Consider the following 56,687-nt stretch of genomic DNA (forward strand, 5'->3'; position numbering starts at 1 on the left):
AGGAACATCACGCGCCCTTCGCAGCGCGGCTGTTTCCGTTCCGCGGCTATGCGCGCAATCACGTGGAAGCATCGGAAAGCTTCGGCTGGGACACGATTTCGGAGTTCTGGGTGAACGATCCGCTGGCGCCGCTACGCGTCATCGAAGGGCCGCATGCCGCCACGCTGCGCGCGGACGAGGAGCGCTTTCTCGACCACGCGCGGCTCGCCCCGGCGCGGGTGGAGGAGCATGTGCTCTCCCTCGGCGATCCCGCCGATGCAGCTGGACGGCGTCTTGCGGTCCTGCTGGAGGGAGCAGGAATGGACCGGGCGCTGGACTGGGCGCGCGATCTGGCGCGGCACCGGGCGGGCGTGGCTCTGGATATCGTGATGGAGCGCGGATTTGCAGAGCGCGGCGGTGCGTTCCCCGCCGATGCCGTGCTGTGGCTGGCTGGGCATGACGATCCCGGTCCCGCGCCCGACGGGCTTGCGGCACGGCTACTGCGGACGCACCGCTGCGAGACGGACATGACCGCCGCAAAAGACAATTTCGAAAACGAAGGACATGCATGATGGGAAGGCTTGAAGGCAAAGTGGCGATCGTCACCGGCGGCGCGCGCGGCATGGGGGCGGCAACTTGCCGCCGCTTCGTGGCCGAAGGGGCCAAGGTGGCTATTGCCGATGTGCTGGATGAAGCCGGCGCGGCTCTGGCGGCCGAACTGGGCGACGTTGCCGGGTTCTGGCATCTGGACGTGACGAGCGAGGCCGATTGGGCCGCCGTGGTTCGCGGCGTGGAGGACCGTTTCGGGCCGGTCGACGTGCTGGTCAACAATGCCGGCATCCTGCACTTCGCGGGTCTGCTCGATACCACGCTGGCCGATTATCGGCGCGTGCTGGACGTCAATCTGGTGGGCGAATTCCTGGGCATCAAGGCGGTGGCCCCGGGCATGGTGGCGCGCGGCAAGGGCGCCATCGTCAATGTCTCCTCGGTGGACGGGATGAAGGGCGCGAACGGCCTTTCCGCTTATGCCTCCAGCAAGTGGGGCGTGCGCGGGCTGACCCGCGTGGCCGCCATGGAACTGGGGCACAAGGGCGTGCGCGTGAACTCCGTCCACCCCGGCGGCGTCGATACGGTCATGACCAATCACGACGGGTCGCCGCGCGACAAGGTGGACGAACGCTTCGGCAATATCCCGCTCCAGCGTGTCGGCGCGCCGGAGGAAGTGGCGGCGGCCACCGTGTTCCTGGCCAGTGACGAGGCATCCTATCTGGCCGGCGCGGAAATCGTCGTGGATGGCGGCATGATCGTTGGCGCCTATTATCAGGGAATGCCCGGCGCACCAGGAATGGACTGATGGAGCGAATGGTCTGATCGGGCGAAAGGGAAGAGAGATGGAAAAGCAGAACTTCGAACCTGCGCTGGGCGCGCCTGCCAGCCCCGTGGTGGTGACGGGCGGAGCCTCCGGCATTGGCCTTGCCAGCGCCCGGGCATTGGCGGCGGTTGGCCGTCCGGTGGCGCTTTGGGATATCAATGAGGCCGGCGCGAAGGCTGCGGCTGCGGAAATCGCCGATGCCTGGGGCGTTGCCGCCATCGGGCTGGCGGTCGACTTGCGCGATCCGCAGGCGATTGCAGAGGCTGCCGCGAAAACGCGCGATGCCTTGGGTCTGGTGGGCGGGATCGTCCATTCGGCGGGCACTGCCGAAGTGACCGGCATCGACGGCGTGACGCCCGAATTGTGGGACAAGGGCATCGCCCTCCACGTGCGCGCCATCGTCAGCCTGGTGCAGGCGTTCCGCGCCGACATGCGCAGCCTTCCCGGCAGCAGCGTGGTGGCGCTGTCCTCCATCAATGCGACTTTGGGTAGCGGGCTGATCCCGATCTACAGCGCGGCGAAAGGCGCGGTGATCTCGCTGGTGCGTTCGATGGCGGACGAGCTTTCGGCCGATGGCATCCGTATCAATTCGGTCAGCCCCGGCCAGATCGATACGCCGATTATCGCTGCCGCCAAGGCCGCGCTTCCCGGCGTGTTCGAACGGCGCATCTTCCTTGGCCGCTTCGGCGCGCCGGAGGAAGTGGGGCGGGTGATCCGCTTCCTGCTCTCGGACGAGGCCAGCTACATCACGTCGTCCGAAATCGTGGTGGACGGCGGCAATATCCATTCGCCCCGCCAGTGACGGTATAGAGGCCCCCGGCTTCGCGCCGGGGGCCCAGCCTTATTCGAAGCTCACGACCACGCGCAGGGCATCGCCCGATTTCATCAGCGCAAAGCCCTCGTTCACGCGCGCCATCGGCAGGCGGTGCGTTACCAGATCGTCGAGATTGAGCGCGCCTTGCGCATAGTGATCGAGCAGCGCCGGAAGCTGGCTGCGCCCGCGCACATTGCCCATGAACGAGCCTTTGACGGTGCGGCCCAGTTGCAGGTCGAACGGCACGATCTGCATCGTCTCGCCATCCGCCGGCACGCCCAGCACGACGCAGCAGCCCCAGCCGATGCGGGTGCTTTCGAAAGCCTGCCGCATCAGCGCCGCCTTGCCCACGCATTCGAAGGCGAAGTCCGCGCCGCCGCCGGTGATCTCGCGAATGGCGGCGACCGGATCGGCAGTGGTGGGATCGATGAAATGGGTGAGGCCGAAGCGCTCACCCTGTGCTTCGCGGGCCGGGTTCACGTCTATGCCGATGATCGTGCGGGCCCCCGCCAGCCGCGCGCCCTGCACGACGTTGAGCCCGATGCCGCCAAGGCCGAACACGGCAACGCTCGCGCCCTCATGCACATGTGCGGTGTGCAGCGCGGCGCCCACGCCCGTCGCCACGCAGCAGCCGGCGGTGCAGGCCAGATGCAGCGGCACATCGGCGCGGATCGGGGCGACGTTGCGCTCATGCATGACCACGAACTGGGCCAGCGATCCGACGCCCGAATAGGCGGAGACAGGCTTGCCATTCAGCGAAAAGCGCGTCGGCTGCATGGCGATTTCGCCAAGGAATAGTTCGCAAAGGTTGGTCTTGCCGGACAGGCAGTTGGCGCAGGCGCCGCATTCGCCGATGGCCAGCGCGATCACATGGTCTCCCACCGCCACCGATGTGACGTTCGCGCCCACCGCGCGCACGATCCCCGCGCCTTCGTGCCCGACGACGACGGGGAAGGGATAGGGCGCCGCCTTGCCGTCAAGCTGGCTGAGATCGGTATGGCAGAGCCCGCTGGCCATGATCTCGATCAGGACTTCGCCCGCTCCCGGCGGGGCAAGGTCCAGTTCCTCGCGCACCAGCGGTGCGCCCGGTGCGTGGCAAACCATTGCCTGAACTTTCATGCGTGTTCTCCGGAAAGCTGGGCTGCTGGCGGGGGCGAGCGGCCAAGGATCATGTCGGCCGCCTTCTCCGCGATCATGGCCACGGGGATCGCCGTGTTTCCGCCCACCAGATGCGGCATGACGGAGGCATCGACCACGCGCAGCCCGTCCACGCCGCGCAGGCGCAGCTCCGGGTCCAGCACCGCCCCTGCGTCCGCGCCCATGCGCGCTGTGCCGACCGAATGGTAATCGGCCTCCGCCTGGGCGCGGACATGGGCGTCCAGCGCTTCGTCGCTCTCGATGGAGACACCGGGCGCCAGTTCCTCGCCCCGGCAAGCGTCGAAGGCGGACTGGGTGAAAATGCGGCGGGCGGCGCGGATTCCTTCGCGCATGACGCGGCGGTCGTGCTCGGTGCCGTTGTAGTTCTGATCGATCACCGGCGGCGCGGCCGGATCGGCGCTGGCCAAGGTGACGGTGCCGCGTGCCTCAGGACGAGCGACGTTGATGTGCGCGTAGAAGCCGTGGCTCGGCTCCATCCTGCGGCCGTTGTTGGCGAACAGGGCCATGACCAGCAGCATCTTGATGTCGGGCTCCGCCAGCGATGGGTCGGATCGCACGAAGGCGGCGACCGACATGCCGGGATCCGCCAGAGGCCCGCTCCGCGTGGCGAGATACTGCCCCATCGCCGTGATGCCGCGCAGCGGGCTCAGATAGCGCAGCATCGACCAGGGCTTGGTCGATCGATACTTCACATGCGCGGCAAGGTGGTCCTGCAGATTGCGGCCCATTTCCGGGACATGCGCCACCACGTCGATCCCGTGGCTGCGCAAGTGCTGGGCATCGCCAAGCCCGGACAGCATCAGCAGTTGCGGCGTGTTGATCGCCCCGCCGCTGACGATCACTTCCCGCCGGGCAAGGGCGGTGTGGTGCTCTCCCTGCCGGAGATAGACGACGCCGCAAGCCCGCTTGCCCTCGAACAGTACGCGCAAGGCCTGCGCGCCGGTGAGCACGGTCAGGTTGGGGCGATGGCGCACCGGGCGGAGATAGGCCGAAGACGCGCTGGAACGCCGCCCGCGCCCGATGGTGAGGTCTACCGGCCCCACCCCTTCGCGCGCCGCGCCGTTGAGGTCCGCGCAGAACGGATAGCCCGCCTGCTGCGCCGCCGCGACGAAGGCCCGTGCGAAGGGGTGATCCTGCCCGGCGCGGGTGACGGCGATAGGCCCATCGGCGCCGTGCCATTGGTCCCGCGATGGGGCATAGCTTTCCAGCCGGCGGAAGTAGGGCAGCACTTCGGCAAAGGACCAGCCCGTGCATCCCTGCGCCGCCCAGCGGTCATAGTCCGAATGAAAACCCCGGTCGTAGGTCATGCCATTGATGGAGGATCCGCCGCCCAGAACCTTGCCGCGTGGCAGGTAGAGCGGCCGGTCGTCCAGATGCCGCTGCGGGGCGGACATGTAGCGCCAGGCATGGCTGCCGCGCATCATGATCGGCAGCAACCCGCCCGGCGCCGCGATCAGCGGGCTGCCATCGTTTCCGCCCGCCTCCAGCAGCAGGACGCGGCACTTGGGATCGGCGGAGAGGCGATTGGCAAGGATGCAGCCGGCAACCCCCGCGCCCGCAATGACGAAGTCGAACTGCGGTGCATCGCCGGTTGGGGCGATTCCATCGTCCATGCTCTCTCCCACCGTATTTATCGGACGTGACCGGCAGATTTGTTCCGCGCGCCGAACCGTCATTTGCGTAAATATGGCATCAAAAATACGCGCGAACAAGAAACATATTGCCATATGATTTGACGAATCATATTCAATGAGGGTGAATCGGATGCGCGAAAGCGTGACGTGATTATGATGCGCAAACGCGCACAGGGTTTCGGGAGAGAAAGATCGTGAATAGGTTCCTGGCCGCTTCGGCCCTCGCCACCAGCATGTCCATCGTCGCCGTCCCGGCACTTGCTCAGGATGCGGCGCAGGACGGCGCCCAGCCCGCCGCAGCAACTGCCTCTCAGCCGGCGAAGCAGGAAGTGGAGATCGGCATCGGCGACATCGTCGTCACCGCCCAGAAGCGTTCGGAAAACGTCCAGAACGTGCCCATCGCCATCTCGGCGGTCAGCAGCGCCTACCTCGACAGCCGCGGCGTCGATTCCATCGACAAGCTGGGTACCATTGCCCCGAACATGAAGATCGAGCGTGCGCCCGGATCCAAGACCGTCTCGCAGATCTCCATTCGCGGTTCGGTGACGATCAATCCCGCAATCACCTGGGAGCCGGCGGTCGGCCTCTATCTCGACGGTGTCTACATCGCCAAGGCGCAGGGTTCGATCTTTGACATCGCCGATCTGGAACGCGTGGAAGTGCTGCGCGGTCCGCAAGGCACGCTCTATGGCCGCAATGCACTGGCCGGCGCGGTGAACCTGATCACGCGCAAGCCCAGCGGCGAACTGGGCGGCACGATGGAAATGACTTACGCCAGCTTCGACGAGATGAAGTTTCGCGGTGTGCTGGATCTGCCGAAGATGGGGATCTTCTCGGTCAAGCTCTCCGGCCAGTATCGCAGCCGTGGCGGCTTGATCGATATCGTGCCCAACCCCATCCCGAACGTGCCCGCCGCGCTGCCGCCGCGCGTGAACAAGACGGACTCGATCAATAGCGGCAGCTTCATGGTGCAGGTCCGCGCCGAACTGGCGGACAACGTCACGGCGGACTACACTTACGACTACAGCCGCAGCAAGCAGACGCCGCAGCTTTCGCAGCTGCTGCAGGTGAACCAGAACGGCGATCCGCGCGATATCTTCGATCCCAATTCGCCCAGCTATCCCTTCGTCGGCGCGAATTTCCCGCTCAATCTCTACACCGATCCCAAGCGCGTCTCGACCGCGTCGATCAATGCCGATGTCTATGAAAAGACGCGCAGCTACGGCCATGCGCTGACGCTGACCGGCGAATTCGGCGCGGCGACGGTGAAGTCCACCACCGCCTATCGCAATCTGAAGTATGATGACGGGCTCGATCTCGATGGCTCGCCGCTGCCGGTGGCCTATACCCAGCGCCTGACCGACTATCACGCCTTCAGCCAGGAACTGCAGGTGACGGGCAAGGCCCTGTCCGACAAGCTTTCCTACGCGGCGGGTGCTTTCTACTTCACCGAGAAGGCGGCAACCGACAATCCGCAGAGCTATTTCGGCGGCGGCACCGATCTCGATTCCGATTACGGATCGCACACCAAGGCCTTCGCGTTCTACACCCAGCTCGATTACGAAATCCTGCGCGGGCTGAAGCTGACCGTGGGCGGGCGCTACACGCATGAGAAGAAGGACATCCGCCGCTTCTTCCGCGTCAATTACGACGCCGCGAACGGCATCACGTCTCCCGTCGTCATCGCCGACATTCCTTATGGCGGCGTGCCCGATGCCAAGTACAACAGCTTCACCCCCGCCGTTACGCTGGGCTATGAAGTGACCGACCAGGTCAACGTCTATGCCCGCTATGCCAAGGGCTTCAAGTCGGGCGGTTTCAATGGCGAGACCAACGTCTTCGTCGCGCCGACGCCGGAATGCCCATCGGGCGCGCTGGAACTGTGCAATCCCTACAAGCCCGAAACGGTCGACAGCTACGAACTGGGCATCAAGACCAAGACCTTCGGCAATCGCCTGATCTTCAACATTTCCGCCTTCCGGGACGAGCATAAGGACATGCAGTTGGCGGTCTTCACCGCCGGGCTTGGCGCCGCCTCCATCGTGCGCAACGCCGGTGCGGCGCGCATCCAGGGGCTTGAGTTCGAAACGGTGTTCCATCCCTTCGACGCGCTGACGCTGAACGGATCGCTGGCGCTGCTCGATCCCAAGTACAAGCGCTTCATGGATCTGGTGAACGGGGTGGAGACCAACGTGGCCGACAACCGCGCCTTCCCCCATGCGCCGAAGGTAACGGCATCGGGCGGCGCGGACCTGCGGGTTGCCGAAGGCGACTGGGGCCAGCTGAACTTCTACGCCGATGTCAGCTACGTCGCGAAGTACTACACCTTCCCCTATGCACTGGTGACCGACAATCCATCGGACCAGAACGCGCACACCACGCAGTCCAAGGGTCGCACCATCGTCAACTTGCGCGCCAGCCTGACCAAGCTGCCGCTGCTGGGCACCGATGCGGAACTTTCGGTCTTCGTGCGTAACCTGACGAAGGAAGCCAATCCGGGCAACTTCATCGACTTCGGCCCCAGCTTCGGCGGCATGGTCGTGGGCTATTTCCCCGAACCGCGCACTTTCGGGGTGACGGCTGGCGTGAAGTTCTGACACAGGGCCGGAAACAAGAACGATAACGATAACGGGAGACGGCCATGCTCTTTGCAGGCAAGAAGGTACTGATTACCGGCGCGGCATCGGGCATCGGCCGCGCCACCGCCATCCGCTTCGCGGCGGAAGGCGCGGTGGTCACCATCGGCGATCGCAATGCGGCGGGTCTGGAAGAGACCGCCGCGCTGATGGCAAGCACGCCGACGATCCAGACTTACGATGCCACCGATCTGGCATCGTGCCGCGCGCTGGTGGAGGTGGCGGCACGCGACGGGCTGGACGTGCTGTGCAACATCGCCGGAATGCTGAAGTGGGGATCGTCGGAGACGTTCTCGCTCGACGATTTCGAACTGCTGCTGAAGATCAACACCACCAGCGTCTTCGCGCTCTGCCAGGCGGCGCTGCCGCATCTGGTGAAGAGCGGCGGCAACATCGTCAACACCGCCAGCACTGCCGCGCTTCAGGGCATTGCCTATACGATCGCCTATTCGGCATCGAAGCACGGCGTGGCGGCGATCACCAAGGGGCTGGCCATCGAATATGGGGCCAAGGGCGTGCGCGTGAACGCGATCTGCCCCGGCCATGTCGAAACCCCGATGACGCGCGACACGCCGCCGCCCGAAGGCGATATCGATTGGTCGCTGGTGATGCGCAATGCGCCCAAGCTGCGCGACGGGTCATGCTCGCCGAATGACGTGGCGAACATGTTCGCCTTCCTCGCCAGCGATCAGGCCAGCAAGGTCACCGGCGCGCTGTTTACGGTGGACGGCGGTCAGCTCGCGGGCTGATTGGGGACCAGCAAGATGCGCGCCGCCTCGCTCCCATCCAGCAGGGCATTGCGGCGGTGAACCACCCGCCAGCCATCGGCGCTGCGCCGCAGCGTCCAGCGGTTGGCGGCCACGCGATAGGGCGCAAACCCTTCGGGGCCATGGCGGAATACGACGCTGTGGCCCCGTGCGGTGGCTCTATCGCCATCGATCTCCACCGCCACTGGGCCCAGCAGATGCGCGCAGCCATCGGCCATCAGCCCGCGGTGCGTGTCCCCCTCTATCAGCGCGGCGATCGCGGCATGGCCTTGCGCCTGCGCGAAGCCGACCACTTCGTAGATGCCATCCTCGGCCCAGAGCGCGGCCAGCGCCTGTGCCTCTCCGGCATCGGCCAGCGGGCCATAGCTGGCGATCAGATCGCGGATCGCCTCGCGATCTTCCAGCAGGCGCAGCCGCGCGGCCAGCGTCTCAACCAATTCGGACATCGTTTCTCCCATCGGAAAGGGGTTTGCAGCCATGGCGGAACAAGGTCATCTCGATAGTGTCTGGCGCCAGTTCTGCGCCGCGCTGGCGGAGGCGGGCGAAGTGCTGGCGCGGCCGGCCACGCCCATCACGCCGATCGATCAGGCGGAAGGGCTGCGCTATCTCAGCCGCCTGACGCGTACGGCGCTGAACATGCTGGTGGACTCCGCCGATCCCGATTTCCCGCGCCTGTTCATGCTGTGCGACGACAGGATCAAGATCGGCGCCGACAATCCGGACAATATCTACCAGCAATGCGTCGTCAGCCCGGACCGGACTTATCGCATCACCGGCAAGCGCAACACGGTTCCCTACTTTTCCATCGGCAGCAAGGCGAACCGCTACGCCACCGACGGCACGATGGTCTCCACCGGAGAGCTTGAGTTCGCTGACATGGAATTCGGCCCGGACGGCAGCTTCGAAGTGATCGTCAGCGCCGCGCCGCATCCGGGCAACTGGTTGCCGATGGCGCAGGACACCTCGCTGCTGATCGTGCGCCAGACGTTCGACGACAAGCGCACGCAAGTGGCGGCGGACGTTCATGTGGAGCGGATCGGCGCCGGTCCTGCGACGCCTGCCATTCTGACGCCCGCCGCGATCGAGGGGCAGTTGATGGGCGCGGCGCAATGGGTGCGGGGCACCGCCAATACGTTTGCGGACTGGTCCGAATGGTTCAAGAGCCAGTCCAATGCGGTCTATGACGGCGATCAGCAGGTGTTCTGGAAGGCCGGCGGCGATCCGAACATCTGGTACGGCCACCTCCATTTCGACCTTGCCCCGGGCGAGGCGCTGGTGATCGAGGCACAAGTGCCCGAATGCCGCATGTGGAATTTCCAGATCGACAACTGGTGGATGGAATCGCTGGATCACGTGCATCAGAAGGTCTGGGTCAATGGCTCTCAGGCGCGGTACGAGGCGGACGGCAGCGTGGTGGTGGTCTGCGCCGATGCCGATCCCGGCTTCGGCAACTGGATCGATCTGGCCGGGCATCGTTCGGGGACGGGGCTCTGGCGCTGGATCGGGGCGAAGGACTATCCGGTGCCGCGCTGCCGCGTCGTCAAGCTGGCGGAAGTGTGATCGCCGGGGTCACAATTCGACCACGGACAGAATGTGGTCGCCGGCGCCGGGAAACACATAGTCCAGTTCGAAATGCATGCACTCGCCAAGCTGGCCGGCCTTGATGAGGTCGGTCTCGATGAAGACTTGCACGCCGTTGCGGCCATAGGCGAAGCGAGTGCAATCGCCGAACACCGGTGACGCATCGAGCCGCGCGTCGACGGCGGCATCGCCGCGCCGTGCGCGGTTGGCGGTGATCGTGATGCGGCCGCGAAATTCGGGATCGGTTTCGGCCAGATCGCGCAAGGTCAGTACCAGATCCTCCAGATCCTCCAACGACGGGACCAGGAACCCGAAGTGGAAGCTGGCCTCCGGATCGGATGCCAGCATCGCACGGTAGGCGCCCACGGCCGGGTCCTGCTGCGCGGTGCCGATACCCAGCGCTGCGTGCATGGCCGCGATCAGGCGGACTTGCGGTTCGGGCAGGGCGGAAAGGTAGACGATCCCGTCACCCCGCGCGAAATGGCCCGAATTGACCACGAAGCGATAAAAGTTGCCCTGGGGCAGGGGCAGCATCTGGGTTTCGACCAGCCCCAGCAGCGACAGCAGCCGCGCGGCCGCCGGGCCGTCCCCCGCCGGGCCATAGTGCAGCGCCAGATGACCCATGGTGCGACCCTTGGGGCTGGGCAGGGCATTCGTCGTATCGTTCGCGGGCACCAAGGCCATGGCAGCGTCCTCTCGGCTTGTCGTCCTGCCATTCGCTCCGCGCTTGGGTGTCTGCTTATCGCGTCTGAAGGATGCAGGCAATATTATAAGTGAGCACTTACAATCAAAAATGTGCTTATTTTCTCGCTCGACGGACAATGAGCCAGGATGCGCGGAAATGCAATGTTTGCGTATCCTGTATGATAGAAAAAACCTTCATCTCAACAAAATTGGAGAAATTATCGATCTTTGCGTATTATGTGAACTACGTCCGCGCTATCGCAAAGGCATGACCACGCGACTCGCCCTCGATCACATTACGGCGGTGGATGCCACTCCGGTCCAACTCGCGCAGACGGCGCAGGCGGCCGGGTGCGACGGGATATGCCTGTTCATGGAACCGATGGCGGTTCTGCCGCTGATGCCGAAATTTGACATCATCGGCGACGCCCGCGCACGTGCCGACTTCAAGCGTGTCCTGCAGGATTGCGGCGTCTCGCTGGACCTCGCCTATCCCTTCACTTTGGCGGGCCGAACCGACCCTGACGGCTTCGAACAGGCGCTGGAATGCGCGGCGGAGCTTGAGGCGGGCCTCATCAACGTGCTGGCCTACGACCGTGACCCAGCAAGGCGGATCGACGTCTTCGGCCGTTTCAGCGATCGGGCCTCTGCCCACGGGCTGCGCGTGGCGGTCGAATTCTATCCGCCGTCGCAAGTGCGCTCGGTGGCGGAGGCGCTCGACTTGGTCCGCGCGGTCGGGCGGCCGGGGCAGGTGGGGATCAATGTCGACTTGCTGCACCTCATGCGTTCCGGCGGAACGCTGGAGGAACTGGCGGCGGCACCGGCCGAGTACATCCTCTATGGCCAGCTTTGCGACGGCCCCATGATGGCGCCGGACGACCTCGATGCCGAAGCCTCATCGCAGCGGTGCCTGGCGGGTGAGGGCGATTTCGACCTTGCCGGCTTCGTCCGCGCGCTGCCTAAAGGCACGCCGCTCAGCGTCGAAATCCCGCGCAATCACGCCATCGCCGAACCGCGCGATGAGCGGGCCAAGCGCGCGGTCGAAAGCGTGCGCAGAGCACTCGCCCAACAATAAAACGGCGGGGAGCCTCCCCGCTCCCCGCCGTTACCTAACCCGCGGTCCAGGTGGGTCAGGCCGCGTGGAGCTGGGCCAGCTCCGCTGCGGAAAGGGTAAGCGCCGCCGCCTTGACGCTTTCGGCCACTTGCTCCGGGCTGGAGCCGCCGAAGATCGGCACCGTCTGGTCGGGCTGGTTGGTGAGATAGGCGAGCACGACTTCGTTGATCGAAACGCCGTGCTGCGCTGCCAGCGCCTCGGCAGCGGCGAGGCGGGCGTCGTTCACCGGATTGGCGTAACGCGCGGTCAGTTGCTCGCCAAGGTCGGCGCCTTTGGCCCGCTTGGTGAAATAGCCACCGCTCTGTGCGCCATAGGCCAGGATCGGCAGCCCGGCGGCGTGGACGCCTTCGTACTCGCCCTCGTAATAATGGACGTAGCCCTGCTGCGCGGCGGCAGCGACATCGGGTGCCGCCAGCCCCCAGAAGGTTTCGGAAGCGACGAAGCCCGGCTTGCCGATGGAGGCGGCGTAGGTATTGGCTGCCTTGATCCGCTGCGCCGACCAGTTGGAGGCGGCGAAATGGCGGATGCGTCCCGCTTCCTGATGGCCGATCAGCGCATCGACGATGACCTCAACCGGTGCATCCTCGTTATCCGTGTGCAGGAAGTAGAGATCGATCGCATCCACGCCGAGGTGATCGAGGCTTTGCGCAAGATCCTGCGCCACATCCTCGGGCGTGCAGCGGTTGCGATAGTCGCCCTTGCGCAAGTCGAAGAAGCCGCCCTTGGTGGCGATCACGAAATCGGCCCGGTTGCGCGTCTTCAGCCATGCCCCCAGCGCACGTTCGCTGGCGCCGGCGGGGGCGTCCGGCATCCAGTCGCCGTAGGATCGGGCCGTGTCGATGAAGTTGCCGCCAAGCGCCGCGAACCTGTCCAGAATCGCGTTCGAACGATCCTGATCGATCATCCAGCCCAGCATGTTGGTGCCATAGCATAGCGGGCTGACCGAAAGATCGGTGCCGCCCAGAGTTACGCGTGAAAGCATAGGAAGTCTCCCCTGTCGGTCAGGCGACCGTGTCCCACTGGATGAGGTGCGCGATGTCGGTGCGATCGGCGGGTTTCAACCCGGTCTTCGCCAGCCGGTGCGCCGTGAACTGCATCCCGGCCGCAATCGGCTGAACCACTTCGATCACCCGGTCGTATTCGGTGCTGGCGACCTTCCACTGGCCGCCTTCGCGGCGATAGCGGTCGCGATAGATGGCGGTGCCGAACGTGTGATCGCCGCGCTCGATATCGATGAACACATCTTCCAGATACCACACGCCCTCGGCCGAATTGTCGCCGGTCAGGGTGATTTCCGGGCTGTGCCCATGGTGCATGGCCAGCGCGCCCGAATGGAACGAGTTGGCCAGGAACGTCATCATTTCCGCCTTGCCGGCAAAGGCCACGCGGTAAGTGCCGCCGCGATAGTCCACGGCGATGTCGTCGGTGAACAGGCCTTCCAGCAGCGCCATGTCGGCGGTGTCGATGCCGCGGAAATAGCGGTATTTGAGCATGCGGATCTCTTCGAGATCGGTCAGTTGCTGAAGCGTCATGGCCATGGTGTCAGTTTCCTTGAGTTTCGTTGGCCCAAAGCGCCTCGGCGCGGGCCTTCAGGGCACGGCCGCTGTCGTCGAACGCGCGCTTGACCCAGGGGCCGGCGAAGCGGTGGACGTGGATGCCGTTCATGCCGAGAAAGGCGTCGGTGGAGGCGTAGCGGCAGGATTCCGGCCCACTCGCCGCGATCACCTGATCGCGCCGGGCGGGGTAGGGCCATTCGCGCGACCATGGCAGCGACCATGAGAGCAGACGCTCCGGCTCGAAACCGCAGATGTATTCGCAGTTGGGCACCAAGGTGCCGGGCACCGCATAGTTCACCAGTGCCATCTCGACCGGCGCGCCCATTTCCAGCGTGGAGCGGGCGCGCACGCAGAACGGGTTCCAGTCGGCATAGGCGTCCAGATCGGTCAGCACCTGCCATACCACGCGGGCAGGCGCGGCGATCTCCACGGTTTCGCTGACGGTCACCGCATCCAGGTCGAGCCCTTCCAGCGGGTCTTCGGCCAGCGAGCGCGCGGTTTTCATCCAGTCGAGGTCGATCCATTCGGGCAACATAAGCAACTCCCTCAGGGTGCGACCCAGTCGCCGCCGTTGACGTCCAGCGCGGCGCCGGTGATCTCGCTGGCATAGTCGGACAGCAGGAACAGCACGGCCTTGGCGCAATCGGCGTCGGGCGGGATGCGGCCCACCGGGATCTGCGCGATGCGTTCGTTGCGGAAGGCTTCGGCGCCGTCGCCCAGCGTTGCCAGCCAGTCTTCCAGCGGCGCGCCCATCATCCAGCCCATCAGTGCGGTATTGACGCGGATGCCCGTTCCCGAAAGTTCGACGGCCAACTGGCGCGTCATCTGGTTCAGCGCCGCCTTGCCCATGGCATAGCCGCCCTCTCCGGGCATGGGCTTGCGCGTGGCGAGGGTGGAGACGTTGACGATCGAACCCGCCCCTTGCGCCTTCATGGTGGGGATCACGGCCTGCGCCATGCGCAGGCCGCCGATCGCGATCACGTCCAGCGCGGTGCGCAACTGGTCCAGGTCATGGCTTTCCAGCGGCTGCCAGTCCGGGTGGTAGTAGGCCGAGTTGGCCAGCCCGTCGATACGGCCCCACTTCGCCAGCGCCGTCTCTGCCAGCGCGTGGCATTGCGCCATGTCGGCGACGTCGCAGGGCACGGCGATGGCCTCTCCGCCCTGGGCGCGGATGTCGGCGGCCAGCGCCTCGATCGCGTCGCGAGAGCGGGCCGAGACGACCACGCGCGCACCATCGCGCGCGGCGGCGCGGCACAATGCCTGCCCCATGCCGGGGCCTGCGCCGGTGACGATGACGACTTTGTCCTTGAGGATCATGCCAGTTCTCCCCCCGTTACGGCTTTCACCGCGATTGTTTCCGCCGCCACTGCGCGGCCCGCCTGTCGTCCGAAGAAAGTGCAGTCGGCCAGGCTGAGGCCGGAGCTATAGCCATGGCCCCATGCCGGCAGGCCCGACGTGCAGCGCCCGGCGGCGTAGAGCCCCGGAACCGGCCGCTCGTCCCGGCCCAGCACGCGGCCGTCCGGATCGGTGTGCAGCCCGCCGAGCGTGAAGAAGGAGAAGTACGAACTGTCGAAGTTCAGTTCGAGCGCCACGAACGGTCCCTGATCGAGCGGCGTCAGGATCGGCGCCTGCTTGTCGAACAGCGGATCGCGGCCTTCGTGCGCATGGCGGTTGTAGAAGGCCATCGTGGCCGCCAGCGTGCCCGTGGGCATCTCCAGTTCGGCTTCGACCTCTTCCCATGTCTCGCCCGTCGCGGCGATGGCAATGCGCGCGATTTCCAGCGGCTGCACGAAATGCGCCATGTCCAGCAGGAGGAACACCTTGCTGCCCGGCTGGTCCAGCATCGTGCGGCTGACCCGGCCGTGGTAGCAATCCTCGTTGATGAAGCGCTGGCCCTGCTCGTTGACGAAGACGCCGTAGGCGTGGCTCTCCGGCATCGTCCAGGGGCAGGTGGTGAAGAACTGGTCCATGTGGATCGCGTCCCCGCCCGCGCCCATGCCGAGCAGGATGCCGGTGCCGTCGTCCTTCTCGCCGATGGGATCGTGGATCTTGCTGGTCAGCGGGGCATAGCGGCGCAGCATGTCGGGATTCATCGCGAAGCCGCCGGTTGCCAGCACCACGCCCTGACGCGCGCGGACGAAGCGGTTGGCATTGTCGATCCGGGCGATCAGGCCGACGATGTGCCCGCCTTCTTCGATCAACGCGACGACGCGGGCGTCGGTCATCACGTGCACACCGGCATCGCGCGCGCGGGCTTCGAGAATGTCCACCAACGGCCGTCCACCGCCCCAGCCCATGTGCTGGATCACATGGCCGCGCGGGGCCGGTTTGGCGTGATCGCGAAATGGCGCCGCCGCCTCGCTGCCCGACCAGATCAGGGTGGAATCGTCTGTCGGTTCGATGTGCTTTCCGGGCAGGAAGTTGCCGCGATAGGGCACGCCCTGCGCCTTCAGCCATTGGTAGTGGGTCAGGGACTCGCGGGCATAGAGGTCGCACTTCGCCTCGTCCGCGCAGGGGCCGCCGGCCATCTTCAGATAGCGGGCAAAATCCTCGGTCGAGTCCTCGAACCCGGCGCTGCGCTGGGCATCGGTGCCGCCGCTGCCGCCGATGTAGATTTCCCCGCCGGACAGCGCCGAAGCGCCGCCGCTGCCCGAATTGCGTTCGAACAGCAGGACTTCCGCGCCGGCGCTGCGCGCCTCGATCGCGGCGCAGGCGCCGGCAGCGCCGAAGCCGACGACGGCAACGTCCGTCTCATGATCCCAGCGCGGCACGTCCGCGACCGGGAAGGGCTTGTGCAACGAAATTTCCGCCATGGTTCTCCCCCGGCATCCTCTCTCGGCAGTGCGCCCCCGTCTTTGCGCGGGGGGCTGCACCTCTTGGACTTTCAGGCCGTCTGGGCTTTCAGCATGTCCAGCGCGACATCGACGATCATGTCTTCCTGACCGCCCACCATCTTGCGGCGGCCCAGTTCGACCAGGATCGCGCGGGTATCGAGGCCGTAAGTCTCCGCCGCCTTCTCCGCATGGCGCAGGAACGAGGAGTAGACCCCGGCATAGCCGAGCGCGAGCGTCTCGCGGTCGACGCGGACCGGGCGGTCCTGCAGCGGCCGTACGAGATCTTCGGCCGCGTCCATCAGCGCCACGACATCGCAGCCGTGGTTCCAGCCCTTGCGGTCGGCGGCGGCCACGAAGACTTCCAGCGGGGCATTACCCGCGCCCGCGCCCATGCCCGCCAGCGAGGCATCGATGCGCACCGCGCCTTCCTGTGCGGCAACGATCGAGTTGGCGACGCCGAGCGAGAGATTGTGGTGCGCGTGCATGCCGCGCTGGGTTTCCGGCTTCAGCACCCGGTCATAGGCGGCAAGGCGCGCGGCCACCCCGTCCATGTCCAGCGCGCCGCCGCTGTCGGTAACATAGACGCACTGCGCGCCGTAGCTCTCCATCAGCAGGGCCTGCGCGGCCAGCGCCTCGGGCTCGATCATGTGGCTCATCATCAGGAAGCCGGACACGTCCATGCCCAGATCGCGGGCGATGCCGATGTGCTGCTTCGAAACGTCAGCCTCGGTGCAGTGGGTGGCGACGCGGACCGAGCGCACGCCGATGTCGTAGGCGCGGCGCAGTTCCTCCACGGTGCCGAGCCCTGGCAGGATCAGCGTGGTGAGCACGCTGTTTTCCAGCACGTCGGCAACGGCTTCCAGCCATTCCCAGTCCGTATGCGCGCCGAAGCCGTAGTTGAAGCTGGTGCCGCTGAGGCCGTCGCCATGCGCCACCTCGATCGCGTCCACGCCCGCCTTGTCTAGCGCGGAGGCGATCGCGCGCACGTGGTCGATGCCGTACATGTGCCGGATGGCGTGCATCCCGTCACGCAGCGTCACGTCCTGGATGTAGAGCTTTTCGCCCGCATCGACGTTGAACTTGCCCATTGTCGTAAACTCCTGCGGATCAGGCCGGGGTCGCGGCGGCCATGCGGCGCTCGGCGAGAAGTTCGCCGGTGGCCTTGGCGGCGGCGGTCATGATGTCGAGATTGCCGGAATAGCTGGGCAGGTAATCGCCCGCGCCTTCCACTTCGAGCAGGATCATCGTCTTGATCCCGGTGAACACGCCCATGCCGGGGATCTTCAGCGGATTGTTGTCACCAAAGCGTTCGAACTGCACTTCCTGCTTCAGCCGGTAGCCGGGCACGTATTTCTGCACTTCGGCCACCATGTCCTGCACCGACTGGCGGATGGCGTCCTCATCCCCGCCTTCCGACAGGGTGAAGACGGTGTCGCGCATGATCATCGGCGGTTCGGCGGGGTTCAGGATGATGATCGCCTTGCCCTTGGTGGCGCCGCCCACGGCTTCGATCGCGCGGGAGGTGGTGCGGGTGAACTCATCGATATTGGCGCGCGTGCCCGGCCCGGCGGAGCGGGAGGAGACCGATGCGACGATTTCGGCATAGTGCACTTTGCCCACGCGGCTGACGGCGGCGACCATCGGGATCGTCGCCTGCCCGCCGCAGGTCACCATGTTGACGTTGGGCGCGTCCAGATTGGCCCGCATGTTGACCGGGGGCACGATGAACGGCCCGATGGCGGCGGGGGTAAGGTCCACCACCTGAATGCCGTCGGCGCGCAGCGCCTCGTCATGCACTTTGTGGGCGTAGGCGCTGGTCGCGTCGAAGGCGATGCCGATTTCGGGATAGCAGGGCAGCTTCTTCAGCCCCTCTATCCCCTCATGCGTGGTGGCGATGCCGTGCTGGCGGGCCATGGCAAGGCCTTCCGAAGCGGCATCGATGCCGACCACGGCGGCGAGTTCCATGTTCTGGGGGTACTTGATCATCTTCATCATCAGGTCGGTGCCGATATTGCCCGAGCCGATGATGGCGGCCTTCACGCGTGCCATGGTTCCGGTATCCTTACACTAAGCGGGTAATTCTCAAACAAATCGAGCCTGGCAGCGGCCGATGGCCTGGCCGCCCGCCGCGGGGTTCCTGTCGGAGAGGATCATTTCGAAGCTGTCGCCCTTCACTGCGGGTGCGAGGGGGACGAGCGATCCGGACAGGATCACGTCGCCCGCATCCAGCGTGACGCCGTAAGCGCCCAGCGTATTGGCCAGCCAGGCCACCGCCTGCGCGGGATCGCCCTGCACGGCATGGCCATAGCCTTCCGAAAGCGGCTCCCCGTTCTTGGTGACGGCCACGTGCAGGCCCGGCAGATCGAACGCACGCGGATCGAGCCGCTCCTTGCCCAGCACGTAGACGCCGCAGGAGGCATTGTCGGACACGGTATCGACGATGCCGATCTTCCAGTCGGTAATGCGGCTGTCGACGATCTCGAAACAGGGGACCACGCTCTCGGTCGCCGCCAAGACCTGTTCGGCGGTGACGCCGGGGCCGGAGAGGCCTTCCTTCAGGATGAAGGCGATCTCCGCCTCCGCGCGCGGGGCGATCAGCGCCTTGGCGTCCACGTCGATATCGCCTTCGACATGCATCCAGTCGGTCAGGAAGCCGAAGTCCGGCTGGTGCACGCCCAGCATGTCCTGCACCGCCTTGCTGGTGACGCCGATCTTCTTGCCGACGACCTTTTCGCCATCGGCCAGCCTCCGCCTCAGGAAATCGAGGCTGATGGCATAGGCATCGTCCACCGTCAGCGCCGGATCGCGCGCGATTAGCGGGGAGAGGGTGCGGCGTTCGCGCAGGGCGTCATAAAGTTCCTGCCCGTGGCGTGTCGCGGCCGTCATCGCAGGAACTCCACGACATAGCGGTTGAACTCCGCCGCGCGCTCCACCTGCACCCAGTGGCCGGTGTGGGCGAAGGTGATTGCGCGCACGTTCGGGCAGCGTTCGAGGAACAGGCGAGCATGGCTTTCCGGGCAAAACTCGTCGTTCAGCCCCCAGAGCACGAAGACCGGCTGCGCTATCCTGGCAAGGTGCGGGCTGAGGTCGGGCGTGCGCATTCGCACGATCACGTCCTTGGGCTGGGTGCGGGCCACTTCGAAGCGTTCGGCCACCAGTTCCTCGGTAATGAGGTGGTGCGCTTCGGCGTGGAGCAGATTGCCGATAAGGCGGCGCTGCTCGTCCAGATTGAAGTCCGGCCCGCCGAAGTTGGAGACCATCTTGGCGATGCCGGGCATCACGAAATAGGCTTCCCGCTCGGCAACGCAGCCGGGGGCCATCAGCACCAGCTTCTCGGCAAAAGTGGGATGGTCCAGCGTCATCTGCAGGGCGATGCCGCCGCCCAGCGAGTTGCCCACCAGCACCGCGCGTTCGATGCCGTGCGCCACCAGCGCTTCATGCAGCGTGTCGGTGAACAGCTGCAGCGTGTAGTCGATCCCCTCCGGCTTAGATGAGGCGCCATAGCCGATCAGGTCGGGCAGGATCACGCGGAAGCCCGCCGCCACGAAGGCGTCGATATTGCCGCGGAAGTTGGATCCGCCCGATGCGCCCGGCCCGCTGCCGTGGATGAACACCACGGCAGGGCCTTCGCCTGCCTCCTGGATCTGGATTTCGTGGCCGCCGCTTACGCGGTGACGGGCCGTTTTCAACGTCGCCATCGTGCCGTCTCCCCTCAAAGGAACGTGAAAGTGGGCGCCTGACCCAGCATCCCGCCGACGAAATCGGTCGTGCGGTTGTTCGGATCGTTGGCGACATGGGCGCGGCCGGCGTGGAGATCGAGCCAGGGCTGGATGATCTCGCTGGACATATAGACCGCGCGGCCGCCCAGCAGCTTCACCATGTCGTCCACCAGTTCGGCCATGCGCCGCACGACCGAGGAGGAGTTGTAGGCGTAGCGGGTGCGCTTCTCCATCGGGATCTCCTCGCCGCGTTCGGCATGGCCCATCAGGTCCTCGAACGTCAGGCGCAGGGTCTGTTCCATCTCGGTCACTTCCGCTTCGGCGCGTGAGATCGCGGCGAGCAGGAAGGGATCGTGCTTGGATGCCTTGCCGGTGTTGGTGGAAACGCGGCTCTGCGCGATGTCCATCGCCGCATTGATCGCCGCGCGCGCGCCGCCGAAGGCCGCGGTGGAGACGGAACGGGTGAAGACCTGCGCCCAGGGCAGCGTGTAGAGCGGCCCCGGATTGGTTTCCTGACCGGGGTTGGCGCAAAGGAACCCGTCCATCGCGCGGTGCGTGCGGTATTCGGGCACGAAGACATCGTCGACGATCACGTCATGGCTGCCGGTCCCCTGAAGGCCGAAGACGTGCCAGGCGTCGGTATCGATGGTGTAGTCGCTGCGCGGCAGCAGGAACGCGCGCATGTCCGGCGCGCCGCCCGGCTCGCTGGGCGGCACCAGCGCGCCCAGGATCACCCATTGGCAGTGGACCGATCCGGTGGAGAAGCCCCAGCGGCCCGACAGGCGGAAACCGCCGTCCACTGGCGTGACCTTGCCCACCGGCTGATAGCTGGACGAAGCGAGGGCGGAAGTGTCCTCACCCCAGATCTCGACCTGTGCCTCTTCGTGGAACAGCGCGATCTCGTAAGGGTGGCACCCGACCACGCCGTACATCCAGCCGGTGGACATGCAGCCCTCGGCCAGAGTCTTCTGCACATCGAAGAAGACATTGGGGTGCATTTCATAACCGCCCCAGCGGCGCGGCTGCAGGATGCGGAAGAACCCGGCTTCGTGAAGCTCGGCAATCGTTTCTGCCGGAACGTCGCGCTCTGCGACGCAGCGGCGGGCGCGTTCCTTTAACGTGGGCACCATGGCGCGTGCACGGGCAACCAGATCCTCGGGACTGGGCACGGCGGCGTCGGACGGCGCGGAGGCTGCGCTGGCCATCTTTGCGATCTCTCCCTTCATTCGAATCAATTTACGCCCTTTGGCGCTACATTCGTAATTTGAAATGGCACTCGATACGCAAATCGTCAATTGAAAACCCATTACGCTTTCGATATTGCCAAATTCGAATCTGATGCAGGAACGAATCCTGCAATCGGACAACGAAGGGAGAGAGGCCCCGTGAAGGGCAGGCAAAAGATCGATCTTTCCGGGCGCGTGGCGATCGTCACTGGCGGTACGCGCGGCCTTGGGCTGGCGATGGCGCGGATGCTGGCGGACAGCGGCGCGCATGTGGTGGTCTGTGGTCGCAATCAGCCCGACGCGCTGCCTGCCGGGCTGGAGTTCCGCGCCGCCGACATTCGCGAGGCCGATCAGGCGCGCGCGCTGGTGGAAGGCGTGGTGGCCGATCACGGGCGACTCGATATTTTGGTGAACAATGCCGGCGGATCGCCGCAGGCCGATGCTGCCACCGCCAGCCCGCGCTTCTTCGATGCCATCGTGCGGCTGAACCTGCACGCCGCCATGTACATGGCGCAGGCCGCGCACGCGCCGATGCGCGCGGTGGGCGGCGGCAGCGTGGTCAATATCGCCAGCGTTTCGGGCATTCGCCCGTCACCGCAGACGGCCGCCTACGGCGCGGCCAAGGCCGGCCTGCTCAACCTGACGCAGAGCCTTGCCCAGGAATGGGGCCCGGACGGCATTCGCGTGAACGCGGTGATCGTCGGCCTGATGCAGACCGAAACGGCCGACGCGACTTACGGCGATGCCGAAGCGCAGGCGGCGGTCGGCAATTCGCTGCCGCTGCGCCGGATGGGGCGCGGCGAGGATATCGCCGGCGCGGTTCTCTGGCTCTGCTCCGATCTGGCGAGCTGGGTGAGCGGCGCCCGCATCAACGTCGATGGGGGCGGCGAGCGGCCGTACTTCCTCGACCTCGTGAAAGGAAACTGACAGCCATGGGTATCAAGGCGCTCGGTTACGTAGTGATCGAAACGGCCAAGCCCGCCGAATGGGATGCCTTCCTGGCCGACATCGTGGGAACGATGCGGGCAGGCGGCGGTGAGGGCGTTGCCCTCTACCGGATCGACGATCGTCCGTTCCGCTTCCGCATCGAAACCGGAGAGAAGGAGCATTTCCGCGCCGCCGCCTACGAAGTGGGCGATGCGGGCGAACTGGCCGAAGTTCGCGAAAAGGTAGCGGCAGCCGGCCGTCCGATCGAGGAAGGCACTGCCGACGAAGCGCGTGAGCGCGGCGTTGCCGCCTTCTTCCGCACCAGCGATCCGGCCGGCAACGGACTGGAATTCTTCCACGGCGACGTGCGCGACGATGTCGCCTTCGTTTCGCCCGCGGGCGTCAGCGGTTTCGTCACCGGCGACATGGGCATGGGCCACACGGTCTTCGCCGCGCCGAACTTCACCGAATGCCACGAATTCTATCGCAGCATCGGTTTCCACGACACCGACATTCCGCGCTTCCACTTCAGCGACGCGGCGGACGATCCGGGCATGGGCTTTGCCTTCATGCACGCGGACAACGGCCGCCACCACTCGGTCGCGCTGGGCGAGATGCCGATGCCGCCTTCGGGCTGCGTCCACCTCATGCTCGAAATGAAGGCGCAGGCGGACGTGGGCAAGTGCCACGATCGTATGCGGCTGGCCAAAGTGCCCGAAAGCGCCTCGATCGGCCGCCACGTCAACGATCAGACCTTCGGCTTCTACATGCAGTGCCCCGGCGGCTTCGATTTCGAGATCGGCGCCGATCCGCTGGTGATCGACCCCGCCAGTTGGGAGCCGACCGCCCATCTCGTGCCCAGCGAATGGGGGCATGTCTGGGCCTGGCAGAAGGCTCTTGAGGAACAGGACCAGAAAGAACGGGAAAAGGGAGCATGATGCTCGACAAGCGCATGAGCGCGGCGGATATCGCCGCGCAGATAGAGGACGGGATGACCGTCGGAATCGGCGGCTGGGGGCCGCGTCGCAAGCCGATGGCGCTGGTGCGCGAACTGCTGCGTTCGGACGTCAAGGACCTGACCGTGGTCGCCTATGGCGGCGCCGATGTCGGCATGCTTTGCGCGGCGGGGAAGGTTCGGAAGCTGGTCTTCGCCTTCGTCTCGCTCGACGCGATTCCACTGGAGCCCTGGTTCCGCAAGAGCCGTGAAAGCGGCGCGCTGGACGTGCTCGAACTGGATGAAGGCATGTTCCAGTGGGGCCTGAAGGCCGCCGCGTTCGGGCTGCCGTTCCTTCCCACCCGCGTGGGCCTGGGCACCGATCTTGCCGCGCTGGGCGGATTGAAGACGGTGCAGAGCCCCTATGACGATGGCGAGACGCTGATCGCGATGCCTGCGCTCAAGCTCGATGTCGCGCTGCTGCACGTCAACCGCAGCGACTGGCGCGGCAACGTGCAGGTTTTCGGGCCGGATTCCTACTATGACGAGTGGTTCGCCAAGGCGGCCGCGAAGACCTTCGTTTCCTGCGAGGAACTGGTCGACCGGATGGAGGACCACTACCCCGAGCAGGCGCGCGACAACCTGTTCGAACGCTGCTTCGTCAGCGGCGTGATCGAAATGCCGGGCGGCGCGCATCCCAGTTCGATGCCCCCACACTACGGCTGGGACATGAAGGCGTTCAAGGCCTACGCCGCCGCCGCCAAGGAACCGGGCGACTGGAGCGCGGTGCAGGACCGTTTCGTCGGCGAGAACGAGGCCGACTATCTCAACAGCATTGGCGGAAAGGAGGCGGTGGCGGCTCTCCCGCTCCCGATATTCTGATGACCCAGGTAACGACGATCAGCACGATCACACTGGCAGAACTCTGCATTTTCGCGGCCTCGGAGGCTTTCCGGGGCAACGGCGAAGTGATCGCCACCGGCGTCGGCCCGGTGCCGCGCCTTGCCGCCGGGCTCGCCAAGCTGACGCATAGCCCCGAACTGATGATGACCGATGGCGAGGCCTATCTGGTGGAACAGCCGGTGCCGATCGGCCCGCGCGCCTATGACGATCGCAAGCCGGCGGGCTACCTGCCGTTCTCGCGCTTCTTCGATAGCGCGGTGTGGACCGGCCGCCGCCACGCGATGGTCACGCCGACGCAGCTGGACCGCTTCGGCCAGATCAACCTCTCGTACATGGGCGGCACTTATCGCCAGCCCAAGACCCAGATGCTGGGCGTGCGCGGCTTTCCGGGCAACACGATCTACCACGCCAATTCGTTCTTCTTTCCCGCGCATGGCCCGCGTGTCTTCGTGCCGGGCGAAGTCGATATGATCTCCGGCGTCGGTTACAATCCGGCCAAGCGCGTGGCGGGCGGCAATTACTCCGGCGTGGACCTCAAGAGCATCGTCACCAACCTTTGCGTGATGGACTTCGGAGGCACGGACAACGCAATCCGCGTCGTCTCGCTGCACCCCGGCGTCACGTTCGAGGACGTGCAGGAAGCGACCGGCTTCCCGCTTGAAAAGGCGCCCGAAATCACCGTGACGCCGCTGCCCGGTGCAGAGGCGCTGGCAGTGATCGCCGCGCTCGATCCGCACGACATCCGCGCCACCGTCATCAAGGACAACCCGCCGGCCGTCAGGGCCTGAGCGGGATCGGGAGAGGCATCATGAGCGACGATCTGGTCGAACCGAAAAAGGTCGAGATCACGTACGAGACCGACTGGCCCGTGCTCTATGCAGTGGACGGGCCAGTCGCCTGGGTGACGCTCAACCGGCCGGACTTCAACAACGCGCAGAACGGCCAGATGACTTATGCGCTGGACGATGCCTTCAACCGCGCCGTGCAGGACGATGCGGTGAAGGTCATCGTGCTGGCGGGCAACGGCAAGCACTTCTCCGCCGGGCACGACATCGGCACGCCGGGGCGCGATCTCCACAAGGCGTTCGACAACCGGCTGATGGTGCCGGGGCACGTCAACAAGCCGGCGGCGGAGCTGCTCTATACCCGCGAGCAGGAGCAGTACCTGGGCATGTGCCGCCGCTGGCGCGACATTCCCAAGCCCACCGTCGCCATGGTGCAGGGCGCCTGCATTGCCGGCGGGCTGATGCTGGCCTGGGTCTGCGACCTGATCGTCGCTTCGGAAGATGCGTTCTTTCAGGACCCGGTCAACCGCATGGGCATTCCCGGCGTCGAATACTTCGCCCACGCCTTCGAACTGCCGCCGCGCGTCGCCAAGGAATTCCTGCTGCTGGGCGAGCGGATGAGCGCGCAGCGTGCCGAACAGTTCGGCATGGTCAACAAGATCGTCCCGCGTGAGAAACTGCGCGAGGAAGCGGCGGCGATGGCGGCGAAACTGGCCGCGCAGCCGCGCCTGGGCAACTGGCTGACCAAGCAGGCAGTCAACCATGTCGAGGAACTGCGCGGCAAGCGCACGGCGATGGATGCGGTGTTCCACATGCACCACTTCGCCCATGCCCAGAACGATCTGGTGCAGGGCAATTCCATCGCCGGCCTCGACGGCCGCGCCATGGCCGCCGCGAACAAGAAGCAGGCCAAAGAACAGGCGGGAGAGGGCGAATGACCGACCCTCTCCGCACCATCCTTGTCGAGCGGCTGGGCTGCAAGGTACCGGTGATCCAGACCGCGATGGGCTGGGTGGCCGAACCCGCTCTGGTGATCGCCAGTTCGAACGCCGGGGCCTTCGGCTTTCTGGGCGCGGCGGTGATGACGCCGGACGAGGCGCGGGCGAAGCTGCTGGAAGTCCGCCGCGGCACCGATCGGCCTTTCGGCGTCAACTTCCACAGCTTCCAGCCCGGCGCGGACAAGATCGTGGAACTGATCCTGGAGAACCGCGAACAGGTGCGCGCCGTCTCCTTCGGGCGCGGTCCGAATGCGAAGATGATCGGCGCATTCAAGGATGCCGGCATCCTCTGCATCCCCACAGTGGGCGCGCTGAAGCACGCGCAGAAGATGGTCGAACTGGGCGTGGACATGGTCAACGTGCAGGGCGGCGAGGGCGGCGGACACACCGGATCGGTGCCGACCACGGTGCTGCTGCCGCAAGTGCTGGACGCCGTGCAGGTGCCGGTGATCGCCAGCGGCGGCTTTGCCGACGGGCGCGGGCTGGTGGCGGCGCTGGCTTACGGCGCGGTCGGCATCGCCATGGGCACGCGCTTTCTGCTGACGCAGGAAAGCCCGGTGCCGGACAGCGCCAAGGCCGCCTACCTCGCGGCCTCCACCGACGGCATCGTCGTCACCACCAAGCTGGACGGCATTCCCCAGCGCATGGTGCGCACGCGGCTGATGGACCGGATCGAGAAGTCCGGCCCGCTGGCCATGTGGCTGCGCGCGCTGGAGGCGGGCCGCGCGATGAAGCGCCAGACCGGCGCATCGTGGGGCGATTTCATCGGCAGCGCACGCGGCATGACCGCCCACGGCGCGATGCCGCTGAAGCAGGCGATGATGGCCGCCACCATGCCCATGCTGATCCAGAAGGCGATGGTGGAAGGCGATATCGAGAACGGCGTGATGGCCACCGGCGTCGTCGGCGGGCGCATCCGCGAAGTGCCGAGCTGCCAGCAGCTTGTCGACAGCATCATGGCCGAGGCGCGCGAAAGGCTTGCCGCGCTCGGCGTACCCGCGGCCGCACCCGTTACGGCCTGAACGGAAGAGGACACCCCATGCCGATTACTTGCACCATTCAGGACCGGATCGCCGAAATCGTCTTCGACGTGGCGCCGGTCAATGCCTTCGACAGCGAGACCTGGAACAGCCTGCCCGCGATCATCAACGAAGCGGCGCGCAATCCCGAAGTCCACTGCGTGCTGATCCGCGCGGAAGGGCGCGGTTTTTGCGGCGGCGTGGACATCAAGGAGATGCAGGCGCACCCCGAACGCATCCCGCTGCTCAATCGCGGCAACTACCTGACCTTCAAGGCCATTCACGAGGCGGAAGTGCCGGTCGTGGTTGCCGTGCACAAGTTCGTGATCGGCGGCGGCATCGGCATCTGCGGCGCATCGGACACGATCATCGCGGCGGACGATGCCTATTTCTCGCTGCCGGAGATCGATCGCGGCGCCATGGGCGGCGCCAGCCACATGTCGCGCATGTTGCCGCTGCACAAAGTGCGCGCCGCCTTCTTCACCGGCGGCAATATCCCGGCGCAGGAAGCCTATCGCCTTGGCGCGGTGGAGATGGTGGTCCCCCGCGATCAGCTGGAGATCGAGGCCCGCGCTTTCGCCGCGCGGATTGCCGGCAAGTCCCGCAAGGCACTGGTGATCGCCAAGGAAGCGCTGAACGGGCTGGAAGCGCGCGATGTCGATCGCGGCTACCGTTGGGAACAGGGCTTCACGCTTGAAATGTACATGCATGAGGACAGCCAGAAATCGCGCGATGCCTTCGTCGAAACCGGCAAGGCGGCCTCGTTCTGATGGACCTGTCCTACACCCCCGAACAGCAGGCCTTCCGAGCCGAAGTGCGCACATGGCTTGAAGCGCACGTGCCGGCCGAGCCGCTGGAGCATTTCGACGCCACGCGCGAAGGGTTCGAAGCGCACCGCGAATGGGAACGCACGCTGAAATCCGGCGACTGGGGTATGGTCACCTGGCCCAAGGAATACGGTGGGCGCGGGTTGGACCTGATCGAATGGCTGATCTTCGAGGAGGAATACTACCGCGCCGGCGCGCCGGGCCGGGTCAACCAGAACGGCATCTTCCTGCTGGGCCCCACCCTGATCGAGTTCGGCACGCCCGAACAGAAGCAGCGCTTCCTGCCGCCGATGGCATCGGGTGAGGAAATCTGGGCGCAGGCCTGGTCCGAACCGCAGGCGGGGTCTGACCTGGCCGGCGTGCGCGCGACGGCCGTGCGAGACGGCGACGAATACGTGCTGAACGGCCACAAGATCTGGTCCAGCCGCGCGGTCTTTGCCGATTGGGCCTTCGGCCTGTTCCGCGAACCGGGGAGCGAGCGGCACAAGGGGATGAGCCTGATCTTCTTCCCCCTCGATGCGCCGGGCGTCACCGTCAACGCGATCCGCAAGATCAACGGCCATGTCGGCTTCGCCGAAATCTTCCTGGAGGATGTGCGCGTTCCCGCCTTCAACCGGCTGGGGGACGAAGGGCAGGGGTGGCACATCTGCATGGCGACCGCCGGGTTCGAACGCGGACTGATGCTGCGCAGCCCGGCGCGCTATCAGGTCGCCGCCGCCGCGCTGGCCGGGCTGTGGCAGGACCACAAGCAGGATGCCGATCCGGTTCTGGAAGCCGATGTCGTGCGCGCCTTCATGAATGCCGATGCCTATGCGCTGTCGATCTACCAGACCGCATCGCGGCTGATGGCGGGCGCGAAGATCGGGCCGGAGGCATCGACCAACAAGATCTTCTGGTCGGAACTGGACATCCACCTCCACCAGACTGCGCTGTCGATCCTGGGCCCTGAGGCCGAACTGGTCGTCCAGCCGGGCGAGCATGACTGGCTGGACGATTACATCTTCGCCCTCGCCGGGCCGATCTACGCGGGATCGAACGAGATCCAGCGCAACATCATTGCCGAGCGCATGCTCGGCCTGCCGCGCTGAGGGAGGGCACGGCCATGGATTTCACCCTGAGCGACGAACAGCAGATGTTCGCCGAAACCGCGCGCACCCTGCTGGGCGATACCTGCACGCCCGACCACTGGCGCAAGATGATGGAGCGCGGGGACAATACCGATCCCGAACGCTGGGCGGCGATTGTCGAGAACGGTTTCACCTTGGTCCTACTGCCCGAAGAGGCGGGCGGCATGGGCCTTGGCGAACTGGACTTCGCCTTGATTGCCGAGGAAGCGGGCTACGTCGCGCTGCCCGAACCGCTGATCGAAAGCGCGGGCGTGGCCGCGCCGATGCTGGCGGCGCTGGCGCCCGAGCATCCGCTGCTGGCCGATCCGGAGGCAACCTTTGCCCTGGCCCATCCGCTCAATCCGGTGGTGGCCGATGCCGACCGCGCTGCCGCGATCCTGCTGGAGCGTGACGGCCATGCCTTCCTCGCCCCCGCCGATCAGGTACGCCTGACGCCTGCCCAAACCATCGACCCGCTGCGCCGCCTGTTCCGTGTGGAATGGGATGCGGACAATGCGGAAGACCTTGGTCTTGCCGACTGGGATCTCGCGCTGGACCGGGCGGCGTTGTTCGCCGCCGCGCAGGGGCTTGGCCTTGCCCAGCGCGCGGTCGACATGGCAGTGGAATACGCGAAGGAGCGCCAACAGTTCGGCAAGCCGATCGGCTCCTATCAGGCGGTGAAGCACCACCTTGCCTCCGCACAAGTCGCCATCGAATTCGCGCGGCCGGTGGTGCGGGCTGCCGCGGCCGAGATCGGCTATCGTGACATGCAGGCCCGATCGCGCGTCAGCCATGCCAAGATCGTGGCGCTGGAAGCGGCGGACAAGGCCACCCGCGCCTCGATCCAGGTGCACGGCGCCATGGGCTATTCCTGGGAAGTCGACGCGCACCTGTTCCTCAAGCGCGCGCTGGCGCTGACCCAAAGCTGGGGCACGCCCGCCTTCCACCGCGCGCGCATCGCCGCCCGCCTGTTCACTCAGCCGGCAGGCCCCGACCAGACTTTCGCCCGCGAAACCCATGCCGCTGCGGCCACCAGAGAGATCATCCATGCCTGAAGCCTATATCGTCGACGCCGTCCGCTCTCCGGTGGGCCGCAAGAAGGGCAGCCTTGCCCATGTCCACCCCGCCGATCTGGGCGCCCATCCGATCAAGGCGCTGGTCGAGCGTACCGGCATCGACGCGGCCCTCGTCGACGATGTCGTCTGGGGGTGCTGCGACACCATCGGCCCGCAGGCCGGCGATATCGGCCGCACCGCCTGGCTGGTGGCGGGAATGCCCGAACATGTTCCGGGCGTGACGATCGACCGCCAGTGCGGATCCTCCCAGCAGGCGGTTCATTTCGCCGCGCAGGGGGTGATGTCGGGCACGCAGGACCTTGTCGTCGCGGGCGGCAGTCAGGCGATGAATGCCATCCCGATCTCGGCCGCGATGTTCGCGGGCGCTTCCTATGGCTTCGACAGCCCGTTTCAGGGCTCTAAGGGCTGGGACGCGCGCTATGGCGATGAGGAGGTGAACCAGATCCGCTCGGCCGAGATGATCGCCGAGAAGTGGGGCATCTCGCGCGCGGCGATGGAGGAATTCAGCCTCGCCAGCCATCAGCGCGCGCAGGCGGCCTGGGACGCGGGCTGGTTCGATGCCGAAGTTGCCCCGTTTGCAGGATTGGCGAGGGACGAGACGATCCGCGCTGGCACCACGCTGGAGGGTCTCGCCGCGCTCAATCCGGTGCGGGAAGGCGGGGCGATCACGGCGGGCGTTGCCAGCCAGAACTGCGATGCCGCCGCCGCCATGCTGATCGCCGGCGAACGCGCGGTGAGGGAGTTCGGGTTGACGCCCCGCGCCCGCATCCACCACATCTCGGTCCGCGCCGCGAACCCGGTGTGGATGCTGACCGGCCCGATCCCCGCGACGCAGCACGCGCTCGCCAAGGCGGGAATGCGGGTGGAGGACATAGACCTGTTCGAATGCAACGAGGCTTTCGCCTCGATCCCGCTCGCCTGGATGAACGAACTGAACATCCCGCACGAAAAGATGAACGTGCAAGGCGGCGCAATCGCGCTGGGCCACCCCATCGGCGCGACCGGCGTGCGGCTGATGACGACGCTGCTGGGCGCGCTGGAACGCACGGGCGGACGTTATGGACTCCAGACCATGTGCGAAGGCGGCGGGCAGGCCAACGTCACCATTATCGAGCGGCTCTGACGATGCCCTGCTACGCCTATCAGGGGATCGTGCCGGTCGTCGATCCGACCAGCTATGTCCACCCGCTGGCCTCGCTGATCGGGGACGTGATCGTCGGCCCCGGCTGCTTCATCGCGCCGGGCGCCTCGCTGCGCGGCGATTTCGGACGCATCGTGGTGGAGGGCGACAGCTCGATCCAGGACAGCGTCACCGTCCACGCCAATTCCAACCGGGACACGGTGATCCGCCGGGGCGCGACCATCGCGCACGGGGCGATCATCCACGGCTGCGAGATCGGCGAGAACAGCCTGATCGGCATGAACGCGGTGGTGCTGGACGATGCCGTGATCGGCCCGGAAAACCTTGTCGCCGCGCTGGCGCTGGTGAAGTCCGAAACGCAGACGCCGCCGCGCTGTCTCGTCGCCGGAAACCCCGCCAAAGTCGTGCGCAGCTTCGAACCGCATCAGGTGACATGGCGCAACGATGGGCAGGGCGAATACCAGCGTCTTGCGCGAGAGGCGCTGACCGGCATCGTCGAAGTAACGCCGCTGCCCGCCCCCGAACCCGACCGCCGCCGACTGGCGTCGGAAGCCATTGCCGTGCGCCTGTCCGGCCGCACCGCCGCCGCGCGCGAAGCCCGCACGGCCCAAACCATCGAACAGGAGTGACTTTCGTGGGAATCTGCGACAACCGTACCGTCATCATCACCGGCGCCGCGCGCGGGTTGGGCCGGGCTTACGCACTCGCCTTCGCGGCCGAAGGAGCCAACGTCGTCGTCAACGACATCGGCACCTCGCTGGGTGGTGACGGGCGCGATACCAGCGCGGCCGACGGCGTGGTGGAGGAAATTCGCGCCGCCGGCGGCAAGGCCGTGGCCAATTACGAGGACATTACCGACTGGGACGCCGCTCAGCGCATCGTAGGTGCCGCTCTGGACGCTTTCGGTGACCTTCACGTCGTGGTCAACAATGCCGGGATCGTGCGCGATCGCATGTTCGTTTCGGCCACTCTGGAAGAGTGGGATGCGACCATGCACGTCCACTTGCGCGGCCATTTCTGCCTCTCTCGCCACGCGGTGGACTATTGGCGCGGGCAGCAGAAGGCGGGCAAACCGGTGGACGCGCGGATCATCAATACTTCCTCCGGCGCGGGGCTACAGGGCTCCATCGCGCAGGCTGCTTACTCGACCGCGAAAGGCGGGATTGCCGCGCTGACTTTGGTGCAGGCCGCCGAACTCGGCCGCTACGGCATCACCGCCAATGCACTGGCCCCTTCGGCCCGCACGCGCATGACGGAGCAGGCCTTTGCCGACAAGATGGCGACGCAGGAATCCGCGTTTGACGTGATGGACCCGGCCAATGTCGCCTCCACCGTGGTCTGGCTGGGATCGGCTGAAAGCGCCCATGTCACCGGCTGCGTCTTCGAACTGGAAGGCGGCAAGATCATGCTGGAGCAGGGCTGGCGCGAGGGGCCGTTCGTCGATCAGGCGGCGCGCTGGCAGCCCGCCGAAGTCGGCGCGCAAGTCGAGCGGCTGCTGGCCGAGCGCGCCCCGCCGCGCAAGGTCTGGGGCACGGCCTGAGGGAGACGGCGCGATGGAATTCGCCCTGACCGACGAACAGGCGATGATCGCGGACACCGTCCGCGCCTTCTTCGCCGAAAACGCCACCAGCGAGCGCGCCCGTGCGGCGATGGAAGGTGCGGGGATCGACCGCGATCTCTGGGCCGCCTTTGCCGGGGAACTCGGCCTTGCCGGCATCGGCATCCCGGAAGATTTCGGCGGTGCCGGCCTTGGCATGGTGGAACTGGCGGTGGTTGCAGAGGCGGTCGGCGCTCAGGTTGCCGCCTTGCCGTTGCTGGGCCATGCCATGCTGGCGCAGGCGCTGGTGCGCGGCGGCACGCAGGCGCAGAAGGAACAATGGCTGCCACGCCTTGCCGCTGGCGAGGTGATCGCGACTGTCAGCTGGAACGCGGCTTTCGAGGTGAACGACGGCGGGGTCAGCGGCACGATTGCCCATCTGCCGCACGGCGCGGTTGCTGACGTCCTGCTGCTTCATGCGGCCGGGCAGGTCTGGCTGGTCGATCTGGCGGGTGAGGGCGTGCGCCGCACGGCCCATGTCACCATGGACCAGACCCGTCCGCTGGCGACCGTCACGCTGGATGGCACGCCGGCCGAAGTGCTGGAAAACGGCACGGCTGCCATCGATGGCCTGCACGCGGCGGGTTGGATCTGCCTTGCCGCCGAAGCGCTGGGCGGCGCGCAGGCCAGCCTTGACCGCACTGTCGAGTATGCAAAGGAGCGCGTCCAGTTTGGCCGCCCGATCGGATCGTTCCAGGCATACAAGCACCGGCTGGCCGACATGATGGTGGAGATCGAGCAGGCCCGATCCGCCGTCTACTGGGCTGCCTGCGCGGTGGACGAACAGGCGGAAGAGGCCGCGCTGGCGCTCCATGCCGCCAAGGCGTTCTGCGCCGATACCTATCGCATGTGCGCGGGCAACATGATCCAGCTTCACGGCGGGATCGGCTTCACCTGGGAGCATGACGCGCACCTCTTCTTCAAGCGCGCCCGCTCGATCGCGACGCTCTATGGCGACAGCCAGTGGCACCGTGAGCAAGTGGCACACCTCGTCATGGGAGACCCGGCATGAAACTGGGCTTTTCGAAGGCGGACGAGGCCTTTCGCAGTGAATGCGCCGCATGGTTGCAGGCACAGATGGCCGGGCCTTTCGCCGATATTCGCGGCATCCCCAATCTGGTTTCGAAGATCGAGCGCCGGCGGGAGTGGGAACAGGAACTGGCCGCGCACAAATGGTCGTGCATCGGCTGGCCCGAACAGTGGGGCGGACGCGGCGCGACCTTGGCGCAGCAGGTGATCTTTGCCGAGGAATATGCCCGCGCCGGGGCTCCGGGCCGGATCAACCACATCGGTGTCGAACTGGCCGGGCCGACCATCCTTGCCTTCGGGACCGAGGAGCAGAAAGCGCGTTTCCTTCCCGGTATCGCGGCGGGAACCGCGATCTGGTGCCAGGGCTATTCGGAACCCAATGCCGGGTCCGACCTTGCCAACGTGCGCACCAAGGCGCGGCGGGAAGGGGACGAATGGGTGGTCAACGGCCAGAAGGTCTGGACCAGCCTTGCCCATTTTTCCGACTGGATCTTCGTCATTGCCCGCAGTCAGGAAGGCACGAAAGGCCCCAAGGGGCTGACTTTCCTGATGATGGAGATGAACCAGCCCGGCATCGAAGTCCGCCCGATCCGGCAGATGAACGGAGAGGCGGAGTTCAACGAGACCTTCCTGACCGATGCGCGCTGCCCGGCGGACAGCCTGATCGGCACCCCCGGCGACGGTTGGCGCGTGGCCATGGGGCTGCTCGCTTTTGAACGCGGGGTTTCGACGCTGGCCCAGCAGATGGGCTTCCGCAACGAGTTGGACGGCATCATCGCGGCCGCCCGCGCCAATGGGAAGGACCGCGATCCGGTGATCCGCCAGCGCGTGGCGGAGGCGGAGATCGGCCTGCGTTTGATGCGCTACGGCGCGCTGCGGATGCTGTCCAACGCCGATCATTCCGCCATCGACGGTGCCGCGCTCACGTACAAGATCCAGTGGGCGACATGGCGCCGCAATCTGGGCGAACTGGCCATGGACGTGCTGGGGCAGGACGGCGAGATCGCGCCGGGCACCGAGTACGAATGGCCGATGCTGCCCAACCTGTTCCTCTTCAGCCGTTCCGACACGATCTACGGCGGCACCAACCAGATCCAGCGCAACCTGATTGCCGAGCGTGGCCTCGGCTTGCCCAAAGAACCCAGAGGTGACCTGTGACCGTTCCCGTACCCGCCTATCCCACCCCCCTCGGGCTTCTGAAGAACCGCAGCGTGGTGGTTACCGCCGCTGCCGGCACCGGCATCGGCTTCGCCGTCGCCAAACGTGCGGCCGAAGAAGGCGCGCGCCTGCTGATCAGCGATTTTCATGAGCGCCGCCTGGGCGAAGCGGCCGATCGCATCGCCGCCGAAGTGGGCTGCGCGCGGCCGGAAACCTTCGTTTGCGACGTGACGGTCGAGGATCAGGTGCAGGCGCTGCGCGATGCGGCGGTGGGGCGCCTCGGCGGCGTCGATGTGCTGATCAACAACGCCGGTCTGGGCGGAGAGGTCGATGTCGTGGACATGACCGACGACCAGTGGAGCCGCGTGCTCGACGTCACGCTCACTTCGCTGTTCCGCATGACCCGCGCCTTCCTGCCGGTAATGTATGCGGCGAAGCGGGGGGTGATGGTCAACAACGCCTCCGTGCTCGGCTGGCGCGCGCAGAAGGGGCAGGCGCACTATGCCGCCGCCAAAGCGGGCGTGATGGCCTTTACCCGCTGCACCGCGATGGAAGCGGCGGACAATGGCGTGCGCATCAATGCCGTGGCGCCCAGTCTGGCGATGCACCCGTTCCTTGCCAAAGTGACGACCGAGGAAACGCTGGCCGAACTGGTGAAGCGCGAAGCTTACGGCCGCCCGGCGGAAGTGTGGGAAGTGGCCAATGTCATGCTGTTCCTGGCCAGCGATCTGTCTTCCTACATGACCGGGGAAATCGTGCCGGTATCGAGCCAGCACGCATGAGCGAGCCACTCGTCTTCGCAACGCCTACCGCGCTCATGGGCGCGGAAGGGACGCAGCTGGGGCCGACGGACTGGTTCGCCGTCGATCAGGACCGGGTCGATCGCTTCGCCGAAGTGACCGGTGACGATCAGTGGATCCACGTCGATGTCGAACGGGCGAAGGCGGGGCCGTTCGGCGGCACCGTCGTCCACGGCTACCTGACGCTCAGCCTGGTCAACATGTTCCTGCCGCAGATGATCGAGGTGCGCGGGTTCTCGGCCGGGGTGAACGTGGGGATGGACCGCACGCGTTTCCTTGCTCCGGTGCTGGTCGGATCACGCCTGCGTGCGCGTGGCGAGATCGTTGCGGCCGAGGAAATCAAGGGCGCGATCCAGTCGACCGTGCGCGTCACCGTAGAGGTCGAAGGCAGCGACAAGCCCGCGCTCGTTATCGACACCATCAGCCGATACTACCCGTAAGGAGACCAAGATGCCCGATCCTGAGCGCATGCCTGATCCGAAGGTTATGGAAGCCGCCGTGCACGAATACGTGGCGGCCTTCTCCGCCGGCAGCGCGGACCGCGTTGCCGCCCTCTTTGCCGAGAATGCGACCGTCGAGGACCCGGTCGGATCGCCGCGCCACGAAGGATTGGCCGCGATCCGCGCCTTCTACGAAGGATCGATGGCGACCGGCGCGAAACTGACGCTGGAAGGGCCGGTGCGCGTGGTGGCCGACTACGCGGTCTTCGCCTTTTCCGTCCACCTCGAATGGGAGGGCGGGGCCAAGCGGATCGACGTGATCGACAGCTTCCGTTTCGACGAGGCCGGAAAAGTCGTCGAGATGCGGGCCTTCTGGGGCCCAGAGAACATGCACGGATTTACCTGAGAGGAACTGCCTGAAATGCGCGAAGCCGCCATCATCTCCACTGCCCGCACCGGCGTCGGCAAGGCCTATCGGGGCGCGTTCAACGATACCGAGGCGCCGCGTATGGCCGCCCATGTCGTGGACGCCGCCATCGCCCGCGCCGGGATCGATCCCGCCCGCGTCGACGACGTCTACATGGGCTGCGCCAACCAGTGGAACACGCAAAGTTACAACATCGGCCGCCTTGCCGTGCACGGTTCGGTTCTGCCCGATACCACTGCCGGTTTCGCGATGGACCGCAAGTGCTCCTCCGGCCTGAACGCGCTGGCCTTCGCGGCGCGGGGCATCATCGCCAATGAGATCGATGTCGCGCTTTCGGGCGGGACCGAGAACGTCTCGCTGACGATCGACAAGCACTATCCCAACTTCCGCAACCGTTCGGAATGGGTGAAGCAGCACGATCCCTATGCCTATATGGCGATGATCGAGACGGCGGAGATCGTGGCCGAGCGCTACGGCGTCAGCCGGGAGGATCAGGACCGGTTTGCCGCGCTCAGCCAGCAGCGTGCCGCCGCCGCGCAGGAAGCGGGCCGCTTCGATGACGAGATCGTGCCGATCGCGCTCACCAAGGCCTTGTTCGACAAGGAAGGGAACGAGACCGGCAAGGAAGAGCTGACGCTTGCCAAGGACGAAGGCATCCGTGCGGGCACGACGTTCGAGAAATTGAGCGAGCTGAAGCCGGTGTTCAAGAACGGGCAGGTCGTCAAGGAAGGCCGCCACGTGACGGCGGGCAATGCCAGCCAGCTTTCCGACGGCGCATCGGCGCAAGTCGTCATGGACCTTGCCACCGCGCAGAAGGAAGGACTGCCGGTGCTGGGCGTCTATCGCGGCTTTCAGGTTGCGGGCTGCGGGGCGGATGAGATGGGCATCGGCCCGGTCTTCGCGATCCCCAAGCTGCTGGAGCGCAACGGACTGAAGATCGATGATATCGGGCTTTGGGAAATCAATGAGGCTTTCGCCAGCCAGGCGATCTATTGCCAGCGCGAACTGGGCATCGATCCCGACAGGCTGAACGTCAACGGCGGCGGCATCGCCATCGGCCATCCTTTCGCGATGACCGGTTCGCGGCTGGTCGGCCACGCGCTGATCGAGGGCAAGCGGCGCGGCGTGAAGTACGTCGTCGTCTCCATGTGCGTGGCGGGCGGCATGGGCGCGGCCGGCCTGTTCGAAGTCGCCTGAAGGGCATGAGTGGCATGACGGAAGCGATGGGAACCTGGCCGGCGACGATCCCCGGCGCGGCGGCGGCGGCGGCCGAACGCTGGCCGGATCGGGTGGGCCTGATCGTGGGCGAAAGGCAGTGGACCTTTGCCCAGCTCTGGGCCGATGCGCGGGCGGCGGCTTCGGCGATCCTGGCCGGCGGCGTGGGTCATGGTGACCGGGTGGCGATCTGGGCACCGAATACCCGCGAATGGATCCTTGCCGCGCTGGCCGCGCATGTGGCCGGGGCAACCGTCGTGCCGCTCAATACTCGCTTCAAGGGCGCGGAAGCAGGTGATATCCTGCGCCGCGCGAAAGTGCGGATGCTGTTCGCGCCGGGCGATTTCCTGGGGCAGGACTTTGCGGACTTGATCGCCGGGGAGGACTTGCCCGATCTGGCCGAAACGATCCGGATCGACAGCGACTGGGATGCTTTCGTGGCACGGGGCAAGGGATCGGACGATCCCGCCGTCGATGCCGCCATGGCGCGCTTGACCGGGGACGACCTCAGCGATGTGATCTTCACCTCCGGCACGACCGGGCGGCCCAAGGGTGCGCTGACCGCGCATCGGCAGGCGATCCAGATCTTCGGCGACTGGTCGGTCCGCGTTGATCTGCGGGAGGGTGATCGCTACCTGATCGTCAATCCGTTCTTCCATACCTTCGGCTACAAGGCGGGCTGGGTGCCGTGCCTGCTGCGCGGCGCGACCATCGTGCCGATGGCCATGTTCGACGTGGGCGAGATGGTCCGCCTGATCGAAACGGCGAAGATCAGCTTCATTCCGGGCCCGCCGACGATCTACCAGTCGCTCCTCCAAGAACTGGCGGGTGACAGGCCCCGCGACTTTTCCTCGCTACGCGTGGCGGTGACCGGCGCGGCGCCAGTGCCGCCGGTGCTGGTGGAGCGGATGCGCGGCGAACTGGGCATGTCCAACGTGGTCAACGGCTATGGCATGACCGAATGCGGCGCCATCGCGATGACGCGGCAGGGCGACGATGCCGATACGATCGCCCACACTTGCGGCTATCCGCTGCCGGGGATCGAAGTGCGCTGCGTGGATGGTGCCGGCCGCGACCTCCCGGCGGGAGAGGCGGGCGAAATCCTGGTGCGCGGCCATGCGGTGATGCGTGGCTATCTGGACGATCCTGCCGCCACGGCAGAGGCCATCGATGCGGAGGGCTGGCTGCACACCGGCGACATCGGAACCATCGATGCGCGCGGCTATCTGGCGATCACCGACCGCAAGAAGGACATGTTCATCTCGGGCGGGTTCAACGTCTATCCGGCTGAGGTGGAAAAGCTGCTCAACGCTCATCCGGCCGTCGCGCAGGCGGCCGTCGTTGGCGTGGCGGACGAGCGCATGGGCGAAGTGGGCCGCGCCTACGTGATCGCCCGCAGCGGGGTGGCGCTGACCGCCGCCGACCTTGCCTCATGGGCCAAGGCGAACATGGCGAACTACAAGGTGCCGCGCAGCTTCGTGCTGGTGCCGGACCTGCCGCGCAATGCGGCGGGGAAAGTGCTCAAGACAGAACTGCGCGCGTAGAGCTGCTTAGCTGGCGTAGTGGCGTTCCAGCGCGGCATCGGTAAAGCCGATGCCGCGGCAGCAGAACCACACGGCATCGCGCACGATCCGGTCGCGGTCGCCTTCGTAGATCGCCGCCTGCGGGCCCAGCGACTGGATAGCGTTGAGCATGGTGCCCACGTGTTCGATGAACATCGATGTGTTGCGATCGTCGATGGCGATGCCGACGATGTCGCCATCCTTGCGCGCCTGATCCAGCGCGATGCGGATGCGGTCACCCATGAGCCGGCGCGAACGGCGATAGACCAGCGTGGCGAAGCTGCCGTCACCGGTCAGGCTGGCCAGCAGCAGGCGGAAGCCTTCCTTGAAATGCTCGTTTCCGTCCGAGGCGACGATGGTGAAATAGTCGCGCATGTTGGTGACGAGGCCGCGCCCCGTCAGTTCCTGCATGCCGAGAACTTCGTAGCTTTCGTCCTGCTCGCGGATCGTCTGGCGCAGCACCGCGCGATAGAGCGCCTGCTTGGACGGGAAGTGCCGGTACATCAGCGCTTCCGACACGCCCGATTCCCGCGCGATCTCCTGCGTGCGGGCGGCTTCGTAGCCGTGGCGCGAGAAGATGCGGCGGGCCGATTCCAGGATCAGGGCCTTGCGTTCGCTGGCTGTCAGGCGGGTGCGCTTCATCGTGCGGAACCTAGAAGCGAAAAGCCCGATCGCGCAAGGGCGACCGGGCTTCCCTGCGGTTTATGATCTGTTTGGAAAATGCCCTGAAAGGGCATTTTCGTCGCGGCACCGGCCCTCTCCCCCACCCGACCACCCGACGATAGGACCCTATGGGTGGTCGGGTGGGGGAGAGGGCCGGTGCCGCTAAAATTCGCCTTCAGCGAATTTTCAAACTTAGGGATGCAATCGGTAAGAGCCGTCCTCGGGCCGCCGCGTCTCGTTGAAGAAATCTACGAGACGCCATGGCCAAGAGAGGAAAACGCGGCCCTTCGAGTTGTTGTAGTAGGAATTGGCGCGCGGGTGGGTCCAGATCATCTCCGGCATCCGCGCATCGACCTTGCGGTTCCACGCGTCGAACGCCTCCTGCGTCACTTCGAAGGCGCGCGCGTCTGCCTCCACAGTGCGGTCCAGTGCCTCTATGATCCAGTTCACTTGCGCTTCGGAGATCAGGTTCTGCCCCGCCGCGTGATTGGGCGCGCTGTTCGGGCCTACGGTGTGAAAGTAGTTGGGATAGCCCGGCACGCACATGCCAAGATAGCTGCGCGGGTCTTCATCGCCCCATTCCGCGGCCAGGTCGCGCCCGTCCACGCCCTTGATGGTGAGGTTGCCGATCATCCGGGAGACGTTGAACCCGGTGGCGCAGACGATCACGTCGCATTCGAAGATGGAGCCGTCCTTCGCCTCGACGCCATTCGGCAGGATGCGGGCGATGCCCTTGTCCTCCAGATGGACGTTGGGCCGGGCGAGGGCGTCGAACCAGCCGTTGTCCAGAATGATCCGCTTGGAAAAGATCGGGAAATCCGGCGTCAGCTTGGCGATCAGGTCCGGCCGATCGGCGAACTTCTGGCTCATGTACCAGAGCGCGTATTGCCGCGCCTGTTCGTTGTGCGCGGAAACCGCAATGTCGTTGCCCTCCCACGCGGGGTCCTTCAACACATTGGCGAACAGTCCGTCGGCGGCGGACCAGTAGACGCGAAAGCGGAACCATTCCTTGAAGCTGGGAATGTGGGAGAGGGCCCACTTCATCCCCTCGTTCACTTCATGCGCGATCTCCGGGTTGTAGATCACCCAGTGTTTGGTGCGCTGGTATACGGTGAGTTCGTCCACCTCGGGCGCGATCGCGCCGACAAGCTGCGCCGCGCTGGCGCCGGTGCCGATCACCGCCACGCGCTTGCCTTTCAAATCCAACCCGTTCGGCCAGGCGGCGGTGTGGACCAGCGTGCCGGTGAATTCGTGCAGACCCGGAATATCCGGCCATTTGAATCGGTTGACCGGGCCGTGACCGTTGATCACGGCATTGGCGACGATGGTCTCCCGGCTGCCGTCTGGCTGAAGAACGGTGACGTTCCAGACGGCGTTCATTGCGTCATAGACCAATGTTTCGACAGTCGTGCCGAAGCGGATATTGCCGCGCAGCCCGTACTTGTCCGCCACGTCTAGCATGTAGCGCTGCATATCGGCGCCGTGGGGGTGATAGTGCTGCCAGTCGGGCCAGATTTCCCAGCTGTAGCTGTAGAAATGGCTGGGTGTATCGACGCCGACACCCGGATAACGGTTTTCGTACCAGGTGCCGCCCACTTCGGGGTTCTTCTCGATCAGGATGTAATCGTAGCCCGCCTCGCGCAGCTTGATCGCGGCGGCCATGCCGGTCATCCCGGCGCCGATCACCAGAACCTTGAAGCCGGGCGGCGGCGGCTTGCGATGGGGCAGCTGCGAACGGTCGATCCACGGCCGGAAGCCGCACTGGTCGTAAACGAGTTCGAGGAATTCGGCATCGACCGGCTCACCCACGGTGACGGACATGATGCGCAGCATCAGGGCATCGCTGGGCGGCCCCTCCTTCGCGCCTTCGCCGCCGGTCAGCAGCCGGTGCAGACGGGCACGCAGGTCGTCGGCCAGGTCATCCGGAATGGCGGTGGGATTGGGCGAGAAGGCGGGCCGGATGTGTGCCGCGAACCGTTCCAGGAATTCGCCGTCATGCGAAAGGAAGGTGTAGGCCGCCAGCAGCGTGGGAAGATTGGCTTCGTCAAGCGCCATAGCCAGTTCCGGCGAATCCGGAAGGAGCCTTGGCCTCTCGGCCGCGAGAGTCTGTTGCATGGATTCGATCTCTCCCAATTTTGTAAGTGCGTACTTACAAGAAACAGATGCGAATGCAAATGCAAGTTGTAGTACGCAAATCGTGGACGATGGTCGTTCGTAATTCCCGATCTGGCACGCGGCTGGAAATTTTTTGTACGCGACCGTTCGAATCACGTTGACCGGCGATCTCATCGTAGTAAGTATGAACTAACTTAAGTGCATCGCAAGGTGCCATGATGGGAGACGGTTGATGACTGGCTTTGCCGACCGGCAGGCGCTTTCCGACATTCTGCGCCCGGTTTCGACGCCGCGCGTGCTGGAGAACATCTACACCGACGATCAGCGCGAACGCCTGCTGGACGTGGTGCGCACGCAGGGCCCATGGAAGCTGATCATCGCGCAGCACTTCGCCAATGCGGAGGAATTGATCGCGACGATGTCCGGCGCGATGCCGGAAGGCTTCACCCCCACGCTGGACATGTTCCTGACGCCGACTTTCCGGGGCTTCTACGCGAATTATTCGGCCGCGCTCTATCCCGAAATTCACGACTGTTTCTACAACGCGCAGTTCCTTGAACATGCGAAGTCATATTGGGGTGCGGATTACGCAAAGCCGCAAATGATGCTGTTCAACATCAACGGGCCTTGCGGCAATACCGATCCGGGGCATCTCGATTCCCCCAGCTTTCGCGGCATCCGCTATGAAAACGCGCCGACCTGGCTCTGCTCGGTCATGGGCAAGTCCGGCCTTTTCCGCGATTACCTGGTCAAGATGGCGCAAGTCATCACCTGGTTCAGCCACGATAGGGGCAGCGGCTTCACGTACTGGCCGGAAGGCCCCGCACACCCGCCGCAGCGGCTGCAGCCGCCGGTGTGGAATCGCGGCGTGGTGGTCCAGAACGAGATGATGATGCATCGCGGCGAAGCCAATGGCCCGGTGGAACTGCAGCGCCCGGCGGGCCTTGCCTTCGATACCGTGTTCACCGGCGACCCGGCCGACCGCGACAACTGGCGCCTGATGAACGGCACCGACACTATCGCCAATGTCCATACGCGCGATCTGCGGTTCCTGGTCCACTGGTCGGCCGAAGTCTTTGCGGACTTTGCAGAGCTGAAGAAGAACATGGATGGCACGGACGATCTGACTTACGACCGGGTATTCGACACGTTCCTGAAGGATCTGCGCGCTCGCGGCATCGCGGTGGAAACGCCCAGCGATCCGATGCGCGATCCGCAGTTCATCCGCACGCTGATCGCCGCCTACGATTTCGGCACGCCCGCCAGCTATCCGCCGGAAGCGCCCGTGACCGCGCTCTACACGCAGGCCGCCTGATGCCTTGAAACAACGGATCCGGAGGGGAACCCGCTGGCCAAAGGCGGGGCGCGCCGGAACATTTCCTGGGGAGGAAGATATGAAGAACCGGACTTTTGCGAGCAGCCGGAAGCTGCTGCTGTGCTGTGCTGTCAGCACGATCGCCTTGCCGCAGGCGTCATGGGCGGCGGAGGCCGATCCGCAAGCGCCAGAGCAGGCGCAGGCTCAGGCGACCGCCTCGGTGAACGAGATCATCGTCACCGCCACACGTCAGGAACAGACGCTGCAGGACACGCCGATGGCAGTCGACGTGGTCACCGCCGATGCCATCACCAAGCTGAACGTGTTCGACGCCAAGGAAATCCAGAACCTGTCGCCCGGCCTGCAACTGACCAATAACGACGGCCGCTCCAACGTCGCCACGCTGCGCGGCGTCACGTTCGATCCGGATTCGGGTAGCAGCCCCGCCGTCGAAATCTTCCTGAACGAAGTGCCCACTGACGCGCAGACCGTGTTCACCGCGATCTACGACATCGGCCAGATCGAAGTGCTGCGCGGGCCGCAGGGGCTGTTCCGTGGCCGCACGTCCCCGGCGGGTTCGATCCTGCTGGGCACGCAGAAGGCCAACGTCTACGATTTCACCGGCTATGCCCAGGGCACCGCGACCGACCGCCATGCGATCAACGCGCAAGTCGCGGCGAACCTGCCGATCATCCCCGGCGTGCTGGCCATGCGCGCGGCGCTGCTCTACGACCAGAACCGCGTCGGCAATGTCACCAATGTCGATGGCCGCCATTCCAGCAGCAAGACGATGAGCGGCCGCGTCAGCTTCGTGCTCGATACCGGGCCGCTGACCGCCAATCTGATGTACCAGCACCTGACCGCCGATACGACGCCGTTCGGTGCGGTGTTCGGAGACGGCAACCAGCCCTCTCTGGCGCTGGGCGATCCTTCGTCGACCGGGCCGGTGCTTTCGCTGAAGGATCGCAAATCGGTGACGGAAGGCAACTTCCGCTTCCAAAACCGCACCGATTTCGTGACCTTCAATGCTGCCTACGACCTTGATGGGCCGCGCCTTGTGTACAACGGCGGCTATCAGGACAGCTTCCTCCAGCAGGACCGCGATCAGGACGTGGGCAACGCGGTGCCGAACTATATCCGCAAGCAGAGCCTGAATGTCGGATACAAGATCTGGAACAACGAGCTGCGCGTGGAATCCGCGCCGGGCAGCCGCTTCACCTGGGCCTTGTCGGGCAATTACCGCTGGCAGAAGAACTCGGTGCCTTTGACGCAGGATAACGATCAGCTGTTCGCGCTGATGGGCGTGGGGCCGATCCCGCCGTCGACGGCGTACTTCCCGATCGTGGTCGATGCCGATATTTCGGTGAACCTGAAGGAATACGGACTTGCCGGCACGCTGGGCTACGAGATCGTTGATGGGTTGAAGATCACGGGCGGCTTGCGCCACACCTGGTCGGACGTGGATCGCATCCAGTCGACCGTCGTTACTCTACCGGACTACGGCTTGACCCTGCCGGCGACGGTCGATGATTCCACCCAGAACAAGAAGGCCTTCACCGGCGGTGCCAATATCAGCTGGCAGGCAACGCCGGACATCACCGCCTATGCCAGCTATGGCCACTCGTTCCGCCCCGGCGTCTTCGCGGTTGGCGTGACCACGCCGCTCGATCCCTCGCTGTTGCTGACCAAGGATGAAACATCGGACGGCGGCGAAGTAGGGGTGAAGTTCAACTTGTTCGATGGCAAGGTCGCACTGAACTTCGCGGGCTTCTACCAGAAGTTCAACAACTACATCTCGTACTTCCCGGCATTCCACACCGCTTCTGCCAGAGATGGCGTGATCGATTCCGTAATCTCGCCGCTGCCCTTTACCGGCGATGCGATCTCGCAGGGTGCGGAAATGCAGCTTTCGGTGCGGCCGAACCAGAACATCGATTTCTCGATCAATGCCTCTTACGCCGATGCGCATTACGACAACGCCGAAATCCCCTGCAACACTTACGACGCGAGCGGCAATCCGACCGTGCCGGTGGGCCAGCAGATCTCGACCTGCCAGAGCAAGGACCGCCTGGCGCAGATCCCGAAGTTCAACCTCACCGCCAATGGCGAAGTGCGCATGCCGGTGGGTTCGGTCACGCCGTTCATCCGTGGGCTGGTCACCTATCGGCCCGGTTTCAACTCGCTTCGCGACAACTACACTTATCGCGATTACGTGAAGATGGATCTGTTCGTGGGCGTGCGCGGGGAGGACGGACGCTGGGAAGTCAATCTCTTCGCCAAGAACCTGCTGAACCAGACCCGCGCGCTTGCAGTGGGTGACAGCGAGTTCCAGCAGCCGACCAGCGAACTGGACTTCACCTTCAACCCCACCGGAGCCTCCGGCATTCCGTTCAACTCCGGCTATCGCACGGCAACCATCACCCCGCCGCGCGAATTCGGCATCACCAGCATCTTCCGCTGGTAGAGGACTGCCCTTGAGAATGCCCTGCAGGGTATTTTCGAGACGAATGTGTCGCGAAATTCTCTTTCAACGCATATCCAAACAGGCTCTAACACCTTTCCATGGGCCGCCGCGACATTCGCGGCGGCCCTGACATATCGAGAGGATCGCCGCATGGCGCTGCAGGACAAGAAGACCATCCTCCTTACCGGCGCGACCGGCAACATGGGCAGTGCCACGCTGGTCGAACTGCTGGCCCGCAGCGACCGCCTGCGTGTGCGCGCACTCGTGCGGCCCGAGGAAAAGACACACCCGGTCGTCAGGCAGCATCAGCGCAATCCCGCGCTGGAGTTCGTGTGGGGCGACCTCACCCGGTACGAGGACGTGCTGGATGCGGTGACGGGTGTCGATCAGGTGCTGCATATCGGCGGATTGGTCTCGCCCATGGCCGATCACGTTCCCGAACTGACCATGAAGGTCAACGTCGGCGGTGCGCGCAACATCGTGGCCGCCATCAAGGCCCAGCCCGATCCCGACCGGATCGCGCTGGTCTACATCGGCACGGTGGCGCAGACGGGGCATCGCAATCCCCCGGTACACTGGGGGCGCACGGGCGATCCGATCAAGATCAGCCGTTACGATCACTATGCCGTCAGCAAGACCATGGCCGAGGCGATCGTCGCGCAATCGGGTCTGAAGCGGTGGGTGTCCCTGCGGCAGACGGGCATCGCCCATCCGAACATGTGGAAGATCTTCGATCCCATCATCTTCCACAATCCGTTCAACGGCGTGCTGGAATGGGTGACGGTCGGGGATTCCGGCCGCCTTGCTGCGAATACCTGTGAGGACGCCGTGCCGGAGGCGTTCTGGCGCGGGTTCTACAATATTGGCGGCGGTGCGGCGATGCGCGTGGCCAATCATGAGTTCGCGCGGATCACGGCCGGGGCACTCGGCGCGCGCGATGCCTTCGCCAGTTATCGGCCGCATTGGTTCGCGACGCGGAATTTCCACGGCCAATGGTACGCGGACTCGGATCGTCTGGAAGCACTGGTGCCGTTCCGGCGCGAGACGTTGGACGATTTCGCTAAAGGCCTCTCGAATGCGATTCCCGGCTTCGTGAAGTTCGTTGCCCGTCATGCGCCGGCCCTTGGCCGCAGGCGGCTGGAAAAGCTGGCGCGCGCGCCGGGCGGCACGCTCCACTGGCTGGAGCACGATGACCGCCCGCATATCGACGCCTATTTCGGATCGCGGCAGGCGTGGGAAGGGCTTCCACGCGATTGGGCCAGTGTCACCCTGCGGCGACCATCGACGGAAGTCTCGCTGCTCGATCACGGCTACGATGCAGAGGCCGATCCCGCGAGTTGGACGGCGGTCGTCTATTCCGAAGCCGCGCAGTATCGCGGCGGCAAGCATCTCGGCGGGGACTGCTCCGCCGACGAGACGACCCAATGGCGCTGCGCCTTGGACCACGACTTCGGAATGACGCCCCGGCTCTACCTGAAGGGCGGGCACTGGTGCCCCACCTGCATGACCGATCAGGACAGTTACGATGGCAATGCAGCCGTAAATCCGTTTTTCGCGCAAGTCTGGCCCGACAGGGATTGAGAAACCGGGGCCTTAGAACCTAAGTATGGCCGGACCATGTATCGTCCGCCCTCGCTCAACACCTTGCGCGCGCTTGAAGCGGCGGCGCGTCATCGCAGCTTCACCCGCGCGGCGGAGGAACTGGGCGTGACGCACGGCGCGATCAGCCACCGCGTGCGTGAGGTGGAGCAACGGCTGGGCGCGCCGATGTTCGAACGGCGCGGCAATACGATGGAGCCGACGCTGGCCGCGCGGCAGATTCTGCCCACGGTGCGCCAGTCGCTGGAACTGATCGCCAGCGTGTTCCCCGCGCCGCCGCCGGGTGAGCGGCAGGTGCTGAAGATCGCGGTGTTGCCCTCCTTCGCGGCGCAGTGGCTGGTGGCGCGGCTGGCGGACTTTCACGAGGGGCACCCCGGCATCTTGATCGCGATGGACGCCCGGATCGATGTCAGCCGGATCGGTGCGGACGGGTTGGACGCCGGGATCCGCTATGGCGGCGGCAACTGGCCGGGCCTTGCCAGCGAACGGTTGCTGACCGACATGCTGTTTCCCGCCTGCTCGCCCGAATATCGCGGGCGCATGGCGATCGAGAATGTGGAGGACTTCGCGCGCTGCCGGCTTTTGCGCAACAGCTGGCAGACCTGGACGCCGTGGTTCCAGCGTGCCGGGATCGCCTTGCCCGAGCCGGCCGACAGCCTCCCCTACGACGATGCCGCGCTGATGCTGGAGGCGACCATCGCCGGCCACGGCATAGCGCTGGTGCGCCGCGTCATCGCGCATGACGCGTTGCAGGCGGGGCGGCTGGTGCGGTTGTCGGAAGTGGAGATCCCGTTCGAGGGGGCCTATCACTTCGTTTGGGATGCGAACACGCCCAAGCCGCGGCTGGATGCCATTGCCGCCTTTGGCGCATGGCTTTCGGCACGGCTGAGGGCGGAGTTTCCGTGATCGGCTAAATCTATCAACCTAGCCTCGTCGCCCCCGCGCAGGCGGGGGCCCCGCTTCTTCTTTGCGAGGTTGCAGGAAGAAAAGCGGGGTCCCCGCCTGCGCGGGGACGACGAGGGATTGTGGGATGAGTAGGGCTGGGGATCAGCGCGGCGTCAGCGTCACAACCGTCGGATTGCCGCCCAGCGCGATAGCATAGCCATCGCGGTCCGCCGTGCCGGTGTTGGTGGCGTACGTGCGGCCACCGGTGGTGGTGGTCTGGAACAGCAGCCGCGCGGCAGGATCGGTGGCGCTGGCGGGATCGAGCGTCAGCACGACCTTGCCGGTCTTGCTGTTGTAATCGGCGCTCTGGATGCGGCCGGCCTCCAGCGTGATCCACAGACCGGCGGGGGCCACGAACAGGCGGCGGCGGGCGCCGTCCTTCGGGGCGAGGCTTACGGTGCTGCCCTTGGTGGTCAGATCGCCGCCGAAGCCGATCCAGCCGAACTGCGGGTCATTGACCATGTAGCTCGCCGCCGTGATCGCATGGCCGTAGAAGCCCATGCCGTAGTCGCCGGTGATGGCATCCCACTTCATCATGTCCGGCCAGGAGTGGAACGCGGCCGAGCCGAAGCCCTTCTGGTCGATGTTGGTGATCCCGCCCATCATGCCGCCGTAAGCGACGCGCAGCAGGTGCAGGTCGGTGGGGTTCTGGCGATAGGCGTCGAACAGCGGCACCGCGTTGAGCGCCGATCCGTAGTGGTGGATCTGCCGCTCGATGCGCGAGACTTTGCCACCATAGAGGAAGTCCCAATAACGGCGCGCATTGCCGTTATAGCCCCAGCTGGGGATCGTGGGATCGTAGCCCAGGATAACCTCGCGGGTCTCGTCCGCCTGCGGCTGGAAGCCGAAGTAGCGCATCCAGGCATAGACTTCGGGCTGGCCGGTGGAATCCCACGCCATCTCGCTGCCGAACGGATACTTCATCGAACGCCAGTGATCGGCGCGCTGCTTCATCAGGCCTTCCATTTCGGTGGCCTCGGCGATCATGCCCTCGCGCTTCAGGTCCTTCAGGATATCGACGAAGACATCGCCTTCCATCTGGCCGAACTCGGCATAGTAGGGCGCATCGCGCATCATCGCGACGGTCGTACGGTAGGCCCAGTCGAGGTAGAACTTCCAGTCGTGCTGCTTGACCAGCCCGGCATTGTCGCGGGCCAGGCGGTAGAGCACCCAGTGGCCGATGGCGACGTGCGGATAGTTGTAGGACCGGCCGAGATCGCCGGCATCCTTCTTCGACCACGCGGTCCAGTTCTTCCAGTTGATCTTGGGGTCGTAGTAGTTCGGGAACTCGACCGGATCGTAATAGAAGATGCTCTTCTTGACGGCACCGGCCTGCGGGCCTTCCTTGACCTGCAGCGTGCCGAGCACGGTCTCGTTGACGAGGCGCTCCAGCTTGGCGACTTCTTCCGGGTTCGGATTGTCGAGCTGCTTCATCATCGCCGCCACCCACGAACCGGCGCCGCCTTCGTCGCTCATGCCCGAAACCCAGACGCGGCCGTCCTGCGTGAGGATCTTGTTGTCCTCCCGGTCATAGGAAAGGATCGCGGGCGAACGGTGGAAGGGATCACCCTTGCCTTCGAACCACTGGTCGGTGGTGGTGAAGTGGCCAATGTCCGCCATCACCTGTTCAAGCGGCTTGGTGATGTAATAGCTGACGGTCTGCTTCTGCCCGTCCGCATAGGTTACCGTCAGGCGCGCCTGACCCCAGCCGCTGGCCTTGATCTGGTAGCGGGCCCAGCCGCTTCCCGACTTTTCCGAGGTCGCGGTGAGCGATCCTTCGGGGAAGGATTCGATCTTGGCGACCTTGCTCGGCGTCTTCAGGAACAGGCTGGCGGTCTGGTCAGTGGGCACGACATAGCCGGGAATGCCGACCGCCACCGGGCGCTTCTGGGCGACGAGCGTATCCTCGATCGCGCGGATGCTGGGCGCGGTCACGAAGCGCAGGCCGATCGTACGGCTTTCGCCGGGGGCCAGCGTGATGCTGGTCGGCTCGTTCCACTGCTGGCCGGCCTTCGCCCATTCCTTCTCGGCAAAACCCTTGCTGGCGACGGTCCAGTCGTAGAAGCCTTCGGAGACCTGGCTGCGCGGGCTCTTGTCGGTGAAAATGTCGCTCTTGGGCGCCCAACCTTGCTGGAGGATCGGACGATAGGCTTCCAGCGGCGTGCCCTTCTCGGGCAGCACCAGCAGCGCCGGGCCTTCGCCGTTCAGGCGCGTGACCTGAAGGTAGCCGGCATCGCGGCCGATATAGGGATCGACGAAGCTTGCCTGCGCGTGCGCGGAATCAAGATCGCGGTCGAGGATGATGTTGTCGAACACCATCGGCATGCCGAGGCCGCCGATCTCGACGGGGGCGTTGCTGGTGTTGACCAGCGTGAAGCGCAGGACGAGCACGCCGTCCTCGTTCACCCAGCGGCGCTCGACACGAAGCGGAATTCCGGCTCCCATCGATGCGGTGATGTCCGCGGCGGCGAGCACACCCTTGCCGCCCGTCAGCGCGGCGATCTGCTTGCGGGCGTGGGCGGAGGAGAAGTCCTGCCAGTCCGAACCCGCCGTCTTCAGGCGGATATGGATATCGCCGATGTGGACGTAGCCGTCGGCCGCGCGCTCGGCCTCACGGCCCGCAGGCACGAAGTCGAACGCAGCGCTGCCCTTGGGCGAAAGGTGGGCGAGCGTCTGGGTATCGGCCCGCAGCGCCAGATCGAAGGCCGGCGTCTGCATCTCGGTCTTCTGGATCGGCGGATAGACCGGCTTCGGTTTCTCCGCTTCCTGTGCCTGCGCCGCCGCCATCGGCAGCATGGCCGGCACCGGCGCCAAGACCAGCGCGATCAGGGGGAGGGGCTTCAGAAGACGCTTCATGTCAGGACCTCGTGGGGGATTTCAGTGGGCCAGCGCGACTGCCGGTGCGGCAGGCTTCACGGGGCCAAGCGGCGGCGGTGTCTCGCCGAGCAGGTAAAGGGTGAAATAGTCGCGCAGCTTCTTCCAGAAGAAGGGCTGGTAGACGTTGTGCGTGGCATTGGGCACGACCACCATGTCGACATCGCGCCCGGCATCGATCAGCGCTTTGGCAAGGCGGAAGCTTTCGGTGATCGGCACGTTGTCGTCGATATCGCCGTGGACGAGCAGCAGGTGGCCCTTGAGCTGGTTCGCCACCGCCATGTTCGAATTGCGCTCCCACGTTGCCGCGTCCGCCTCGCCCATCGAGACTTCGGGCCACCAGGTCTTGTCGAGCCGAAGGTCGTGGTTGCCCGATGCGGAGACGCCCACCTTGAAGAAGTCGGGACGGCGCAGCACGAAGCGTGCGGTGTCGTAGCCGCCCGCCGATCCGCCGAACACGCCCACGCGGTTCACGTCCATGTAGGGATACTTGGCGGCCATCTGGCGGATCAGCGCGATGTGATCGTCCAGCCCGACTTCGCCCAGGTTCTGGTAGGCGGGCAGACGGAAGGCCTGACCGCGCCGCGAAGTGCCGGTGCCGTCGATCATGACGACCACCGCGCCGATCTGCGCGACGCTATTGCCCGGCACGCGCAGCGCCATGCCCCAGGTGGAAGGCACGTCGGTGGTGGTTGGGCCGGTGTAGACATTGTCGATCACCGGATAGCTGCGCTTCGGATCGAAGTGCGCCGGACGGAAAATCATGCCGTAGATCGGCGTCTTGCCGTCTGCCGCCACGCCCTTGAACGGCTCTGGCGGAGTGTAGCCGGCAGCGAGAAGGCGGCTGTCATCGGCCTTGGCCAGTTCCATGACGATCTTGCCGGTCGCGCCGTCGCGCAGCACGGCGCGGGTCGGCGTGGTCGGGCTCGACATCTGATCGACGATCCACTTGCCGTCGGGCGAGACTTGCGCGTCGTGGTCGAGCGGTTCGGGGGTCAGTTCGGTCAGGTCGCCGCCGTTCAGCGAAACCCGGTACAGCGCGCGCCAGTAGGGATTGCGCGCCTCTTCGCGCCCCACGCCGGTGACGATCAGCGAGGACTTGTCCTCGGCCACATTGTCCACCGAGAGAACTTCCCAGTCGCCGGTGGTCAGCGCCTTGCCGCCATCCGGGTTGTCCGGGGTGACGAGGTAAAGCTGCGCCCAGCCGCTGCGCTCCGAAATCGACAGTTCGCCGCCCAGTTCCGGCGCGGGGAAGATCATCGAGGAGGTGACGGTGATCACCGGCTTCACCGCCTCATGCGCGACGATCTTCGTGGCGCCGGTTGCCGGATCGGCCACGTAGACGGCTTGCTGGCGATAGCCGCGCTCGGTCCACTGCATGCGCGGCTTGCCGTTCACCCAGTTCATGTCGGGCGGGGAGGGGTAGAGGATCGATTCGGCCGGCATTTGCACCGGCACGACCTTCGCCTTGCCGCTCTTCAGCGCCGCCTGCACGTCGACCACCAAGCGCGTCGCCTGCGGCAGCTTTTCCGCGCCCGCGAGCGGATAGATGTAAGAGAAGCTGCGCGGATAGAAGCTGCCCGGCGGGTTCTGCTGGGTGATCGAAAGCTTCTTCACCTCGCGCGTGTCGAGCCGCCATGTCAGCAGATAGCGCCCATCGGGCGACCATGCGCCGGTGACGGGCATCGCCGGTTCCTCGGTGCCTTCGCGCAGGATCTGCGAGAGTTCGGGGATCGAGCGGCCGTAGGGCTGTTCGCGCGTTCCATCGGTGGTCAGCGCCACTTCGCGGCCCGAGGCCACGTCCACTGCATAGAGGTTGTAATTGCGCGCAACGATCTTCGTTTTGCCGTCTGGCGAGGGCAGGTCGAGCTGCGGCGCCTCGGGCGCGACTTTCTGAGCCTTGCCATCGGCGCCGATCCGCCAATGGGCATCCAGTGCGGCAAAAGTCAGCGTGGCCTTGTCCGGATCGTAGTCGACATCGGCCAGGTGCGCGTCGTCCAGCGTTACGGCTTTGCCGCTCGCCTGCGAGAGTGCGGTGAGCAGACTGGCCGTGCTTGCCACCTCGTGCACGTCCTGCGTCGCAAGGTTGAGGATCAGGTAGCGCTGGTCGGTGCGGGTGCCGGTGCGGTAGAACAGGCTGGCAGTCTTTTCGCCCCCCACGAAACTGGGCGCGACATTGGCATTATCGATCCGATCGGCAATGCCGTTGCCCAGGAACGTATCGGCCGCAATATAGCGATCGGCGATGCTGGGCGGCGGCGTCTGGGCCGTTGCCGCGTGCGTCTGGCGCGCCAGCGCAGTGCCCGGCTGCAAGGCCATGGCAAGCGCCAGCAGGCTGACTGCGGCAGGTTTTTTAAAGACGCGAACGAAAGGACGAGAAATCAAGGGGGTGCTCATGGCATGTACCCATCGCTTGGCTTCGGAAGATGCATGGGTTCTTGACGCCCATCACGGAAAGGGTCAAGAAAAATTATACGATATATGATCGGAGCATTTCAAATCTTGCCTCGATCCATTGGCTGGGGATGACATAGATGACCGCACCACTGCCGGCCGAAACCGGGCTTCCGCTTTCCAGCGGCCGCCTTCATCACGCGGTTGCGCGCCAATTGGCGACCGCGATCGTCAGCGGCGAAGTGCCCGCCGGGCATGTATTTCCGGCCGAAGTCGAACATGCCGATCGGCTGGGCGTCTCCCGATCCGTGCTGCGTGAGGCTTTCCGTATCCTGACCGCCAAGGGCATGGTCAGCAGCCGCCCGAAGGCGGGCACCCGCGTGAACGAACGCAAGAGCTGGAACCTGCTCGATCCCGATGTGCTGGCCTGGCAGATCCAGTGCGGCGCCAGCGATGAATTCCTGCGCGACCTGTTCGAATTGCGCCTGGTGGTCGAGCCGCAGGCGGCGGAAATGGCGGCGCAGCGCCGCGATGATCGGCAATTGACCGATATGGCCAATGCGCTGGAAACGATGGAGCGTTGCACGCTCACCACCGACAAGGGCCGCGCGGCCGACATCCGCTTTCACGAACTGGTGCTGGAAGCGACGCGCAACGAACTGATGCAGGCGCTTTCCACCTCGATCTCCACGGCGATCGCCTCCACCACCGCGATCAAGCAGCGGTTGGGGGATTCCCCGCGCGATCCGATGCCAGAGCATCACGCGCTCTACCGCTGCATTGCGGAGGGCAATGCCAAACAGGCGCGCAAGGCAATGATCGCGCTGATTGATCTGGCCCATGCGGATACCCGCGTTGCGCTTCGGCGCTGAGGGAGGCTGTTTGAAAAATGCCCGGAAGGGCATTTTTGAGGCGGCACCGGCCCACTCCCCCACCCGACCACCCAACGATTGTACCCTAGTGGGTGGTCGGGTGGGGGAGTGGGCCGGTGCCGCCAAAATCCGCCTGCGGCGGATTTTTCAAACGGACTCGGGCGCGTCACGGTCCGGCGGCACCTGCAACAGGGTTGACTCGCGGCCCTCGAACCTTATCAATAACCGTATACGATATTCGATAGGAGTTTCTGGTGATGAAGGCCAATCGGCGCGAATGGATGGCTGGCGTGGCGGCGCTGGCTATCAGCTCTGTCCCTCTCAAGGGCTTCGCGGCTGTCATCGCACCCAAGCTTCCGATCAAGGCGAAGCCGCTGCCGCTCAATGATGTGCGGCTCATGGCTTCGGACTATGCGACCGCGGTGGACGTCAATGTCGACTACCTGATGTCGCTCAGCCCCGATCGCTTCCTGCACAATTTCCGCAAGTATGCGGGGCTTGAGCCCAAGGCGCCGATCTATGGCGGCTGGGAATCGGATACCATCGCCGGCCACACGCTGGGCCACTACATGACCGCGCTGGTGCTGGCCTGGCAGCAGACCGGCAACCCCGAATGCCGCCGCCGCGCGGACTATATCGTTGACGAACTGGCGCTCTGCCAGGCGCAGCGCAGCGATGGCTACATCGGCGCGCTCGGCCGCAAGACCAAGGACGGCAAGGTCGTCGACGGGCAGGAAATCTTCCCCGAAGTCATGCGCGGAGAGATCAAGTCGGGCGGGTTCGACCTCAACGGATCGTGGTCGCCGCTTTACACCGTGCACAAGTACTTCGCGGGTCTGCTCGATATCCATGCCGCCTGGGGCAATGCCAAGGCGCTGGAAGTGGTCATCGGCCTGGGCGGATACTTCGAGAAGGTCTTCGCCGCGCTTGACGACAAGCAGATGCAGGAACTGCTGGGCTGCGAATATGGCGGCCTGAACGAAAGCTATGCCGAACTCTATGCCCAGACCGGCGATCTGCGTTGGCTGAAGGTGGCGGAACGCATCTACGACAAGAAGGTGCTCGATCCGCTGGTGGCGCAGGAGGACAAGCTCGCCAACTTCCACGCCAATACGCAGGTGCCCAAGCTGATCGGTCTGGCGCGCATTCACGAGCTGACCGGCAAGGACGAGCCGGGCCGCGCCGCCCGCTTCTTCTGGGAACGCGTGACCCAGCATCACAGCTATGTGATCGGCGGCAATGCCGACCGCGAATACTTCTTCGAGCCGGACAATATCGCGCTGCACCTCACGGAATCGACCTGTGAGCACTGCAACACCTACAACATGCTGAAGCTGACCCGTCAGCTCTATTCGTGGCAGCCGGACGGCGCGCTGTTCGACTATTACGAGCGCGCGCACCTGAACCACGTGATGTCGGCCCACAATCCGCACACCGGCGGCTTCACGTACATGACGCCGATGATGAGCGGCGCGCCGCGCGGCTATTCGCAGCCGGGCGAGGAAGCTTTCTGGTGCTGCGTCGGCTCGGGCATGGAAAGCCATTCGAAGCACGGCGATTCCATCTACTGGCAGGGTGACGACACCCTGTTCGTCAACCTCTTCATCCCGTCGAAGGCGGAGTGGAAGGCCAAGGGCGTGGCGCTGACGCTGGCCACCGAATATCCGTTCAAGCCCGAAGTCGGCGTGACGCTGGATGCGGTGAAGAACGGCAAGTTCACCATCGCGCTGCGCATTCCGGGCTGGGCCAATGGCCGCGCGCTGGTGTCCGTCAACGGCGCCCCGGTTCCGGCAAACGCTGTCAACGGCTATGCCGTGATCGACCGCCGCTGGAAGAAGGGCGACACGATTGCGCTCACCCTGCCGCTCGATCTGCGGTTCGAGGCGGCCGCCGGTTCGCAGGACGTGGTGGCCGTGCTGCGCGGTCCGCTGGTCATGGCGGCGGATCTCGGCCCGGCCGAAATGGAGTTCACCGGCGTCGAGCCGGCGATGGTGGGCGACAATCCGCTCGGCGCCTTCGCGCCGATCGTGTCGGACCGTCCGCGCTTCCAGACCACCGGCGTGATGCGCCCGGCGGACCTGACGTTCGTGCCGTTCTACAGCCAGTACGATCGCCGCAGCGCCGTCTATTTCAAGCGCTTCACCGAAGCCGGCTGGAAGACCGAGGAAGCCTCGTTCCTGGCCGAGCAGGCACGCCAGAAGGACATCGCCGCGCGCTCGATCGACGTCATGCACCTGGGCGAAATGCAGCCCGAGCGCGACCACAACCTGACCTCGGAAATCTCCTACCCGGTCTCGTACCGTGGCCGGAACGGGCGCGATGCCCGCTCGGGCGGCTACATCGAGTTCACGATGAAGGTGAAACCCGGTCCTTTGCTGCTGCAGGCGACCTACTGGGGCAGCGAGCGTTCGCGCGTGTTCGACATCTT

At 65.4% G+C, this 56,687-nt stretch carries 50 protein-coding genes (2 of these 50 cut by a window edge); 32 read left to right on the forward strand and 18 right to left on the reverse strand.

Going from position 1 to position 56,687, the window contains the following annotated elements; translation table 11 throughout:
• The 3 genes in view from ACZ1JV_RS03435 to ACZ1JV_RS03445 are tightly spaced (at most 37 nt apart) and all read left to right on the forward strand, a layout consistent with a single transcriptional unit that may run on beyond the window.
• Positions 1-551: the 3' portion of an EthD domain-containing protein gene (locus ACZ1JV_RS03435; protein ID WP_465149587.1), read on the forward strand. 67 nt of this gene lie to the left of the window's left edge; 551 of the gene's 618 nt are visible here — the last part of the coding sequence; the start codon falls outside the window, past its left edge; its stop codon occupies positions 549-551.
• Entirely contained in the window at positions 548-1,333 is a 786-nt protein-coding gene (locus ACZ1JV_RS03440; protein WP_465149588.1) for an SDR family NAD(P)-dependent oxidoreductase, read from the forward strand. Before ACZ1JV_RS03435 ends, ACZ1JV_RS03440 begins: the two co-directional genes overlap by 4 nt.
• Positions 1,334-1,370: 37 nt before the next feature.
• Complete coding sequence (locus ACZ1JV_RS03445) at positions 1,371-2,153, forward strand: SDR family NAD(P)-dependent oxidoreductase (RefSeq protein WP_465149589.1); 783 nt, start codon at positions 1,371-1,373, stop codon at positions 2,151-2,153.
• Positions 2,154-2,192: 39 nt separating this feature from the next.
• Here the strand turns inward: ACZ1JV_RS03445 and ACZ1JV_RS03450 are convergent, their stop codons facing one another.
• Both ACZ1JV_RS03450 and ACZ1JV_RS03455 read right to left on the reverse strand, forming a co-directional pair.
• The gene (locus tag ACZ1JV_RS03450; protein ID WP_465149590.1) at positions 2,193-3,284 is read right to left on the reverse strand and encodes a zinc-binding dehydrogenase; all 1,092 of its coding nucleotides are present in this window, start codon (positions 3,282-3,284) and stop codon (positions 2,193-2,195) included.
• The gene (locus tag ACZ1JV_RS03455) at positions 3,281-4,936 is read right to left on the reverse strand and encodes a GMC family oxidoreductase (protein WP_465149591.1); all 1,656 of its coding nucleotides are present in this window, start codon (positions 4,934-4,936) and stop codon (positions 3,281-3,283) included. The genes ACZ1JV_RS03450 and ACZ1JV_RS03455 overlap by 4 nt, the downstream gene beginning before the upstream one ends.
• A gap of 215 nt (positions 4,937-5,151) precedes the next feature.
• Between ACZ1JV_RS03455 and ACZ1JV_RS03460 the strand changes: the two genes are divergently transcribed.
• Positions 5,152-7,554, forward strand: coding sequence for a TonB-dependent receptor (locus tag ACZ1JV_RS03460; RefSeq protein ID WP_465149592.1), 2,403 nt, complete (start codon positions 5,152-5,154; stop codon positions 7,552-7,554).
• A gap of 44 nt (positions 7,555-7,598) precedes the next feature.
• Positions 7,599-8,342, forward strand: coding sequence for an SDR family NAD(P)-dependent oxidoreductase (locus ACZ1JV_RS03465; RefSeq protein ID WP_465149593.1), 744 nt, complete (start codon positions 7,599-7,601; stop codon positions 8,340-8,342).
• Here ACZ1JV_RS03465 and ACZ1JV_RS03470 read toward each other — a convergent pair.
• On the reverse strand, positions 8,327-8,806 hold the full coding sequence (locus ACZ1JV_RS03470) for a nuclear transport factor 2 family protein (RefSeq protein ID WP_465149594.1): 480 nt from the start codon (positions 8,804-8,806) through the stop codon (positions 8,327-8,329). The two genes, ACZ1JV_RS03465 and ACZ1JV_RS03470, sit on opposite strands and share 16 nt — an antisense overlap.
• Before the next feature lie 31 nt (positions 8,807-8,837).
• Here ACZ1JV_RS03470 and ACZ1JV_RS03475 point away from each other — a divergent pair, with 31 nt between their 5' ends.
• The gene (locus ACZ1JV_RS03475) at positions 8,838-9,920 is read left to right on the forward strand and encodes a DUF1214 domain-containing protein (protein WP_465149595.1); all 1,083 of its coding nucleotides are present in this window, start codon (positions 8,838-8,840) and stop codon (positions 9,918-9,920) included.
• Positions 9,921-9,929: 9 nt separating this feature from the next.
• Here ACZ1JV_RS03475 and ACZ1JV_RS03480 read toward each other — a convergent pair whose 3' ends face one another.
• The gene (locus ACZ1JV_RS03480) at positions 9,930-10,625 is read right to left on the reverse strand and encodes a hypothetical protein (RefSeq protein ID WP_465149596.1); all 696 of its coding nucleotides are present in this window, start codon (positions 10,623-10,625) and stop codon (positions 9,930-9,932) included.
• 268 nt (positions 10,626-10,893) lie between these two features.
• On the opposite strand from ACZ1JV_RS03480, the gene ACZ1JV_RS03485 reads away from it, so the two are divergent.
• The gene (locus ACZ1JV_RS03485; protein ID WP_465149597.1) at positions 10,894-11,700 is read left to right on the forward strand and encodes a sugar phosphate isomerase/epimerase family protein; all 807 of its coding nucleotides are present in this window, start codon (positions 10,894-10,896) and stop codon (positions 11,698-11,700) included.
• A 55-nt stretch (positions 11,701-11,755) separates the two neighbouring features.
• On the opposite strand, the gene ACZ1JV_RS03490 is transcribed toward ACZ1JV_RS03485, so the two are convergent.
• The 10 genes from ACZ1JV_RS03490 to ACZ1JV_RS03535 all read right to left on the reverse strand — a co-directional run bounded on the left by ACZ1JV_RS03490 (position 11,756) and on the right by ACZ1JV_RS03535 (position 21,053).
• Positions 11,756-12,721 carry an aldo/keto reductase gene (locus ACZ1JV_RS03490; RefSeq protein WP_465149598.1) on the reverse strand — a complete coding sequence of 322 codons (966 nt, stop codon included), beginning with the start codon at positions 12,719-12,721 and terminating at the stop codon, positions 11,756-11,758.
• 19 nt (positions 12,722-12,740) lie between these two features.
• Positions 12,741-13,277: a nuclear transport factor 2 family protein gene (locus ACZ1JV_RS03495; RefSeq protein WP_465140116.1), complete on the reverse strand. Its 537-nt coding sequence runs from the start codon at positions 13,275-13,277 to the stop codon at positions 12,741-12,743.
• Positions 13,278-13,281: 4 nt separating this feature from the next.
• Entirely contained in the window at positions 13,282-13,830 is a 549-nt protein-coding gene (locus ACZ1JV_RS03500) for an SRPBCC domain-containing protein (RefSeq protein ID WP_465149599.1), read from the reverse strand.
• 11 nt (positions 13,831-13,841) lie between these two features.
• Complete coding sequence (locus tag ACZ1JV_RS03505) at positions 13,842-14,612, reverse strand: SDR family oxidoreductase (RefSeq protein ID WP_465149600.1); 771 nt, start codon at positions 14,610-14,612, stop codon at positions 13,842-13,844.
• Entirely contained in the window at positions 14,609-16,108 is a 1,500-nt protein-coding gene (locus ACZ1JV_RS03510; protein WP_465149601.1) for an FAD-dependent oxidoreductase, read from the reverse strand. The genes ACZ1JV_RS03505 and ACZ1JV_RS03510 overlap by 4 nt, the downstream gene beginning before the upstream one ends.
• Before the next feature lie 71 nt (positions 16,109-16,179).
• Entirely contained in the window at positions 16,180-17,217 is a 1,038-nt protein-coding gene (gene dmpG / locus ACZ1JV_RS03515; RefSeq protein WP_465149602.1) for a 4-hydroxy-2-oxovalerate aldolase, read from the reverse strand.
• A gap of 19 nt (positions 17,218-17,236) precedes the next feature.
• On the reverse strand, positions 17,237-18,178 hold the full coding sequence (locus ACZ1JV_RS03520) for an acetaldehyde dehydrogenase (acetylating) (protein WP_465140112.1): 942 nt from the start codon (positions 18,176-18,178) through the stop codon (positions 17,237-17,239).
• Between the two features lie 33 nt (positions 18,179-18,211).
• Positions 18,212-19,015 (reverse strand): fumarylacetoacetate hydrolase family protein, encoded by an 804-nt coding sequence (locus ACZ1JV_RS03525; RefSeq protein WP_465149603.1) that lies wholly within the window; start codon positions 19,013-19,015, stop codon positions 18,212-18,214.
• On the reverse strand, positions 19,012-19,827 hold the full coding sequence (locus ACZ1JV_RS03530) for an alpha/beta fold hydrolase (protein WP_465149604.1): 816 nt from the start codon (positions 19,825-19,827) through the stop codon (positions 19,012-19,014). Before ACZ1JV_RS03530 ends, ACZ1JV_RS03525 begins: the two co-directional genes overlap by 4 nt.
• Before the next feature lie 14 nt (positions 19,828-19,841).
• A complete protein-coding gene (locus ACZ1JV_RS03535; RefSeq protein WP_465149605.1) occupies positions 19,842-21,053 on the reverse strand; it encodes an acyl-CoA dehydrogenase family protein in 1,212 nt (403 codons plus the stop codon).
• A gap of 180 nt (positions 21,054-21,233) precedes the next feature.
• Here ACZ1JV_RS03535 and ACZ1JV_RS03540 point away from each other — a divergent pair, with 180 nt between their 5' ends.
• The 19 genes from ACZ1JV_RS03540 to ACZ1JV_RS03630 are packed head-to-tail and all read left to right on the forward strand — an operon-like array spanning position 21,234 to position 39,000.
• Entirely contained in the window at positions 21,234-22,001 is a 768-nt protein-coding gene (locus ACZ1JV_RS03540) for an SDR family oxidoreductase (RefSeq protein ID WP_465149606.1), read from the forward strand.
• A gap of 5 nt (positions 22,002-22,006) precedes the next feature.
• The gene (locus ACZ1JV_RS03545) at positions 22,007-22,939 is read left to right on the forward strand and encodes a VOC family protein (RefSeq protein ID WP_465149607.1); all 933 of its coding nucleotides are present in this window, start codon (positions 22,007-22,009) and stop codon (positions 22,937-22,939) included.
• Positions 22,936-23,817 (forward strand): CoA transferase subunit A, encoded by an 882-nt coding sequence (locus tag ACZ1JV_RS03550; protein WP_465149608.1) that lies wholly within the window; start codon positions 22,936-22,938, stop codon positions 23,815-23,817. The genes ACZ1JV_RS03545 and ACZ1JV_RS03550 overlap by 4 nt, the downstream gene beginning before the upstream one ends.
• Positions 23,817-24,626: a CoA-transferase subunit beta gene (locus ACZ1JV_RS03555; protein WP_465149609.1), complete on the forward strand. Its 810-nt coding sequence runs from the start codon at positions 23,817-23,819 to the stop codon at positions 24,624-24,626. Before ACZ1JV_RS03550 ends, ACZ1JV_RS03555 begins: the two co-directional genes overlap by 1 nt.
• A gap of 20 nt (positions 24,627-24,646) precedes the next feature.
• Positions 24,647-25,561 carry an enoyl-CoA hydratase gene (locus ACZ1JV_RS03560; RefSeq protein WP_465149610.1) on the forward strand — a complete coding sequence of 305 codons (915 nt, stop codon included), beginning with the start codon at positions 24,647-24,649 and terminating at the stop codon, positions 25,559-25,561.
• Positions 25,558-26,643: an NAD(P)H-dependent flavin oxidoreductase gene (locus tag ACZ1JV_RS03565; RefSeq protein ID WP_465149611.1), complete on the forward strand. Its 1,086-nt coding sequence runs from the start codon at positions 25,558-25,560 to the stop codon at positions 26,641-26,643. The genes ACZ1JV_RS03560 and ACZ1JV_RS03565 overlap by 4 nt, the downstream gene beginning before the upstream one ends.
• Positions 26,644-26,660: 17 nt before the next feature.
• A complete protein-coding gene (locus tag ACZ1JV_RS03570) occupies positions 26,661-27,410 on the forward strand; it encodes an enoyl-CoA hydratase family protein (protein ID WP_465149612.1) in 750 nt (249 codons plus the stop codon).
• Positions 27,410-28,555: an acyl-CoA dehydrogenase gene (locus ACZ1JV_RS03575; RefSeq protein WP_465149613.1), complete on the forward strand. Its 1,146-nt coding sequence runs from the start codon at positions 27,410-27,412 to the stop codon at positions 28,553-28,555. The genes ACZ1JV_RS03570 and ACZ1JV_RS03575 overlap by 1 nt, the downstream gene beginning before the upstream one ends.
• Before the next feature lie 14 nt (positions 28,556-28,569).
• Positions 28,570-29,628 (forward strand): acyl-CoA dehydrogenase family protein, encoded by a 1,059-nt coding sequence (locus ACZ1JV_RS03580; RefSeq protein WP_465149614.1) that lies wholly within the window; start codon positions 28,570-28,572, stop codon positions 29,626-29,628.
• Entirely contained in the window at positions 29,621-30,772 is a 1,152-nt protein-coding gene (locus tag ACZ1JV_RS03585) for an acetyl-CoA C-acetyltransferase (protein ID WP_465149615.1), read from the forward strand. Before ACZ1JV_RS03580 ends, ACZ1JV_RS03585 begins: the two co-directional genes overlap by 8 nt.
• A 2-nt stretch (positions 30,773-30,774) precedes the next feature.
• The gene (locus tag ACZ1JV_RS03590; protein ID WP_465149616.1) at positions 30,775-31,419 is read left to right on the forward strand and encodes a phenylacetic acid degradation protein PaaY; all 645 of its coding nucleotides are present in this window, start codon (positions 30,775-30,777) and stop codon (positions 31,417-31,419) included.
• 5 nt (positions 31,420-31,424) lie between these two features.
• Complete coding sequence (locus tag ACZ1JV_RS03595; protein WP_465149617.1) at positions 31,425-32,330, forward strand: SDR family oxidoreductase; 906 nt, start codon at positions 31,425-31,427, stop codon at positions 32,328-32,330.
• A gap of 13 nt (positions 32,331-32,343) precedes the next feature.
• Positions 32,344-33,399 (forward strand): acyl-CoA dehydrogenase family protein, encoded by a 1,056-nt coding sequence (locus ACZ1JV_RS03600; RefSeq protein ID WP_465149618.1) that lies wholly within the window; start codon positions 32,344-32,346, stop codon positions 33,397-33,399.
• Entirely contained in the window at positions 33,396-34,574 is a 1,179-nt protein-coding gene (locus ACZ1JV_RS03605) for an acyl-CoA dehydrogenase family protein (RefSeq protein WP_465149619.1), read from the forward strand. Before ACZ1JV_RS03600 ends, ACZ1JV_RS03605 begins: the two co-directional genes overlap by 4 nt.
• Entirely contained in the window at positions 34,571-35,356 is a 786-nt protein-coding gene (locus tag ACZ1JV_RS03610) for an SDR family oxidoreductase (protein ID WP_465149620.1), read from the forward strand. The genes ACZ1JV_RS03605 and ACZ1JV_RS03610 overlap by 4 nt, the downstream gene beginning before the upstream one ends.
• Positions 35,353-35,814 (forward strand): MaoC family dehydratase, encoded by a 462-nt coding sequence (locus ACZ1JV_RS03615; protein ID WP_465149621.1) that lies wholly within the window; start codon positions 35,353-35,355, stop codon positions 35,812-35,814. The genes ACZ1JV_RS03610 and ACZ1JV_RS03615 overlap by 4 nt, the downstream gene beginning before the upstream one ends.
• Before the next feature lie 10 nt (positions 35,815-35,824).
• Positions 35,825-36,220, forward strand: a complete 396-nt coding sequence (locus ACZ1JV_RS03620) for a steroid Delta-isomerase (protein WP_465149622.1) — start codon at positions 35,825-35,827, stop codon at positions 36,218-36,220.
• Positions 36,221-36,235: 15 nt separating this feature from the next.
• On the forward strand, positions 36,236-37,438 hold the full coding sequence (locus tag ACZ1JV_RS03625) for an acetyl-CoA C-acyltransferase (RefSeq protein ID WP_465140092.1): 1,203 nt from the start codon (positions 36,236-36,238) through the stop codon (positions 37,436-37,438).
• 14 nt (positions 37,439-37,452) lie between these two features.
• Entirely contained in the window at positions 37,453-39,000 is a 1,548-nt protein-coding gene (locus tag ACZ1JV_RS03630; RefSeq protein WP_465149623.1) for a FadD3 family acyl-CoA ligase, read from the forward strand.
• A 6-nt stretch (positions 39,001-39,006) separates the two neighbouring features.
• Here the strand turns inward: ACZ1JV_RS03630 and ACZ1JV_RS03635 are convergent, their stop codons facing one another.
• Together ACZ1JV_RS03635 and ACZ1JV_RS03640 are read right to left on the reverse strand one after the other, a co-directional pair.
• On the reverse strand, positions 39,007-39,660 hold the full coding sequence (locus ACZ1JV_RS03635) for a TetR/AcrR family transcriptional regulator (protein WP_465149624.1): 654 nt from the start codon (positions 39,658-39,660) through the stop codon (positions 39,007-39,009).
• Positions 39,661-39,873: 213 nt separating this feature from the next.
• A complete protein-coding gene (locus ACZ1JV_RS03640) occupies positions 39,874-41,796 on the reverse strand; it encodes a flavin-containing monooxygenase (RefSeq protein WP_465149625.1) in 1,923 nt (640 codons plus the stop codon).
• Positions 41,797-42,028: 232 nt separating this feature from the next.
• Between ACZ1JV_RS03640 and ACZ1JV_RS03645 the strand changes: the two genes are divergently transcribed.
• The 4 genes from ACZ1JV_RS03645 to ACZ1JV_RS03660 all read left to right on the forward strand — a co-directional run bounded on the left by ACZ1JV_RS03645 (position 42,029) and on the right by ACZ1JV_RS03660 (position 48,080).
• Entirely contained in the window at positions 42,029-43,111 is a 1,083-nt protein-coding gene (locus ACZ1JV_RS03645; RefSeq protein ID WP_465149626.1) for a hypothetical protein, read from the forward strand.
• A 79-nt stretch (positions 43,112-43,190) separates the two neighbouring features.
• Entirely contained in the window at positions 43,191-45,575 is a 2,385-nt protein-coding gene (locus tag ACZ1JV_RS03650; RefSeq protein ID WP_465149627.1) for a TonB-dependent receptor, read from the forward strand.
• A 150-nt stretch (positions 45,576-45,725) separates the two neighbouring features.
• Complete coding sequence (locus ACZ1JV_RS03655; RefSeq protein WP_465149628.1) at positions 45,726-47,156, forward strand: NAD-dependent epimerase/dehydratase family protein; 1,431 nt, start codon at positions 45,726-45,728, stop codon at positions 47,154-47,156.
• A gap of 36 nt (positions 47,157-47,192) precedes the next feature.
• Positions 47,193-48,080 carry a LysR substrate-binding domain-containing protein gene (locus tag ACZ1JV_RS03660; protein ID WP_465149629.1) on the forward strand — a complete coding sequence of 296 codons (888 nt, stop codon included), beginning with the start codon at positions 47,193-47,195 and terminating at the stop codon, positions 48,078-48,080.
• Between the two features lie 141 nt (positions 48,081-48,221).
• Here the strand turns inward: ACZ1JV_RS03660 and ACZ1JV_RS03665 are convergent, their stop codons facing one another.
• Entirely contained in the window at positions 48,222-50,975 is a 2,754-nt protein-coding gene (locus ACZ1JV_RS03665; RefSeq protein ID WP_465149630.1) for a DUF5695 domain-containing protein, read from the reverse strand.
• Between the two features lie 21 nt (positions 50,976-50,996).
• Positions 50,997-53,390, reverse strand: coding sequence for a S9 family peptidase (locus ACZ1JV_RS03670; RefSeq protein ID WP_465149631.1), 2,394 nt, complete (start codon positions 53,388-53,390; stop codon positions 50,997-50,999).
• Between the two features lie 137 nt (positions 53,391-53,527).
• Between ACZ1JV_RS03670 and ACZ1JV_RS03675 the strand changes: the two genes are divergently transcribed.
• Together ACZ1JV_RS03675 and ACZ1JV_RS03680 are read left to right on the forward strand one after the other, a co-directional pair.
• On the forward strand, positions 53,528-54,259 hold the full coding sequence (locus tag ACZ1JV_RS03675) for a FadR/GntR family transcriptional regulator (protein WP_465140082.1): 732 nt from the start codon (positions 53,528-53,530) through the stop codon (positions 54,257-54,259).
• A gap of 257 nt (positions 54,260-54,516) precedes the next feature.
• Positions 54,517-56,687: the 5' portion of a beta-L-arabinofuranosidase domain-containing protein gene (locus ACZ1JV_RS03680; RefSeq protein WP_465149632.1), read on the forward strand. Its footprint extends 196 nt past the window's final position; the window shows 2,171 of its 2,367 coding nt (coding positions 1-2,171); it begins with the start codon at positions 54,517-54,519; its stop codon lies beyond the right edge, outside the window.

Source organism: Novosphingobium sp. BL-S-19 (assembly GCF_055521675.1).

Bases quoted from the DNA above. Each gene is read 5' to 3' on its own strand.
- ACZ1JV_RS03440 (WP_465149588.1), top strand. From the start codon at position 548: ATGATGGGAAGGCTTGAAGGCAAAGTGGCGATCGTCACCGGCGGCGCG.
- ACZ1JV_RS03445 (WP_465149589.1), top strand. From the start codon at position 1,371: ATGGAAAAGCAGAACTTCGAACCTGCGCTGGGCGCGCCTGCCAGCCCC.
- ACZ1JV_RS03450 (WP_465149590.1), bottom strand. From the start codon at position 3,284: ATGAAAGTTCAGGCAATGGTTTGCCACGCACCGGGCGCACCGCTGGTG.
- ACZ1JV_RS03455 (WP_465149591.1), bottom strand. From the start codon at position 4,936: ATGGACGATGGAATCGCCCCAACCGGCGATGCACCGCAGTTCGACTTC.
- ACZ1JV_RS03465 (WP_465149593.1), top strand. From the start codon at position 7,599: ATGCTCTTTGCAGGCAAGAAGGTACTGATTACCGGCGCGGCATCGGGC.
- ACZ1JV_RS03470 (WP_465149594.1), bottom strand. From the start codon at position 8,806: ATGTCCGAATTGGTTGAGACGCTGGCCGCGCGGCTGCGCCTGCTGGAA.
- ACZ1JV_RS03475 (WP_465149595.1), top strand. From the start codon at position 8,838: ATGGCGGAACAAGGTCATCTCGATAGTGTCTGGCGCCAGTTCTGCGCC.
- ACZ1JV_RS03480 (WP_465149596.1), bottom strand. From the start codon at position 10,625: ATGGCCTTGGTGCCCGCGAACGATACGACGAATGCCCTGCCCAGCCCC.
- ACZ1JV_RS03485 (WP_465149597.1), top strand. From the start codon at position 10,894: ATGACCACGCGACTCGCCCTCGATCACATTACGGCGGTGGATGCCACT.
- ACZ1JV_RS03490 (WP_465149598.1), bottom strand. From the start codon at position 12,721: ATGCTTTCACGCGTAACTCTGGGCGGCACCGATCTTTCGGTCAGCCCG.
- ACZ1JV_RS03495 (WP_465140116.1), bottom strand. From the start codon at position 13,277: ATGGCCATGACGCTTCAGCAACTGACCGATCTCGAAGAGATCCGCATG.
- ACZ1JV_RS03500 (WP_465149599.1), bottom strand. From the start codon at position 13,830: ATGTTGCCCGAATGGATCGACCTCGACTGGATGAAAACCGCGCGCTCG.
- ACZ1JV_RS03505 (WP_465149600.1), bottom strand. From the start codon at position 14,612: ATGATCCTCAAGGACAAAGTCGTCATCGTCACCGGCGCAGGCCCCGGC.
- ACZ1JV_RS03510 (WP_465149601.1), bottom strand. From the start codon at position 16,108: ATGGCGGAAATTTCGTTGCACAAGCCCTTCCCGGTCGCGGACGTGCCG.
- dmpG (WP_465149602.1), bottom strand. From the start codon at position 17,217: ATGGGCAAGTTCAACGTCGATGCGGGCGAAAAGCTCTACATCCAGGAC.
- ACZ1JV_RS03520 (WP_465140112.1), bottom strand. From the start codon at position 18,178: ATGGCACGCGTGAAGGCCGCCATCATCGGCTCGGGCAATATCGGCACC.
- ACZ1JV_RS03525 (WP_465149603.1), bottom strand. From the start codon at position 19,015: ATGACGGCCGCGACACGCCACGGGCAGGAACTTTATGACGCCCTGCGC.
- ACZ1JV_RS03530 (WP_465149604.1), bottom strand. From the start codon at position 19,827: ATGGCGACGTTGAAAACGGCCCGTCACCGCGTAAGCGGCGGCCACGAA.
- ACZ1JV_RS03535 (WP_465149605.1), bottom strand. From the start codon at position 21,053: ATGGCCAGCGCAGCCTCCGCGCCGTCCGACGCCGCCGTGCCCAGTCCC.
- ACZ1JV_RS03545 (WP_465149607.1), top strand. From the start codon at position 22,007: ATGGGTATCAAGGCGCTCGGTTACGTAGTGATCGAAACGGCCAAGCCC.
- ACZ1JV_RS03550 (WP_465149608.1), top strand. From the start codon at position 22,936: ATGATGCTCGACAAGCGCATGAGCGCGGCGGATATCGCCGCGCAGATA.
- ACZ1JV_RS03555 (WP_465149609.1), top strand. From the start codon at position 23,817: ATGACCCAGGTAACGACGATCAGCACGATCACACTGGCAGAACTCTGC.
- ACZ1JV_RS03560 (WP_465149610.1), top strand. From the start codon at position 24,647: ATGAGCGACGATCTGGTCGAACCGAAAAAGGTCGAGATCACGTACGAG.
- ACZ1JV_RS03565 (WP_465149611.1), top strand. From the start codon at position 25,558: ATGACCGACCCTCTCCGCACCATCCTTGTCGAGCGGCTGGGCTGCAAG.
- ACZ1JV_RS03570 (WP_465149612.1), top strand. From the start codon at position 26,661: ATGCCGATTACTTGCACCATTCAGGACCGGATCGCCGAAATCGTCTTC.
- ACZ1JV_RS03575 (WP_465149613.1), top strand. From the start codon at position 27,410: ATGGACCTGTCCTACACCCCCGAACAGCAGGCCTTCCGAGCCGAAGTG.
- ACZ1JV_RS03580 (WP_465149614.1), top strand. From the start codon at position 28,570: ATGGATTTCACCCTGAGCGACGAACAGCAGATGTTCGCCGAAACCGCG.
- ACZ1JV_RS03585 (WP_465149615.1), top strand. From the start codon at position 29,621: ATGCCTGAAGCCTATATCGTCGACGCCGTCCGCTCTCCGGTGGGCCGC.
- ACZ1JV_RS03590 (WP_465149616.1), top strand. From the start codon at position 30,775: ATGCCCTGCTACGCCTATCAGGGGATCGTGCCGGTCGTCGATCCGACC.
- ACZ1JV_RS03600 (WP_465149618.1), top strand. From the start codon at position 32,344: ATGGAATTCGCCCTGACCGACGAACAGGCGATGATCGCGGACACCGTC.
- ACZ1JV_RS03605 (WP_465149619.1), top strand. From the start codon at position 33,396: ATGAAACTGGGCTTTTCGAAGGCGGACGAGGCCTTTCGCAGTGAATGC.
- ACZ1JV_RS03615 (WP_465149621.1), top strand. From the start codon at position 35,353: ATGAGCGAGCCACTCGTCTTCGCAACGCCTACCGCGCTCATGGGCGCG.
- ACZ1JV_RS03620 (WP_465149622.1), top strand. From the start codon at position 35,825: ATGCCCGATCCTGAGCGCATGCCTGATCCGAAGGTTATGGAAGCCGCC.
- ACZ1JV_RS03625 (WP_465140092.1), top strand. From the start codon at position 36,236: ATGCGCGAAGCCGCCATCATCTCCACTGCCCGCACCGGCGTCGGCAAG.
- ACZ1JV_RS03630 (WP_465149623.1), top strand. From the start codon at position 37,453: ATGACGGAAGCGATGGGAACCTGGCCGGCGACGATCCCCGGCGCGGCG.
- ACZ1JV_RS03635 (WP_465149624.1), bottom strand. From the start codon at position 39,660: ATGAAGCGCACCCGCCTGACAGCCAGCGAACGCAAGGCCCTGATCCTG.
- ACZ1JV_RS03640 (WP_465149625.1), bottom strand. From the start codon at position 41,796: ATGCAACAGACTCTCGCGGCCGAGAGGCCAAGGCTCCTTCCGGATTCG.
- ACZ1JV_RS03645 (WP_465149626.1), top strand. From the start codon at position 42,029: ATGACTGGCTTTGCCGACCGGCAGGCGCTTTCCGACATTCTGCGCCCG.
- ACZ1JV_RS03650 (WP_465149627.1), top strand. From the start codon at position 43,191: ATGAAGAACCGGACTTTTGCGAGCAGCCGGAAGCTGCTGCTGTGCTGT.
- ACZ1JV_RS03655 (WP_465149628.1), top strand. From the start codon at position 45,726: ATGGCGCTGCAGGACAAGAAGACCATCCTCCTTACCGGCGCGACCGGC.
- ACZ1JV_RS03660 (WP_465149629.1), top strand. From the start codon at position 47,193: ATGTATCGTCCGCCCTCGCTCAACACCTTGCGCGCGCTTGAAGCGGCG.
- ACZ1JV_RS03665 (WP_465149630.1), bottom strand. From the start codon at position 50,975: ATGAAGCGTCTTCTGAAGCCCCTCCCCCTGATCGCGCTGGTCTTGGCG.
- ACZ1JV_RS03670 (WP_465149631.1), bottom strand. From the start codon at position 53,390: ATGAGCACCCCCTTGATTTCTCGTCCTTTCGTTCGCGTCTTTAAAAAA.
- ACZ1JV_RS03675 (WP_465140082.1), top strand. From the start codon at position 53,528: ATGACCGCACCACTGCCGGCCGAAACCGGGCTTCCGCTTTCCAGCGGC.